This is a genomic window from Rhodococcus sp. Q1 (genome assembly GCF_004153645.1).
GTDB classification, from domain to species: domain Bacteria; phylum Actinomycetota; class Actinomycetes; order Mycobacteriales; family Mycobacteriaceae; genus Rhodococcus; species Rhodococcus gordoniae.
The window spans coordinates 401,018-458,688 of the sequence record NZ_SDMJ01000003.1 but is presented as its reverse complement, the minus strand read 5'-3'; the positions used below and the strand labels follow the sequence as shown (position 1 = coordinate 458,688).

The 57,671-nt window shown below is 68.9% G+C and carries 51 protein-coding genes (2 of these 51 running past the window's edge); 14 read left to right on the top strand and 37 right to left on the bottom strand.

The genetic code is table 11. The annotated features are described in order from the left end of the window. Together EQ874_RS10670 and EQ874_RS10665 are read left to right on the top strand one after the other, a co-directional pair. On the top strand, positions 1-101 hold the end of the coding sequence (locus EQ874_RS10670) for an ABC transporter permease (protein ID WP_064064897.1). It extends 697 nt beyond the left edge of the window; 101 of the gene's 798 nt are visible here — the last part of the coding sequence; its start codon lies beyond the left edge, outside the window; its stop codon occupies positions 99-101. Positions 102-169: 68 nt separating this feature from the next. Next, positions 170-1,135 (top strand): COX15/CtaA family protein, encoded by a 966-nt coding sequence (locus EQ874_RS10665; protein WP_129976720.1) that lies wholly within the window; start codon positions 170-172, stop codon positions 1,133-1,135. 71 nt (positions 1,136-1,206) lie between these two features. Here EQ874_RS10665 and EQ874_RS10660 read toward each other — a convergent pair whose 3' ends face one another. Then, positions 1,207-1,548, bottom strand: coding sequence for a hypothetical protein (locus tag EQ874_RS10660; protein ID WP_016934848.1), 342 nt, complete (start codon positions 1,546-1,548; stop codon positions 1,207-1,209). Between the two features lie 23 nt (positions 1,549-1,571). On the opposite strand from EQ874_RS10660, the gene EQ874_RS10655 reads away from it, so the two are divergent. Next, complete coding sequence (locus tag EQ874_RS10655; protein ID WP_129976719.1) at positions 1,572-2,537, top strand: quinone oxidoreductase; 966 nt, start codon at positions 1,572-1,574, stop codon at positions 2,535-2,537. 77 nt (positions 2,538-2,614) lie between these two features. Here EQ874_RS10655 and EQ874_RS10650 read toward each other — a convergent pair whose 3' ends face one another. Then, positions 2,615-3,592, bottom strand: coding sequence for a heme o synthase (locus tag EQ874_RS10650; RefSeq protein WP_064064899.1), 978 nt, complete (start codon positions 3,590-3,592; stop codon positions 2,615-2,617). A gap of 212 nt (positions 3,593-3,804) precedes the next feature. Between EQ874_RS10650 and tkt the strand changes: the two genes are divergently transcribed. The 5 genes from tkt to pgl are packed head-to-tail and all read left to right on the top strand — an operon-like array spanning position 3,805 to position 10,260. Further along, on the top strand, positions 3,805-5,907 hold the full coding sequence (gene tkt / locus EQ874_RS10645) for a transketolase (protein ID WP_129976718.1): 2,103 nt from the start codon (positions 3,805-3,807) through the stop codon (positions 5,905-5,907). A gap of 4 nt (positions 5,908-5,911) precedes the next feature. Then, complete coding sequence (gene tal, locus EQ874_RS10640) at positions 5,912-7,057, top strand: transaldolase (protein WP_129976717.1); 1,146 nt, start codon at positions 5,912-5,914, stop codon at positions 7,055-7,057. Positions 7,058-7,059: 2 nt separating this feature from the next. Further along, positions 7,060-8,601, top strand: coding sequence for a glucose-6-phosphate dehydrogenase (gene zwf / locus EQ874_RS10635; RefSeq protein ID WP_026003409.1), 1,542 nt, complete (start codon positions 7,060-7,062; stop codon positions 8,599-8,601). Next, entirely contained in the window at positions 8,598-9,506 is a 909-nt protein-coding gene (gene opcA, locus EQ874_RS10630; protein ID WP_347400870.1) for a glucose-6-phosphate dehydrogenase assembly protein OpcA, read from the top strand. Before zwf ends, opcA begins: the two co-directional genes overlap by 4 nt. Next, complete coding sequence (pgl, locus tag EQ874_RS10625; RefSeq protein ID WP_129976715.1) at positions 9,499-10,260, top strand: 6-phosphogluconolactonase; 762 nt, start codon at positions 9,499-9,501, stop codon at positions 10,258-10,260. The genes opcA and pgl overlap by 8 nt, the downstream gene beginning before the upstream one ends. Before the next feature lie 385 nt (positions 10,261-10,645). Here the strand turns inward: pgl and EQ874_RS10620 are convergent, their stop codons facing one another. Both EQ874_RS10620 and EQ874_RS10615 read right to left on the bottom strand, forming a co-directional pair. Next, positions 10,646-12,415 carry a GMC family oxidoreductase N-terminal domain-containing protein gene (locus tag EQ874_RS10620; RefSeq protein ID WP_064064902.1) on the bottom strand — a complete coding sequence of 590 codons (1,770 nt, stop codon included), beginning with the start codon at positions 12,413-12,415 and terminating at the stop codon, positions 10,646-10,648. Further along, complete coding sequence (locus EQ874_RS10615; RefSeq protein WP_129976714.1) at positions 12,412-13,095, bottom strand: hypothetical protein; 684 nt, start codon at positions 13,093-13,095, stop codon at positions 12,412-12,414. Before EQ874_RS10615 ends, EQ874_RS10620 begins: the two co-directional genes overlap by 4 nt. 195 nt (positions 13,096-13,290) lie before the next feature. Between EQ874_RS10615 and EQ874_RS10610 the strand changes: the two genes are divergently transcribed. The 5 genes from EQ874_RS10610 (at position 13,291) to EQ874_RS10590 (ending at position 19,327) form a co-directional block, all read left to right on the top strand. Next, entirely contained in the window at positions 13,291-14,898 is a 1,608-nt protein-coding gene (locus EQ874_RS10610; protein WP_129976713.1) for a hypothetical protein, read from the top strand. A gap of 203 nt (positions 14,899-15,101) precedes the next feature. After that, complete coding sequence (locus EQ874_RS10605) at positions 15,102-15,767, top strand: pentapeptide repeat-containing protein (protein ID WP_165369232.1); 666 nt, start codon at positions 15,102-15,104, stop codon at positions 15,765-15,767. A gap of 297 nt (positions 15,768-16,064) precedes the next feature. Further along, complete coding sequence (locus tag EQ874_RS10600) at positions 16,065-17,504, top strand: MFS transporter (protein WP_129976711.1); 1,440 nt, start codon at positions 16,065-16,067, stop codon at positions 17,502-17,504. 68 nt (positions 17,505-17,572) lie between these two features. Further along, positions 17,573-18,061 carry an SRPBCC domain-containing protein gene (locus EQ874_RS10595; RefSeq protein ID WP_064064905.1) on the top strand — a complete coding sequence of 163 codons (489 nt, stop codon included), beginning with the start codon at positions 17,573-17,575 and terminating at the stop codon, positions 18,059-18,061. Between the two features lie 135 nt (positions 18,062-18,196). After that, positions 18,197-19,327 (top strand): DUF2235 domain-containing protein, encoded by a 1,131-nt coding sequence (locus EQ874_RS10590; protein ID WP_064064906.1) that lies wholly within the window; start codon positions 18,197-18,199, stop codon positions 19,325-19,327. Between the two features lie 20 nt (positions 19,328-19,347). Here the strand turns inward: EQ874_RS10590 and EQ874_RS10585 are convergent, their stop codons facing one another. The 21 genes from EQ874_RS10585 to EQ874_RS10485 form a co-directional block, all read right to left on the bottom strand. Beyond that, positions 19,348-20,598 (bottom strand): RNA polymerase sigma factor, encoded by a 1,251-nt coding sequence (locus EQ874_RS10585; protein WP_129976709.1) that lies wholly within the window; start codon positions 20,596-20,598, stop codon positions 19,348-19,350. A gap of 3 nt (positions 20,599-20,601) precedes the next feature. Next, positions 20,602-20,940, bottom strand: a complete 339-nt coding sequence (locus EQ874_RS10580; RefSeq protein WP_129976708.1) for a YciI family protein — start codon at positions 20,938-20,940, stop codon at positions 20,602-20,604. Positions 20,941-21,028: 88 nt separating this feature from the next. Then, the gene (ppc, locus tag EQ874_RS10575; RefSeq protein WP_129976707.1) at positions 21,029-23,791 is read right to left on the bottom strand and encodes a phosphoenolpyruvate carboxylase; all 2,763 of its coding nucleotides are present in this window, start codon (positions 23,789-23,791) and stop codon (positions 21,029-21,031) included. Between the two features lie 64 nt (positions 23,792-23,855). Further along, a complete protein-coding gene (gene secG, locus EQ874_RS10570; RefSeq protein WP_026003669.1) occupies positions 23,856-24,089 on the bottom strand; it encodes a preprotein translocase subunit SecG in 234 nt (77 codons plus the stop codon). Positions 24,090-24,284: 195 nt separating this feature from the next. Next, positions 24,285-25,070, bottom strand: coding sequence for a triose-phosphate isomerase (gene tpiA / locus EQ874_RS10565; protein ID WP_129976706.1), 786 nt, complete (start codon positions 25,068-25,070; stop codon positions 24,285-24,287). Between the two features lie 5 nt (positions 25,071-25,075). Next, positions 25,076-26,287: a phosphoglycerate kinase gene (locus EQ874_RS10560; RefSeq protein ID WP_064064911.1), complete on the bottom strand. Its 1,212-nt coding sequence runs from the start codon at positions 26,285-26,287 to the stop codon at positions 25,076-25,078. 26 nt (positions 26,288-26,313) lie between these two features. Further along, positions 26,314-27,330 (bottom strand): type I glyceraldehyde-3-phosphate dehydrogenase, encoded by a 1,017-nt coding sequence (gap, locus tag EQ874_RS10555; protein ID WP_064064912.1) that lies wholly within the window; start codon positions 27,328-27,330, stop codon positions 26,314-26,316. A 123-nt stretch (positions 27,331-27,453) separates the two neighbouring features. Further along, positions 27,454-28,437 carry a DNA-binding protein WhiA gene (gene whiA, locus EQ874_RS10550; protein WP_129976705.1) on the bottom strand — a complete coding sequence of 328 codons (984 nt, stop codon included), beginning with the start codon at positions 28,435-28,437 and terminating at the stop codon, positions 27,454-27,456. Further along, on the bottom strand, positions 28,428-29,480 hold the full coding sequence (gene yvcK / locus EQ874_RS10545; protein WP_084421931.1) for a uridine diphosphate-N-acetylglucosamine-binding protein YvcK: 1,053 nt from the start codon (positions 29,478-29,480) through the stop codon (positions 28,428-28,430). Before yvcK ends, whiA begins: the two co-directional genes overlap by 10 nt. Continuing rightward, positions 29,477-30,400, bottom strand: coding sequence for an RNase adapter RapZ (rapZ, locus tag EQ874_RS10540; RefSeq protein ID WP_064064998.1), 924 nt, complete (start codon positions 30,398-30,400; stop codon positions 29,477-29,479). The genes yvcK and rapZ overlap by 4 nt, the downstream gene beginning before the upstream one ends. A gap of 14 nt (positions 30,401-30,414) precedes the next feature. Further along, a complete protein-coding gene (gene uvrC / locus EQ874_RS10535; RefSeq protein ID WP_129976704.1) occupies positions 30,415-32,583 on the bottom strand; it encodes an excinuclease ABC subunit UvrC in 2,169 nt (722 codons plus the stop codon). Positions 32,584-32,592: 9 nt separating this feature from the next. After that, positions 32,593-33,093 carry a PH domain-containing protein gene (locus tag EQ874_RS10530; protein WP_172506040.1) on the bottom strand — a complete coding sequence of 167 codons (501 nt, stop codon included), beginning with the start codon at positions 33,091-33,093 and terminating at the stop codon, positions 32,593-32,595. Next, positions 33,090-33,572 (bottom strand): 6,7-dimethyl-8-ribityllumazine synthase, encoded by a 483-nt coding sequence (gene ribH / locus EQ874_RS10525; protein WP_064064915.1) that lies wholly within the window; start codon positions 33,570-33,572, stop codon positions 33,090-33,092. The genes EQ874_RS10530 and ribH overlap by 4 nt, the downstream gene beginning before the upstream one ends. Beyond that, positions 33,572-34,822: a bifunctional 3,4-dihydroxy-2-butanone-4-phosphate synthase/GTP cyclohydrolase II gene (locus EQ874_RS10520; RefSeq protein ID WP_064064916.1), complete on the bottom strand. Its 1,251-nt coding sequence runs from the start codon at positions 34,820-34,822 to the stop codon at positions 33,572-33,574. Before EQ874_RS10520 ends, ribH begins: the two co-directional genes overlap by 1 nt. A gap of 74 nt (positions 34,823-34,896) precedes the next feature. Beyond that, positions 34,897-35,502 carry a riboflavin synthase gene (locus EQ874_RS10515; protein WP_016934885.1) on the bottom strand — a complete coding sequence of 202 codons (606 nt, stop codon included), beginning with the start codon at positions 35,500-35,502 and terminating at the stop codon, positions 34,897-34,899. Positions 35,503-35,541: 39 nt separating this feature from the next. Next, positions 35,542-36,561 carry a bifunctional diaminohydroxyphosphoribosylaminopyrimidine deaminase/5-amino-6-(5-phosphoribosylamino)uracil reductase RibD gene (gene ribD / locus EQ874_RS10510; RefSeq protein WP_129976703.1) on the bottom strand — a complete coding sequence of 340 codons (1,020 nt, stop codon included), beginning with the start codon at positions 36,559-36,561 and terminating at the stop codon, positions 35,542-35,544. Next, positions 36,558-37,241, bottom strand: a complete 684-nt coding sequence (gene rpe, locus EQ874_RS10505; RefSeq protein WP_129976702.1) for a ribulose-phosphate 3-epimerase — start codon at positions 37,239-37,241, stop codon at positions 36,558-36,560. The genes ribD and rpe overlap by 4 nt, the downstream gene beginning before the upstream one ends. 140 nt (positions 37,242-37,381) lie before the next feature. After that, entirely contained in the window at positions 37,382-38,311 is a 930-nt protein-coding gene (locus EQ874_RS10500) for a 1-phosphofructokinase family hexose kinase (RefSeq protein WP_129976701.1), read from the bottom strand. A gap of 77 nt (positions 38,312-38,388) precedes the next feature. Next, the gene (locus tag EQ874_RS10495; protein WP_129976700.1) at positions 38,389-39,870 is read right to left on the bottom strand and encodes a transcription antitermination factor NusB; all 1,482 of its coding nucleotides are present in this window, start codon (positions 39,868-39,870) and stop codon (positions 38,389-38,391) included. After that, on the bottom strand, positions 39,867-40,790 hold the full coding sequence (gene fmt / locus EQ874_RS10490; RefSeq protein ID WP_129976699.1) for a methionyl-tRNA formyltransferase: 924 nt from the start codon (positions 40,788-40,790) through the stop codon (positions 39,867-39,869). Before fmt ends, EQ874_RS10495 begins: the two co-directional genes overlap by 4 nt. A 159-nt stretch (positions 40,791-40,949) precedes the next feature. Further along, a complete protein-coding gene (locus EQ874_RS10485; protein ID WP_129976698.1) occupies positions 40,950-41,960 on the bottom strand; it encodes an alpha/beta fold hydrolase in 1,011 nt (336 codons plus the stop codon). Between the two features lie 287 nt (positions 41,961-42,247). Between EQ874_RS10485 and EQ874_RS10480 the strand changes: the two genes are divergently transcribed. Continuing rightward, complete coding sequence (locus tag EQ874_RS10480; protein ID WP_129976697.1) at positions 42,248-42,949, top strand: hemerythrin domain-containing protein; 702 nt, start codon at positions 42,248-42,250, stop codon at positions 42,947-42,949. Positions 42,950-42,990: 41 nt separating this feature from the next. On the opposite strand, the gene EQ874_RS10475 is transcribed toward EQ874_RS10480, so the two are convergent. The 12 genes from EQ874_RS10475 to EQ874_RS10420 form a co-directional block, all read right to left on the bottom strand. Then, positions 42,991-45,009, bottom strand: coding sequence for a primosomal protein N' (locus tag EQ874_RS10475; protein ID WP_129976696.1), 2,019 nt, complete (start codon positions 45,007-45,009; stop codon positions 42,991-42,993). A gap of 17 nt (positions 45,010-45,026) precedes the next feature. Further along, positions 45,027-46,241: a methionine adenosyltransferase gene (metK, locus tag EQ874_RS10470; protein ID WP_016934198.1), complete on the bottom strand. Its 1,215-nt coding sequence runs from the start codon at positions 46,239-46,241 to the stop codon at positions 45,027-45,029. A gap of 134 nt (positions 46,242-46,375) precedes the next feature. Continuing rightward, positions 46,376-47,659 (bottom strand): bifunctional phosphopantothenoylcysteine decarboxylase/phosphopantothenate--cysteine ligase CoaBC, encoded by a 1,284-nt coding sequence (gene coaBC, locus EQ874_RS10465; protein WP_064064925.1) that lies wholly within the window; start codon positions 47,657-47,659, stop codon positions 46,376-46,378. Next, positions 47,656-47,958, bottom strand: a complete 303-nt coding sequence (gene rpoZ, locus EQ874_RS10460) for a DNA-directed RNA polymerase subunit omega (RefSeq protein ID WP_016934196.1) — start codon at positions 47,956-47,958, stop codon at positions 47,656-47,658. The genes coaBC and rpoZ overlap by 4 nt, the downstream gene beginning before the upstream one ends. Positions 47,959-48,033: 75 nt before the next feature. Continuing rightward, positions 48,034-48,585 (bottom strand): guanylate kinase, encoded by a 552-nt coding sequence (gene gmk / locus EQ874_RS10455; RefSeq protein WP_016934195.1) that lies wholly within the window; start codon positions 48,583-48,585, stop codon positions 48,034-48,036. Positions 48,586-48,649: 64 nt separating this feature from the next. Then, entirely contained in the window at positions 48,650-48,970 is a 321-nt protein-coding gene (mihF, locus tag EQ874_RS10450) for an integration host factor, actinobacterial type (RefSeq protein WP_006551450.1), read from the bottom strand. A 430-nt stretch (positions 48,971-49,400) separates the two neighbouring features. Further along, a complete protein-coding gene (gene pyrF / locus EQ874_RS10445; protein ID WP_129976695.1) occupies positions 49,401-50,243 on the bottom strand; it encodes an orotidine-5'-phosphate decarboxylase in 843 nt (280 codons plus the stop codon). Further along, positions 50,240-53,584 carry a carbamoyl-phosphate synthase large subunit gene (carB, locus tag EQ874_RS10440; protein ID WP_129976694.1) on the bottom strand — a complete coding sequence of 1,115 codons (3,345 nt, stop codon included), beginning with the start codon at positions 53,582-53,584 and terminating at the stop codon, positions 50,240-50,242. Before carB ends, pyrF begins: the two co-directional genes overlap by 4 nt. Beyond that, the gene (gene carA, locus EQ874_RS10435; RefSeq protein WP_064064928.1) at positions 53,585-54,766 is read right to left on the bottom strand and encodes a glutamine-hydrolyzing carbamoyl-phosphate synthase small subunit; all 1,182 of its coding nucleotides are present in this window, start codon (positions 54,764-54,766) and stop codon (positions 53,585-53,587) included. It abuts the gene before it with no gap. A gap of 117 nt (positions 54,767-54,883) precedes the next feature. Next, positions 54,884-55,375, bottom strand: a complete 492-nt coding sequence (locus tag EQ874_RS10430) for a hypothetical protein (protein WP_016935410.1) — start codon at positions 55,373-55,375, stop codon at positions 54,884-54,886. An 8-nt stretch (positions 55,376-55,383) separates the two neighbouring features. Further along, entirely contained in the window at positions 55,384-56,697 is a 1,314-nt protein-coding gene (locus tag EQ874_RS10425; RefSeq protein ID WP_064064929.1) for a dihydroorotase, read from the bottom strand. Between the two features lie 44 nt (positions 56,698-56,741). Continuing rightward, positions 56,742-57,671, bottom strand: partial view of an aspartate carbamoyltransferase catalytic subunit gene (locus tag EQ874_RS10420; protein ID WP_016934774.1) — the 3' portion only. 12 nt of this gene lie beyond the right edge of the window; 930 of the gene's 942 nt are visible here — the last part of the coding sequence; its start codon lies off the right edge, out of view — the gene reads right to left on this strand; its stop codon occupies positions 56,742-56,744.

The window sequence follows — 57,671 nt, the reverse complement described above, 5'->3', positions numbered from 1 at the left end:
GCGCCACGACGGGTGTGTTCGACTGGCTGTCGATCGTCGCGCTCGTGGTGTGGACGGTGATCGGCGGCACCGCCGCGGCGAGATGCTTCCGGTTCACCTGAGCGCCGGGATACCCGATCCGGCGCAACCCAACTACAGCGTGTAGTGGTTCACGCCGTACCATCGAATCGTGTTGTATCGCGGCTACCTGAGCCTTGTCGACCGTCTTCCCCTGCCCTCGTTGCGGACGCAGAAGATCATCGCGTTCCTCACGATTCTCACCCAGGGTGGCATCGCCGTGACCGGCTCGGTCGTCCGCGTCACCGCCTCCGGACTGGGTTGCCCCACCTGGCCGCAGTGCTTCCCCGGCTCGTTGGTCCCGGTGGGTGTGTCGAGCGGGGTGAACACGCTTCACCAGATCGTCGAATTCGGCAACCGGCTGCTGACCTTCGTGGTCGTGGCCGTCGCCGCCGCGATCGTGCTGGCCGTCACCCGGGCCCGTCGCCGCAAGGAGGTCATCGCCTGGGCATGGGTGATGCCCGCGGGCACCGTGCTGCAGGCGATCATCGGCGGGATCACCGTGCTGGCCGGGCTCGCCTGGTGGACGGTCGCGATCCACCTGCTCGCGTCGATGCTCATGGTGTGGCTGGCAACGGTGCTCTACGCGAAGGTGAGCGAGCCGGACGACGGCACGGTGGTGCAGGTGCTGCCCCCGCCGCTGCGATGGCTCACCGCACTGTCGGGAGTCGCGCTCGGTGTGGTCCTCGTGCTCGGCACGATGGTCACCGGCGCCGGTCCGCACGCCGGCGACAAGAGCGTCGAGAATCCCGTCCCGCGCCTCGCGCTCGACATCACCAATCTCGTCCATCTGCACGCCGAGGCGCTCGTCGGCTATCTCGCGCTGCTGATCGGCCTGACCTTCGCCGTCTACGCGGTCCACGCCCCGCGAGCCGTCACGCTCCGTCTGAAGGTCGTGCTCGCCCTGGTGGTCGCGCAGGCCGGCATCGGCCTCGTGCAGTTCTGGACGGACGTGCCCGCCGTGCTGGTCGTCTGCCACGTCGCCGGGGCCGGACTGTGCACGGCGGCCACCGCCGCGGTCTGGGCCGCCGGACGGACACGCACGACGATCCCGGATCGCGAGCCCGTTCCGGTCTGACCGGCAGCCGGCGCGGCCCCCTTCCCGAATTCGGGAAGGGGGCCGCGATCGTCGTACGGGTGTCGGGTCCGTCAGCGCTCGTTGCGGGCCTTCGGGAACTTGGTCTGACGCGCCACCCAGCCGGCCATCCTCGCCCAGTGCCCCTTCTGCGGGTTCGCGATGCTGGTGACCTCACGGTCCCACTCCGAGACCGTGACGTCAGGGATTTCCTCGACGATGGCGCGCGCCGTCGGCAGATCCTTCGCGACACGGTCGCCGAGGGTGCCGTCGGCGGCGACCACGGTGATCCGGACGCCCGACAGACCGATGGGCTGCAGCACGGCCTTGCCGGAACCTCCGTGCGCCGCGACGAAGCTGCGGATGGACGAGACGATGTCGGCCGGTGCGGCCACGACCTGGGTTTCCACGCTCATGTCTGCAGAATACTGTGAGCCGCATGCATGCGATCGAAGTGGCACAGCACGGTGGTCCCGACGTCCTCGTCTCCGTCGAAAGACCCGACCCCGAGCCCGGCCTCGGAGAACTGCTCGTCCGCACCGACGCGATCGGCGTGAACTTCATCGACACCTACTTCCGCACGGGTCTCTATCCCACCGACCTGCCCTACATCCCCGGCTCGGAGGGCACCGGCACGGTCGTGGCGGTGGGCGAGGGCGTCCGCGACACGGCGGTGGGTGACCGCGTGTCGTGGTGCGCGGCGCCCGCTTCCTATGCCGAACTCGTCCGGGTCCCCGAGAACATCGCGGTCCCGGTCCCGGAGTCCGTACCGGCCGACCAGGCCGCCTCCGTCCTGCTCCAGGGCATGACAGCGCACTACCTCCTGAACTCCGTCTACGCGGCGCAGCCCGGCGAGACGGTGCTCGTCCACGCCGGTGCAGGCGGTGTGGGGCTGATCCTGACTCAGCTCGCCGTCGCGAAGGGTGTGCGGGTGATCACCACCGTGTCGTCCGACGAGAAGGAAGCCCTGTCACGGGAGGCCGGCGCCACGGAGGTACTGCACTACGGCGACGACCTCGCCGGGCACGTGCGCGACCTCACGGGCGGCGAGGGGGTGGCCGCGGCGTACGACGGTGTCGGTGCCGCGACCTTCGAGTCGTCGCTGGCGTCGGTCCGCGTGCGCGGCACGGTCGCCCTGTTCGGTGCTGCGAGCGGACCCGTCCCTCCCTTCGACCTGCAGCGCCTCAACCCGGCGGGATCACTGTTCGTCACCCGCCCGACCCTGGCGCACTACACCCGAGACCGCGACGAGCTGTTGTGGCGTGCGGGCGACGTCCTCGCGGCGCTCGCCGACGGGTCGCTGAAGCTCCGTGTCGGTGCGCGCTACCCCCTGGCGGAGGCCGCCCGTGCCCACATCGATCTCGAGGGACGCCGGACCACCGGCTCGATCGTCCTGATCCCGTGATCGACCGAGCCCACACGACGACGCCCCGGCCGTTCGGCCGGGGCGTCGTCGTGGAGCAGTCGTCGTGTGAGTGACGATCAGAAGTAGGAGCCGATCGTGGGCAGTGCGAGTACGGAATCGATCGCCAGACCGAGACATACCACCGCGAGGTAGTTGTTGGACTGCAGGAACAGTTTGAGCGGCTTGACCGACGCTCCGCCGCGCACGCTGTTGTACAGCTGGTGGGCGACGAGCAGGAACCAGGCGCCCGCGAGCAGCGCGACCGCCGCGTAGATCACCCCGGCGGCCGGGACGATCACCAGCGTCGCGATCACCGTCGCCCAGGTGTACATCAGAATCTGCTTGGTGACGTGCTGTTCGGTGGCGATCACCGGCAGCATCGGCACGCCCGCGGCCTTGTAGTCCTCCTTGTAGCGCATCGCGAGCGCCCAGGTGTGCGGCGGCGTCCAGAAGAAGATGACCAGGAACAGCACGACCGGTTCCCAGCTCAGCGAACCGGTCACGGCAGCCCAGCCGACCATCACGGGCATACACCCGGCCGCCCCGCCCCAGACCACGTTCTGCCAGGTCCGGCGCTTGAGCACCATCGTGTACACGAGCACGTAGAACGCGATGGTCGCCACGACCAGGACGCCGGCCAGCAGGTTGGCCCGCCACCACAACCACACGAACGACGCGACACCGAGCACCATGCCGAAGACGAAGGCGTTGCGCGTCGGCACCGTCTGCCGGGCCAGCGGACGCAACGCCGTGCGTTTCATCACCTTGTCGATGTCGGCGTCGACGACACAATTGAGCGAGTTGGCGCTCGCGGCGCCCATCCAGCCGCCGAACAATGTGCTCAGGATGAGCACGATGTCGACGTTCCCGCGATCGGCGAACAGCATCGCGGGAATGGTCGCGACCAGCAGAAGTTCGATCACGCGCGGCTTCGTCAACGCGATGTAGGCGAGGACGGTGCCGGAGATCCGGCCCCACGCGGTGTCGGAGCGCGGGGCGCTCGGCGCTTCGGGGGCGCCGAAGCCGTGTCCTCCCGGCCGTCGCCCTGCCCGCACACTGTCTCCTTGTCCCACGCGGATCCGCACCTTCGTTTCGCCCGTTCACGGTCGCCCGGTTCCGGACGCTCCTCTACTACGAACGATGGTAGACCGGACCGTTGCCCGGACCGAATCGACCCGTTCGGAGCAGCGCACTAGTCTGAAGTAGCGCGCGGGCCGACTTCCACCCGCCGGGACCCCGTACACCCATGTCAGGAGACTTCACGCTCGTGTCGATCACAGACGAGATCCGCACCCTCACCCAGCCTGCGCATCCTGCCGACTGGACCGACCTGGACACCAAGGCGGTCGACACCGCGCGCGTGCTCGCCGCCGACGCCGTGCAGAAGGTCGGAAACGGGCATCCCGGTACCGCGATGAGCCTCGCTCCTCTCGCGTACACCCTCTACCAGCGTGTGATGCGTCACGATCCGACCGACCACGAGTGGGTCGGCCGCGACCGCTTCGTACTCTCGTGCGGACATTCGAGCCTGACGCTGTACGTCCAGCTGTACCTGTCCGGCTACGGTCTCGAACTCGCCGACCTCGAGGCACTGCGCACGTGGGGTTCGCTCACCCCGGGCCACCCCGAGTACGGGCACACCGCCGGGGTCGAGATGACCACCGGCCCGCTCGGCCAGGGTCTCGCGTCCGCGGTCGGCATGGCGATGGCTGCCCGCCGCGAGCGCGGCCTGTTCGATCCCGAGGCGCCCGCAGGCAAGAGCCCGTTCGACCACTACGTCTACGTGATCGCCTCCGACGGCGACATCGAGGAGGGCGTGACCTCCGAGGCGTCGTCGCTCGCCGGTGTCCAGCAGCTCGGCAACCTGATCGTCTTCTACGACGACAACAAGATCTCCATCGAGCACGACACCGCGATCGCTCTCGGTGAGGACGTCGCCAAGCGCTACGAGGCGTACGGCTGGCACGTACAGACCGTCGAGGGCGGCGAGAACGTCACCGCACTGCTCGAGGCCGTCGAGGCCGCGAAGGCCGTCACCGACCGTCCGTCCTTCATCTCCGTCCGCACGATCATCGGCTACCCGGCCCCGACGAAGATGAACAGCGGCGACGCGCACGGTGCCGCGCTCGGCGCCGACGAGGTCGCCGAGATCAAGAAGATCCTCGGCTTCGACCCCGAGAAGAACTTCGACGTCGATCCGGCGGTGATCGAGCACACCCGGCAGGTCGTGACGCGTGGCGCCGAGGCGCGCGCGGCGTGGCAGGCCGACTTCGACGCGTGGGCCACCCGCGAGCCGCAACGCAAGGAGCTGTTCGACCGCCTGTACGCCGGTGAGTTCCCGGAGGGCTGGGTCGACGCCCTGCCGACCTACGAGCCCACCGAGAGCGGTCCCGCGACCCGCTCGGCGTCCGGCAAGGCCCTCGCCGCGCTCGGACCGGTGCTGCCCGAGCTGTGGGGCGGCTCCGCCGACCTCGCCGGCAGCAACAACACCACGATCCCCGGTTCCGACTCCTTCGGCCCCGAGGCGATCTCCACGAAGGACTGGAACGCGCAGCCCTACGGACGCACCCTGCACTTCGGTGTGCGCGAGCACGCCATGGGTTCGATCCTCAACGGCATCGCCCTGCACGGCCCGACCCGCCCCTACGGCGGCACCTTCCTCGTCTTCTCCGACTACATGCGACCTGCGGTGCGTCTCGCGGCCCTCATGCAGACCCCGTCGATCTACGTGTGGACGCACGATTCGATCGGTCTCGGTGAGGACGGCCCGACCCACCAGCCGATCGAGCACCTCGCGGCGCTGCGAGCGATCCCGAACCTCGCGGTGATCCGCCCGGCCGACGCCAACGAGACGTCGTTCGCGTGGAAGGCCGCGTTGGAGAACCGCACGGGCCCGACCGCGCTCGCGCTGACCCGCCAGAACGTCCCCGTGCTCGAGGGCACGCGGGAGAAGGCCGCCGAGGGTGTCGCCCGCGGCGCCTACGTCCTGGCCGAGGCGTCCTCGGGGACCCCGGAGGTCGTGATCCTCGCGACCGGATCCGAGGTCCAGCTCGCCGTCGCCGCCCGCGAGACCCTCGAGGCCGACGGTGTGGCCACCCGCGTCGTCTCCGTGCCGGTGCTCGACCGCTTCCTCGAGCAGGACCAGGCCTACCGCGACGAGGTCCTGCCCCCGTCGGTGCGCGCCCGCGTGTCCGTCGAGGCCGGGCTCGCCATGCCGTGGTACCGCCTGATCGGCGACGCCGGTGAGCCGGTCTCGCTCGAGCACTACGGCGCTTCCGCCGACTACAAGACCCTGTACCGCGAGTTCGGCATCACCGCCGAGGCCGTCGTCGACGCTGCGCGCCGCTCGCTGACCCGAGTGAAGGGATGATCCGATGACCCAGCAGACCTCCACGCAGAACGCTGCGCTGGCCGAACTGTCCGCCCAGGGTGTGTCGGTGTGGCTGGACGACCTGTCGCGCGACCTCATCGACTCCGGCAAGCTCGCCGAGCTCGTCGCCACCCGCAGCGTCGTCGGTGTGACGACCAATCCGTCGATCTTCCAGGCCGCCCTGTCGAAGGGCCACGCCTACGACGCGCAGATCCGCGACCTCGCCGGAGCCGGCGCCGACGCCACCGAGGCGATCCGCACGGTCACCACCGACGACGTCCGTTCGGCCTGCGACGTCCTCGCACCGGTGTTCGAGGCGACCGGCGGTCTCGACGGACGGGTGTCGATCGAGGTCGACCCGCGTCTGGCGCACAAGACGGACGACACCGTCCAGCAGGCCCTCGACCTGTGGCGCGTCGTCGACCGCCCGAACCTGTTCATCAAGATCCCCGCGACGGTGGCGGGCCTGCCGGCCATCGCCCGGGTGATCGGTGAGGGTGTCAGCGTCAACGTCACCCTGATCTTCTCGGTCGAGCGCTACGAGCGGGTCATCGAGGCCTACCTCGACGGTCTCACCGCGGCGAAGGCCGCCGGGCACGACCTGTCGGCGATCCGCTCGGTGGCGTCGTTCTTCGTCTCGCGTGTCGATACCGAGATCGACCCGCGCCTCGAGGAGATCGGCACCGATCAGGCGCTGGCTCTGCGCGGCAAGGCCGGCTTGGCCAACGCGCGACTCGCGTACGCCGCCTACCAGCGGGCGTTCGAAGGCGGAACGCGCTTCGAGCAGCTCGCCGAGGCCGGTGCCGTTCCCCAGCGTGCGCTGTGGGCGTCGACGGGTGTGAAGAACCCCGACTACCCCGACACGCTCTACGTCACCGAGCTGGTCGCGCCGAATACCGTCAACACGATGCCGGAGAAGACCCTCGAGGCCGTCGCCGACCACGGCGAGGTCACGGGCGACACCGTGACACGCAACGTCGCCGCTTCCCAGCAGGTGTTCGACGCGCTGACCTCGGTCGGCGTGGATCTTCCCGACGTCTTCCGCAAGCTCGAGGACGAGGGCGTGGAGAAGTTCGTCGTGTCCTGGAAGGACCTGCTCGCGGCAACGACGGAACAGCTCGCGGCTCACGCGCCGGGCGCGGAGGGCTGAACGTGCCCGAATCCGGTGCGGCGGAGTGGGTGAATCCGCTCCGGGACAACAGAGATCGCAGACTGCCCCGTATCGCCGGCCCGTGCGCGCTGGTGATCTTCGGTGTGACCGGCGATCTCGCCCGGCGCAAGTTGATGCCCGCCGTCTACGATCTCGCCAACCGCGGTCTCCTGCCGCCCGGATTCGCGCTCGTCGGTTTCGCCCGGAGGGATTGGGCCGACGAGGATTTCGGTCAGGTGGTCCACGACGCGGTGCGTGAACATTCGCGTACCCCCTTCCGCGAGGAGGTCTGGCAGCGCCTCGCGGAAGGGATCCGCTTCGTGCAGGGCACCTTCGACGACGACGCGGCATTCGCGGAACTCGCGACGACCCTCGAGAAGCTCGACCGCGAACGGGGTACGGGCGGCAACCACGCGTTCTACCTGTCGGTCCCGCCGGACGCCTTCCCCGTGGTGTGCGGGCAGCTGTCGCGTTCGGGTCTGGCCGCGCAACGCAACGGCTCGTGGAGCCGCGTCGTGATCGAGAAGCCCTTCGGGCACGACCTCGAGAGCGCACGCGAACTCAATTCGGTTGTCGGTGAGGTGTTCTCCGAGGAATCCGTCTTCCGCATCGATCACTATCTCGGCAAGGAGACGGTTCAGAACATCCTCGCGTTGCGTTTCGCGAACCAGATGTTCGAGCCGGTGTGGAACGCACACTACGTCGACCACGTGCAGATCACGATGGCCGAGGACATCGGCCTCGGTGGTCGCGCCGGCTACTACGACGGCATCGGAGCAGCCCGCGACGTCATCCAGAATCACCTGCTTCAGCTGCTCGCCTTCACCGCGATGGAGGAGCCGGTGAGCTTCGCGGCGTCGGAGCTGCACGCGGAGAAGATCAAGGTGCTGTCGGCGACCCGGCCGGCCGAGCCGTTCGAGGAGACCACCGCGCGCGGCCAGTACGCATCCGGGTGGCAGGGCGGCGAGAAGGTCGTCGGTCTGCTCGAGGAGAAGGGCTTCGCGGCGGATTCGACCACCGAGACGTACGCGGCCATCACCCTCGAGGTCGACACCCGCCGCTGGGCGGGTGTGCCCTTCTACTTGCGCACCGGCAAGCGCCTCGGCCGCCGCGTCACCGAGATCGCAGTGGTCTTCAAGCGGGCCCCGCACCTGCCGTTCGACAAGACCATGACCGAGGAGCTCGGTCAGAACGCGCTGGTGATCCGCGTACAACCCGACGAAGGCATCACGATGCGCTTCGGGTCGAAGGTGCCCGGCTCCGAGATGGAAGTCCGGGACGTGAACATGGACTTCAGCTACGGCCAGGCGTTCACGGTCTCCTCCCCCGAGGCCTACGAGCGACTGATCCTGGATGTGCTCCTCGGCGTCCCGTCGTTGTTCCCGGTGGACGAGGAAGTCGAATTGTCCTGGAAGATCCTCGATCCGGTGCTCGAGCACTGGGCGGCGAACGGACGACCGGAACCCTACGAGTCCGGTACGTGGGGTCCGCATTCGGCCGACGAGATGCTCCGTCGTACGGGCCGGGAATGGAGGCGTCCGTGAGGCTGCAGTTGCGTAACACCTCCGCCAACGCCATCAGCCGCAAGCTGGTGGAGTTGCGACGGTCGAGCGGAATGGTCACGCAGGGACGTGTTCTCACGTTCATCGTGTGCGCCGGCGACGCCCGTGGCCTCGACGCCGCGATCACCGCGGCCACCGAGGCGTCGAAGGAACATCCCTGCCGCGTCATCGTCGTCGGTCGTGGTCGCCAGGACGGCCCGTCGAGGCTCGACGCGGAGATCCGGGTCGCCGGTGAGGCGGGCGCGTCCGAGGCGTTGATCCTCGCCCTGCACGGCGAACTCGGTGAGCACCAGGAATCGGTTGTGGTGCCGTTCCTGCTGCCGGACACCCCCGTCGTCGCGTGGTGGCCCAACCAGGCCCCTGCGGTACCGGCCGAGGATCCGGTGGGACGTCTCGCCGTCCGCCGCATCACCGACGTGACCAACTCCGACGACCCGCAGGCCGATCTCGCCACCCGTTTGTCCGGTTATCGGCCGGGCGACACGGATCTGGCCTGGGCACGGATCACCTACTGGCGGGCACTGCTGGTCTCGGCGCTCGACCAGCCACCGCACGAGCCGGTGCTCTCGGCCCGTGTCTCGGGGCTGCGAACCGAGCCCGCCGTCGATCTGCTCGCAGGCTGGCTCGCGAGCCGTCTCGACTGTCCCGTCGAGCGAACGATCGGCGAACTGAGGGTGGAATTGCGCACGACCTCGCAGACGATCGCTCTGGAGCGACCGCAGGAAGGCCGCGTGGCAACCCTCGAACGTACCCACAAACCCGATTCGCTGATCAGCCTGGCGCGCCGGAACTCGGCCGAATGCCTCGCCGAGGAACTGCGCCGACTCGATCCCGACGAAGTCTACGAAGCCGCGTTGTCGGCCCTGCCGAAGGTGGAATATGTCTGACCTCGCCCGGAACCCGTCCGAGATCCTGCGTTTCGCCGATGCCGACGAGGTCGCGAGCGCGGCGGCGTCCGCCTTCGTCGACGCGGTCGTCGCCGCGCAGCGCGAGCGGGTGCAGGCCCATGTCGTGCTCACCGGCGGCGGCACCGGTATCGCGATGCTCGAGCATGTGCGCCGCGCCCAGGGCGGTATCGACTGGTCGGCAGTGAACGTCTACTTCGGCGACGAGCGTTTCCTCCCGCCCGGCGATCCGGATCGCAACGAGGTGCAGGCCCGGCACGCTCTGCTCGACCACGTGCCGATCGACCCGACCCGCATCCACGCCATGCCGGCGCTCGGCGAGGACGGGTGCAGCACGCCGCAGGACTCGGCGCAACGGTACTCCGAGCTCCTGGCCGCACACTCCCCCGACGGCACCGTGCCGGTGTTCGACGTGCACCTGCTCGGGATGGGCGGTGAGGGACACATCAATTCGCTGTTCCCCCATACCGATGCGGTGCGCGAGTCCGAGCGTTTCGTGGTGGGTGTCGACGATTCACCGAAGCCGCCGCCGGCACGGGTGACGTTGACGCTGCCCGCCGTACAACGGGCGCGCCAGGTGTGGCTGCTGGTCACCGGCTCCGCCAAGGCCGAGGCCGTCGCGGCGGCCGGGGCCGGTGCCGCACCGGAGGATTTCCCCTCGGCGGGCGCCCGTGGCACCGAACGCACCGTGTGGTTCCTCGATCCGGAGGCCGCCGCGCAACTTCCGGCCTCATGATCGAGCCGAGTACTGCCGAGATCGCTGCCTGCGTCGTGAGGCCGCGATCGGCGACTCGGCGCTCACGCGCCGGCACCATCGAAGTCGGGGTCGTCGGCCTCGTCCGTCTCCGTGCGACGATCCCCTGCGGAGTGGCCACCGCTGCGGTCGTCGAGACCGCTTCGCACACAACGCATCCGAATCGACGATCGCGGACCTGCCGTCGACCGTAGTGCTCGTAGTGGTGATCGGCCCGGGACACATCGCACCGTTCGTGGGTCCATGCCGGTGAACTCCTCCCGTCGTGGACCGTTGTCGTCACGGCCCTCTGTCTCGTTCGACGCGCCGGGACGCCCGACGGTTCCATTCGGAACGAAATCGACGGTTCCGATTCGGGAGCGAGCGGTCAGATACCCCGTTCGATCACCGCGGCGGTGACGCGGTCGTCGATCGACGACACGGGGTTCTCACGTGCCACCCAGGGATCGCCACCGAAGTACTTCGCGAAGATCTTCTCGGCTGTGCGGGTGGCGAGCGCCTGCGTCGTCAACGTCGGGTTCGGACCTCCCAGACTGTTGGCGAGCGCCGAATTGTCGGCGACGAACAGCCTTTTCACCCACCGCGCTTCGGCGTCGGCATCGAGCACCGAATCCCGGTCGCTCACCCCCATCCTCATGCTCGACTGCGAGTGCAGGATCAGCGGCGGCCAATCGCAGCGATGCACCCTCTTCGCACCCGCCGCCCTCATCAACTCGACGGCCTTGCGGGTCGCGTAGTCACGATTGCGGCGGGTACGAGCCGAGCGCCGACGATGCTGCACGGTCACCCGCGGCGCCGGACCTCCTTCGTCCGGATACAGGATCGGTGAGAGCGTCACGCGGTTGTCAGGTTCGACGTCGTCGTCCGAGATGACGAGCGCCGCGAGGACGCGGTCGGCGTCCGCCATCGTGTCGAGCAGGTCGCGTCCGACGAGCCGCCCCATACTGTCGGCCCCCGCGGAATCGACGACACCGCCGGCACGTCCGTACCCGTGGATGCCGGAGTCGCTGAAGTTCAGCGCATACGCGATCAACGCCGGGGGCAGACCGACCTGCTCGATCCCGCCGTAGCCGGGCAGATCGACGCGAGCGTTGGAACCCGGTCCGCGCGTCTGTCCGGTGTACTCGTCGAAGACGCCGAAGACCGCGTCCATGTGGTGGTCGGTGAGACCGCGGCCGACCCAACCGTTCGGATTCGGCAGCGTCGAGTTCAGCCACAATCGCGGGCTCTCGATGCACCCGGCCGCCAGCACCACCACCGGGGCGGTCGCCTCGTGCTCCTCCCCCGCTGTCGTGAACCGCACGCCGCGTGCCACGGTCTCCCCGTTCACCTCGTCGACGAGAATCTCGGAGACCACCGCATCGGCGATCAGAGTGACGGCACGCCCCGGGGATGACCACGCGTCTGCGGTGAGCATCATCGGGACGTACGAGTTGTCGGTGGACCGTTTGGCCTTGAGATTCCGCGGCGCCCCCAGCGGCAGGAAACAACCCTGATAACAGTGCCCGCACATCGTGCAACCCCGCGCTTCGGGATGGTGCAGACGCGCGCGGTCGCGGGTGCGGCCGGCGGTGCCACCGGGTTGGAGGATCGCGTTCTGCTGGGCGCGGTGGGCTGCCCCGGTGGTGTCGAGCGAGGTCTGGTGCGGCAGACCCATGGCGGCTGCGCCCCGCAGGAACAATTGCTCCTTGGCACCCATCGGTGCGGTCTGCACGGGCAACGTGGCCTCCACCCACTCGTAGTAGGGACGCAGATCGTCGTAGCCGAAGGGGAACAGGTGCGCCGTGTCGTACATGTCGCGGTCGGCGCCGTCGTATCCGGAGAACGCGCCGGGTGCCGCCCGCGGTGAGTTACCGAAGAAGTGGAGCGTGGTGCCCCCCACGCCGGACACCTGCCACACGAACGAGTTCTGAGGCAGATCACGCAGCCACGGCGTGCCCGAGCGGTCTCCCGGCCCGTGGCGGAACAGCCCGGTGATCGGATTGTTGATGTCGTCCTCGAAGTGGGTCCACTCGTTCTCCGGGTCGGCGAAGCGAGGTCCTGCCTCGAGAACGAGCACGTCGAGGCCGCGCGCTGCGAGCTCCTTGGCCACGACGGGTCCGCCGCCACCGGCCCCGATGACGATGACGTCGGTCATCTGTCCCCCACCTCGTCGATTCCGCCGTAGTAGCCCAGGAACTCGTCCCACCCGTCGCTCGGCCCGGCATAGCGGCTCAGCTCCCAGCCGACCGGGCGTCCCGTGATCTGCCGGCGCGCGCGGTCGTAAGCGGAGACCTCCGCGAAGGCCGCGAAGGCCGCCAGGGTGGGGATGGCATTGACCACGAACTTCAGCACCAGACCTTCGAAACGCGGGTCGGTGTCGAGCCATTCCAAGACCTGCGCTTTCGCGGCGTGACTCAGGTTCGCGAAGGGCGCCGCGAACGGCCCACTCACCGAACGCGGGTCGGCGGTGACACCGAAGGTGTTGAGCAGCACCGCGATCGCCGCGGCGCCGGGCAGGTTGCCCGCCTCGGGGCCGAGCAGCGGCATCGGCGACGCCTGGTCCAAAGTTCGCTCGAGGGATTCCGCCGTGCCGACGGTGACGCCACCGGGCCTGTCGGTCCACACGCCCTGCTGGTGCGAGTACAGGTCGTTGCCGGGTACGACGAACGCGAGCACTCCGTTGATCGTGTCGCGCACCGGAGGCGTCTCGCTCGGCGGACTCGCGGCCGACTCCCGCGCGAACACCCCTGCGGTGCCGACCAGGGCCGCCATGGTCGTGGCCATTCCGGCGAGAAAACGCCGCCTGTTCCAGTACCCCTGTTGCGCGTCGTCCACGTCGCCCCCTCGTCGCTTCCGGCGTGCAGCGTACGAGATGTCACGGAACGGGTGCGGTATTTCGCCCGAATCGCCCGTCGGTCGTACGGACCGGCGGAGCCATCAACGGAAATCGGGTAGCTCGCTACCCGTGTCGTCCGCGCCCGAAGCGCGGAGGATTCGAACACGGTCGATCGGTGCAACGGGGTGAGAATCATGTTGCAGAAGAGGGAAGACAGCCGGTTCGCGACGATCTGGAAGCGGCACCGCAGCCAGGGAGACAGCCCGGCCGCACCTCCCGAGTTCACGCTGCGCAATGCGACGCCTTCCCGGCTTCGCATCACCCGCGCGGACGGCCGAACACTCGTGTTCTCACCACTCGAACGCCGCGTGCTCACCGAAACCGAAGAACAGTGGCTTTGGCAAGGTCTGATACGTCGCGGACTCGTGTCCCCTGTTCGACCCTCGGTCGAGAAACGTCTCGACGGCGCCAAACCGCGTTCCCGCCGTCAACTGCACACGGTCACGCTGTGGTGCATGCTCGCGATCAGCGTGGCAGTGCCCGTCCTGGCGTTCCGGGCCGGGCTGGTGAGGATCACCGAGGCACCCATCGTCGCCGTCGTGTTCGTGGCAGTGGCAACCATGTTGCCGGGTCTGTTGTTCTTCCTGTTCGACCGTCAACGTTTGAGCACGCTGCGCGACCGCTTCGAATGGCAGATCTTCCGGCTGGACCCGAATGTCCGCACGCTGGCAGACGTGCAGTCGAAGTACGGCAGCCAGATGGACGAGGTCTTCTACGCTGCAGACGAACAGACCACGACGGTGAACGCCACTCAGCGACTGTGGCCCATCCTCGTCTCCACTGTCACCATCGCGTTGGGCTGGACCATGGCCCTGCATTCCCCCACCGCGCCCGACACAACCCTTTTCGCTGCGCTCGCCGACCCTCTTGCGTTCGCGTTCCTGGGCGCATACTTCTTCTCCCTGAACACCTGTCTGCGCCGCTATTCCCGGAACGACCTACGACCGAAGGCATACAGCGCGATCACCGTGCGAGTGATCACCGTCGCCATCCTGGCCTGCCTGCTACAGGCCGTCGTCGAATCACCGGAGTCATGGATCTACGACGCCACGGTGCTGCCGTTGGCGTTCCTGATCGGCGTGCTTCCTGAAACAGGGATGGTGCTGCTCCGCCAGACTCTGCGACACCGCCTTCTCCCCAAGGATCGCCGTGCCCTCGAAGAGCAACTACCACTGACCGACATCGAAGGACTCGACCTCTACGACCAGGCACGTTTGATCGACGAGGGCGTACCCAACATCGAGGCTCTCGCGCACCACGATCTCGTGGACCTGTTGCTCGAAACGCGAATCCCGGTCGGGCGTCTCGTCGACTGGGTAGACCAGGCGATCCTGCGCCTACACATCGTCGAGTCTCCGAAGACGGACGATCCCGGCGACCTCGAGGGCACGGAAGTGCTGTCCGATTTGCACGCGTTGGGAATCCGCAGCGCCACCGATCTCCTGGCGGCCAAACGGAGATGCGCCTACCGCAACGCTCTGGTCGACGCGATTGCCCGCCGTGGCGATTCCCCGGACACCGCCGAGTGCCGTCTGGAACTACTGACCGGCGCGTTGTGCGACGACGAGTGGATCAGCTACATACAAGCCTGGCGTGCTCGAACCTTGATGCCTGATCGGCACATCGAACTCGACGATCGAGGTGAGCCGGTATCGGATGAGACGACCGCTCCCCACCACGACCTCGATGCTTGCGAATGTGGCAGCCACCCCGCGGGCCGTGAATGCTCGAACCCGATGTAGGACGGGTCTGACCCGATACAGGAAGACGCATGGACCCCACGCGCACAACGCCACCTCGCCCTCCCGAACCGCGCCGCCGGAGACAGGCGGAGCGGTTGCGACCCACGACACGACATCCGTCACCTCTGTCGACACCACAGTCGTGGTGGGCGCGGATCAGCCTTCGCGGCGGTCGGATCTTCGGGTGGCACGGCTGGCCCAAGGTGGCGTCACTTGCCACCACGGTCGCTGCGGTCGGTGCGCTCTGGTTCTCCGGCCAGTCGTTACGCGCCAACGAGAACCAGTACCAACTCTCCGAACAGGGACTCCTCACCGAGCGTTTCAGCAGAGCCGTCGAGCAGCTGGGCTCGTCGGCGCTCGACGTCCGCTTGGGCGCGGTCTATTCCCTCGAACGCCTGTCCCGCGACTCCGTTCGCGATCATCCGACGATCTTCGAGGTCCTGGGTGCTTTCGTCCGAACCCATTCCCCCGTCACGCCAGGGTGCGCCGAATCGCCGGATCCCCTCGCCGAGCCTCGCCCCTCGGTCGATGTGCAAGCGGCTCTCACGGCCATCGGGCGACGGAATGCTGATCACGATGGACCCAACGCGATCGATCTGTCGGCATCCTGTCTTGCCGGCGCCTCTCTGACCGATGCAGATCTCTACGATGCCGATCTGGCCGAGACCGTGCTGGCCTACGCCGATCTCCGAGGAACCGACCTCACGGCTGCTCACCTGACCGACGTCGACCTCTACGGTGCCGACCTCACAGGCGCAACGTTGATCGGCACCGAGCTTCGCGAGGCCGACCTGACCGGCATCGTGTACGACGCCAGCACCACCTGGACCGACGGAACTGCACCGCCCCCGCCTGCTGTCCCCCGTTGAGTCGGGTACTACGCCTGTAGGTACTCGGTCCTATTCGGTCCGGAGGAGATCGAGTAACGCACTACTCGTGCTGATGCCTGCCGACGGCGCACACTGGGAATATCGATTCGGTGGACACGGAAGCGTCCACCCGTTCGAGGAGAAGTAATGCGAATGCAGAAGACGGAGCGACGAGTATCGCATCGGTGATCCCGCCTTCCGGCGGTCCGATCCCCGTGCGCCCTCACTTCGTGTCGCATTCGGTTCCGGCCCTGCCCTCGACTCCGTCGAACGCCGACTTCGTCCAAGGACCCCGTCATGTCCTCGCACCGAGCTGCGGTTCCGCAGCTCTCGTCACCGACATCCGTCGACCCACCACCCACCCATCACGACATCCTCGCGGTGCTGCTCCCCCTGCTCGCAGCGCTGTTCGCCGCATTGCTCTCGGGCACCGTCGCGATCCCCGCACTACCTGCCGTCACAGCAGAACTCGGTGGCGGCTCCGTCGGCCTGACCTGGATCATCACGGTCGCTCTCCTCGCCAACGCGACCACCACCCCGGTTTGGGGATCGATATCCGACCGCTACGACACGCGTCTTCTCGTCCAGGCGGCGCTGTTGACATTGACGGCGGGGTCGGTGATCTCGGCCTGCGCTCCGGCTCTGTCCGTTCTCCTCGCCGGTCGCGTGGTGCACGGGGTCGGTCTCGGCGGCGTCGTGGCCGTGACCGTGGCGGTGCTCGGCGCTCTCATCCCGCCGCGGGAACAGGGCCGTTATGCCGGGTACGGCGCCGTGGTCATGGCGGTGTCGATGGCGGGCGGTCCGCTCCTCGGCGGCGCACTCGTCGACACTCCTCTCGGTTGGCGGGCCTGTTTCCTCGTGCCCGCGGTACCGGCCGGCGTGGCGCTGGTCGCACTGCGACGCAGGCTGAAGTCGCGGCCGCGCAGCTCGTCGGATGCGCGGGTCGATTGGGCCGGCGCGGTACTGCTCACAGCCGGGGTGACGCTGGTGCTCGTGTGGGTCAGCTCCGGCGGCGGGAGCCGGTTGTCGTGGCCGCAGGTCGGATACTTCGTCGTCGGCGGTGTCCTGCTCGTCGCTGCGCTCGCCGTCGAACGCCGCACTCCCGTCCCTGTGGTGCCGGTGGATCTGCTCGGGCAGCGCACCGTCGCGTGCGCTCTGATCACGTCCGTGTCGTCCGGGTTCGCGTTCTACGCAACGCTGTCCTTCCTCAGCGAGTACTTTCAGGCGGTGCGCCACCACACGGCCACTGCCACAGGGATCCTGCTGACTCCCTTGGTGTTCGGACTCGCGTCCTCCTCCTACACCTCGGGTCGTCTCATCGCTCGCTCCGGCAGGTGGAAGGCACTGCTCGTGGCCGGGTCCGTGCTCCAGGTCGCCGGATGCGCGATGCTCGCGTGCGCCGACGGCAACACCGCTCCGTGGTGGATCGAGCTCGCAGTCCTGCTGCTCGGTCTGGGGATCGGGGTCCTGCTGCAGAACCTCGTGACGCTGGTCCAGAACGCCGTCGCCCCGGAGCGTTTCGGTGCGGCCGGTGCGGCGGTCTTCTTCTTCCGCCTCATCGGAGCGGCCGTGGGTCTGCCCCTCCTCGCCGCGACGGTCCCGCCCCACGGCGAGGGCACCGACCGGGTCTTCCTCCTGCTGTCGGTGCTGTCCGTCGTCGGACTCGTCGCGGTCGCCCTGCTGCCGAACCAACGGCTGCGCACCTCCTTGGCCACAGCGGAGGAACCATCGCGGTGAAACGGCTCGCGCCGACAGCCGGATACAGGACAATTTCGGTGAGGCGAGCGCCCATGAGAGGAGCCGTGATGAGCACGCCGAGGACGATCACAGGCGAAGTGAACCCGGAGCGTGATTGCCCGAGCGACTCGTCGCTGGTGCGGCTGAGCTACCACCGCAACTTCCCGCTCCCGATCGGCGAGGTCTGGGCGGCACTCACCGACTCCGAGAAGCTGGGTCGCTGGTACGGCACATACACCGGCGACCCGGCCACGGGCCGTGTGCGGTTGACGATGACCGACGACCACGACTCGGCCACCACATACGTGGACATCCTTCGGTGTTCTCCCCCGGACGGATTCGCCGTCGACGTGGACGGGTGGCAACTCGAGGTTGCGCTGCACCAGGTCGGAAAGGTCACCACCCTCGAGTTCACGCACCGTCACGTTCCGCGCTCGGAAGCCGGAGAGATCGGGCCGGGCTGGCAGTACTACCTCGACCGTCTCGACGCAGCACTGGCCGGCACCCGCCCACCGTCATGGGACGACTATCTCGACCTGGTCGACGAATACCGCTGACCGGCACGGACGCGTCCGATGCAGAAACGCCGTCCGACGCGTCGGACGGATTCGAGTAGTGCACTACCCGTGAGACGTCCTGTCAGGGCTCCTAGCGTCGGGTCTACCAGCCGGACGCATTCAGGGAGTCCTACTATGCCGCAGCCCGGAACAGACACACAGCAGACCGAAACAACGACGAAGAAAGGATCGAAGAACATCGTCCTGTGCTTCGACGGCACCGGGAACGAAATTCGCGCCACGGGGAACACCAACGTCGTCCGATTGTTCCGAGCACTCGAGAACACCACGGGCGAACAGATCGTCTACTACGACCCGGGGGTCGGCACATTCTCGTCGGCCGGCGCGTCGACACGCGTCGGGCAGAAGATCTCGCGCACGCTCGGGCTCGCATTCGGCGTCGGAATCAAGACGAATCTCGCGGAGGCCTACGCCTTCCTGATGAACCAGTGGGAGCCGGGAGATCGAATCTATCTCTTCGGGTTCAGCCGAGGTGCGTACACGGCCCGGGCGTTTGCGGGCATGTTGCACGTCATCGGCATTCCACGACCTGCGGCAGAAAACCTCGTCCAGTATGCGATCGCCAGGTATGCGCCCCGGGGCGAGTGGACAGAGGAGAACGAGAAAGCCGCCCAGGAATTCTCCGCCACCGTGTGCCGTGCGCCGAACGGCTCGTTCTCCGTTCCTGTGCACTACCTCGGCATCTGGGACACTGTCAGCGCCCCCGGCCTGTTCCGGCGAGACCTTCACTTCGTGAAGACCGAGGACCTCCCGAATGTGGAAGCAGGTCGGCATGCCGTCTCGATCGACGAATATCGCAGGCCGTACAAGGCGGACTTGGTGACGAACGCGGCAATCCAAGAAGCCTGGTTCACCGGCGTCCATTCCGACGTGGGTGGCGGATTCAAGGACGACAGACTCGCCAACATCTCGCTTCTGTGGGTGCTCGACGGGGCACGTGAGCACGGGGTACTGCTGCGTCGGAAAGCGGAGTTGCGTGGACTTCCCCAGCGGGACAAAGAGTACGCAAAGGCGAAGCCGAATCGTATGGGCCGGATCTGGATCCTTGCCGGTCGCACACGGCGCCCGATCCCACCCGACGCGAACTTCCACGCGAGCGTGCTGTTCCGGTGGGACGACTTCCGAGACGGCCCGGACGATCCGGCATGCATCGACGACGGCTGGTGCGACCCGGAACCTCCGGACGATCCCGTGCCGCTCGCTCTCTCGGAATCACGCGGCGACCCGGAGTTGCCCGAATCGTAAGCTCCAGCGCCCGCAATCCTCTACTCACCCGGTGGGTTCGCCGACCTCACGAGTCTCGATCGAAGGTGTCGCCGCTCGGGTTCGGTACCGGCGAGCTCGAGCGCGCGCCGATACGCCTCGGCCGCTTCACCTTTCCGACCGACCCGGCTCAGCAACTCGGCCCGCGCCACCGCGTACGGCCCGTAGTCGCGCAGACTCGGCTCCTCCGCGAGACCGTCGAGGAGTTCGAGTCCGGCCGCGGGCCCGTCGCGCATCGCAACCCCCACGGCGCGGTTCAGTGCGACGACCGGCGACGGGCTCAGTGCGGTCAGCACGTCGTAGAGCGCGACGATCTGCGGCCAGTCGGTGCTGTCGACGTCGTTCGCTTCGTCGTGCAGTGCGGCGATGGCGGCCTGCACTCCGTACGGGCCGGGTGGTCCCCCGGTGAGTGCGGCGACCACCAGCGAACTGCCCTCCTCGATCATCGAGCGGTCCCAGCGGGTGCGGTCCTGTACGTCGAGCAGCATCATCGCGCCCGACGGGTCGGTGCGTGCGTCCCGGCGTGCATGGACGAGCAGCATGAGCGCGAGCAGCCCGCTCACCTCCCGTTCCGTCGGCATCAGGCGGTGCAGGATGCGCGCGAGGCGGATCGCTTCCTCGGCGAGGTCGAGGCGTTGCAGATGTTCGCCGCTGCTCGCGACATAACCCTCGGTGAAGATCGAGTAGAGCGCCGCAAGCACCGCCGGTAGTCGCTCCGGCAGTTCGTCGGGGCCCGGCACCCGGAACAGAATGCGAGCACCGCGGATCTTCTTCTTGGCCCGCACGATCCGTTGCGCCATCGTCGGCGGCGGAAGGAGGAAGGCGCGGGCCACCTCGTTCGTCGTGAGTCCGCCGAGGCAGCGCAGGATCAGCGCGACGCGGTCGTCGGCGGCGAGGGCGGGGTGGGCGCAGGTGAAGAACAGTTCGAGGCGGTCGTCCGGCAGCTCACCGGTCTCGGGTGGTTCGTTCGACGTGCGACGTTCGGTGTCGATGGCGAGTTCGGCGAGGCGTGTCGCATACACGCGGTCGCGGCGTACCCGGTCCAGCGCTCGGCGCCTCGCCGTGGTGAGCAGCCAGGCACCCGGACGCTCGGGCACCCCGTCGGCCGGCCAGCGTACGAGCGCCGTTTCCAGCGCGTCCGATGCGACCTCCTCCGCGAGGTCGAGATCGCCGAACCGATGGACGAGCGCGGCGAGGAGCCGGCCGTGTTCCTCCCGGAACACCGCCTCGACGGTCGCGGCCGGTTCCTCCATCGCTCAGTCCCCGAAGTCCGCGATCGGCCGCACCACGACCGTGCCGCCGTCCCTCGAACCGGGGCAGCGGGCCGCCCAGTCGAGTGCCTCGTCCAGACTGCCGACGTCGATGACGTCGCATCCGCCGAGCACCTCGCGGCTCTCGCCGAACGGTCCGTCTGTCACCGTGCGTCGCCCGTTCGCGTCGACCTGCACGGACGTCGCGGTGACGAGATCCTGCAAAGCGTGCCCGGACACGAGGACTCCCGCGTCGCGCATCGCCTTCTCGTAGTTCTGCCAGTCCTCGACGGTGCAGGTGGGCTCGTCGGTCGTGGATGCGTAGATCAGCAGCATGTACTTCATGGCGGTCGCTCCCGTCTGTGTGGTGTTCGTCCTACACCATCACGACGAACGGGCACCTGCCGTATCGACAACCCGACGAGAAATTTTTCTAGCCGCTGTTGCGCAACGCCGTGGCGAGACCGTTCATCGTGATCTGGATGCCGCGCCGGACCCGGTCGGTGTCCTCGCCGGCGCGGAACCGGCGCAGCAACTCGACCTGCAGATGGTTGAGCGGTTCGAGGTACGGGAACCGGTTGTGCAGCGACCGCTCGAGGGCAGGATTGTCCGCGACGAGCGAGTCGTACCCCGTGATCTGCTCGTAGGCGACGACGGTGCGGGCGTGCTCGTCGACGATGCTGCCGAACACCCGCTCACGCAGTTCGGTGTCGTCGACGAGTTCGGAGTACCGGGCGGCCAGGCCGAGATCGGACTTGGCGAGCACCTGCGCCATGTTCGACAACACCGAACGGAAGAAGGGCCAGCGTCGGTAGAGATCCTGCAGAGTTGCCAATCGGTCCGGATCGCCGGATACCCAGTCGTGCACGGCCGTTCCGGTGCCGTACCAGCCGGGGAGCATCACACGGCTCTGCGTCCAGGAGAGCACCCACGGGATGGCCCGCAGGTCGCTGATCGCCTTCGTCTGCTTGCGGGAGGCAGGACGGCTGCCGATGTTGAGCGCCCCGATCTCCGAGACCGGTGTCGCCGTGGTGAAGTACTCGACGAAGCCCGGCGTCTCGTGGACCAGGCGGCTGTATGCGGCGCGGGCCAGGTCGGCGAGTTCGTCGAGGATCCGGTAGGCCTCCGGTGCGTCCTTTCCGAGGCCTTCGACGTCGAGCAGGCTCGATTCCAGTGTCGCCGAGACGAGCGCTTCGAGATTGCGGCGGGCGAGCACCGGTTCGCGGTACTTCGCGGCGATGACCTCACCCTGCTCGGTGAGGCGCAACGATCCCTGAACCGCTCCTGGCGGCTGGGCGAGGATGGCGTCGTAGCTCGGTCCGCCACCGCGGCCGACGGTACCGCCGCGACCGTGGAACAGACGCAGCCGGATCCCGGCGGTGCGAGCCGCGTCGACGAGGTCGAGTTCCGCGCGGTAGAGCGCCCAGTTGGCGGCGAGATAGCCGCCGTCCTTGTTGGAGTCGGAGTACCCGAGCATGATCTCCTGCAGGCCGTCGTGCCCGTCGACGAGGCTGCGGAACTCGGGCACGGCGAGGGCCGCGGTCAGCGTGGCAGCGCCGCCGCGCAGGTCGTCGATCGTCTCGAAGAGCGGGATGACCTGCACCGTGCTGCGCGGATAGCCGCGGTCGAGGTCGAGCAGGCCGACCTCCTTGAGCAGTACCTCGACCTCGAGCAGGTCGGACACCGAGGTGCACATGCTGATGATGTAGTGCTCGATGGCGGCCGGTCCGATGCGGCGGACCACTTCGGCGGCGGCACGCAGGATGCCGAGTTCTTTCGCGGTCTCGTCCGACAGGTGCGCATCGGCGGCGGTGAGCGGGCGGCGAATCCGCAGTTCCGCGGTGAGGAGCGCGACCTTCTGGTCTTCCGGCAGATCGCGATAGCGGTCGGTGACCCCCGCCCAGGAGAGCAGTTCGGCGACGACGTTCTCGTGTACCTCGGAGTTCTGCCGCAGGTCGAGCGGTGCGAGGTGGAACCCGAAGACCTCGACGGCGCTGCGCAGGTGGGCGAGCCGGTCGTCGGCGATCACCGCGGCACCACCCGCACGCAAGGATGCGTCGACGATGTTCAGGTCGGTGTGCAGGCGGGCCGGGTGAGGATACGGTTCGCACGGGATGCGCACCGTGTGGGGCAGGTCGACGCCGGGCAGCAACCGTTCCGCGGTCGCGGTGAGGCGAGCGCGGATGCCGTGCACGGCACGCCGGTAAGGCTCGTCACTGTGCGCGGGATCCTCGTCGCCCGAGTCGTCGGCGAGTTTCTTCAGGGCACCGCTGATGGTCGCGGTGCGTTCGGACATCGACAGTTCGCGTTCGAGCGCCGCGAGTTCGGTGAGGTGATGACGCAGCGCGGTCTCGCAGGCACGATTCGCGGCGGTGGTGACGACTTCCCCGTCGACGTTGGGGTTGCCGTCGCGGTCGCCACCGATCCAGGTGCCGGGCCGCACCAGCGGCTCGGTGAGCACCGCGGCGTCGGGCCAGCGTCGCCGGAGTTCGCGGCGCACTTCGGCGTTGAGAGCGGGCACGACGTCGAACAGCGCGAGGTCGTAATAGCGCAGACCGTTGTCGACCTCGTCGCTGATCCGCAGCCGCGCAAGCCTGATGAGCGCGGTGTCCCAGAGGGTGAGGATGTGCCGGTAGAGCGCACGGTCGATCTCCTCGAGCGCGGCGGGGTCGTCGGTCTTCTCCCGGCGCCGCATGAGGTCGGTGACGGCGGTCTGCACGTCGAAGACCGTGCGCCGCCGGGTCTCGGTGGGATGAGCGGTGATGACAGGAGCGACGAGGGCGGAGGACAGCGCGTCGGTCACGGTGCCGACGTCCAGGCTCGGGCCGGCCGCGTCGAGCTTGGCGTAGGTGGCGGCGAGACTGCTGTCCTGCGGCGGGTCGCCTGCCCGCACGTGCAGGGCGCGGCGTCGTTCGCGGTGCAGATCCTCGGCGAGATTGGCGAGCAGACCGAAATGACTGAACGCGCGGGCGACGGGAAGCAGGTCGTCGGTGGCGACGCCGGCGAAGCGGTCGGCGAGTGCGGTGCGGTCGATCTCGGAGCGCCGGATCCGGAAGCTCTCCACCCGGGCCGATTCGACCAGGTCGAAGGTGTCGGCTCCCGCCTGCTCGCGGATGACGTTGCCGAGGATGCCGCCGAGCAGGCGGATGTCCTCGCGGAGAGGTTCTGTCGCAGATGTAGGCACAGCGTCCGTCATACGGCCAGTATGTGTGCCTCGTGGCCGGTGCGCGACCGCGCACGCGGCCGTGCGCCCGGTCGGATCAGCTGAACTTGATCTGCAGTCCGATGCCGAGGATCGCGATCACCCAGATGATGCCGGTGAAGACGGTGAGACGGTCGAGGTTCTTCTCCGCCACCGTCGAGCCGGAGAGATTGGACTGGACTCCGCCACCGAACAGGCTGGACAGACCACCGCCCTTACCGCGGTGCAGCAGCACCAGCAGGATGAGCAGCAGGCTCGTGACGATCAGGAGGATGTCCAGGAACAGTTCCATGTCGGTGTTCGATGTCCTTCGGATGGTGGGCGACGTCGGCGTCAGCTTACCCGCTCGTCGTGGGACGACGGCGTGGGTGTGCCGGTGAGGGTCGCTGCGAGCACGATGCCGGGCGGGAAATCTGCGTACAGAGGCGAAAAGCGGTGGAGTGCAGGATCTCGACGAGATCGTGCACTCCACCGCGATGTTCGTCGCTCAGAGCAGCGGACCGCCTGCGGCGATCGCCGACAGCTGAGCGAACTCGTCGGCCTTGAGGGAAGCGCCTCCCACGAGACCACCGTCGACATCGGACTGAGCGATGAGCTCGCCGACGTTCTTGGCGTTGACCGACCCGCCGTACAGGACGCGGACCGACGCCGCGACCTCGGACGAGGCCAGCTCGGCAAGGGTGGTGCGCACCGCGGCGCACACCTCCTGGGCGTCGGCCGCCGAGGCGACCTTGCCCGTGCCGATGGCCCAGACCGGCTCGTACGCGACGACGATCTTCGCGATCTCGTCGGCGGACAGACCGGCGAGCGAGTTCTTCAACTGCTCGACGTTGTATTCGACGTGGTTGCCCGCTTCGCGGACGTCGAGACCTTCGCCGATGCAGACGATCGGCGTGAGGCCGTGCCGAAGCGCGGCCTTGGCCTTGTCGCGGACGATCTCGTCGGTCTCACCGTGCAGGGTGCGACGCTCCGAGTGCCCGACCACCACGTAGGTGCAGCCGAGCTTGGCGAGCATCGCGCCGGAGATCTCTCCGGTGTAGGCGCCGGAGTCGTGGACCGACAGATCCTGCGCCCCGTAGGTGATGCCGAGCTTGTCGCCCTCGACGAGCGTCTGCACCGAGCGGATGTCGGTGAACGGCGGGATGACCGTCACGTCGACCTTCTCGAGGTACTTCTCGGGAAGGGTGAACGCGATCTTCTGCACCAGAGCGATGGCCTCGAGGTGGTTGAGGTTCATCTTCCAGTTGCCCGCGATGAGCGGTGTCCGTGCCATTCCCGTCAGCCCTCCAGAACCGAGATGCCGGGCAGTTCCTTGCCCTCGAGGTATTCGAGGGAGGCGCCGCCACCGGTGGAGATGTGCGAGAAACGGTCCTCACCGAGTCCGAGCGACCGCACGGCCGCAGCGGAGTCGCCGCCGCCGACGACGCTGAACGCGCCCTTTCCGGTGGCTTCGATGATCGCCTCCGCGACACCCTTCGTGCCTGCCGCGAAGTTCTCGAACTCGAACACGCCCATCGGGCCGTTCCAGAACACCGTCTTCGCGGAGCCGAGGAGCGAGGCGAAGCGCTGCACGGATTCCGGTCCGATGTCGAGGCCCATCCATCCGTCCGGGATGGAGTCGGCCGCGACGGTCTGCGACTGTGCGTCGGCCGCGAACTTGTCGGCCACCACAACGTCCTGCGGGATGTGGATGACGTCGCCGAACCGCTCGAGCAGCTGCTTGCAGGTGTCGATCATCGACTCCTCGAGCAGCGACGTGCCGACCGGACAACCCTGCGCGGCAAGGAAGGTGAAGCACATGCCGCCACCGATGACGAGCGTGTCGACCTTGGGCGCAAGTGCCTCGATGACCCCGAGCTTGTCGGAGACCTTCGAGCCGCCGAGCACCACGGCATAGGGCCGCTCGGTGTCGGTGGTGAGCTTGGCGAGCACCTCGACCTCGGCCGCGACGAGACCGCCCGCGTAATGCGGAAGCAGCGTCGCGACGTCGTAGACCGACGCCTGCTTGCGGTGCACGACACCGAAGCCGTCGGAGACGAACGCGCCGTCGTCGCCGACGAGCTCGACGAGTTCGCGGGCGAAGGCGAGCCGCTCGGCGTCGTCCTTGCTGGTCTCGCGAGCGTCGAACCGGACGTTCTCGAGGAGGAGGATGTCGCCGTCGGTCAGGCCTTCGGAGCGTGCGAGCGCGTCCTGCCCGACGACGTCGCCGGCGAGCTGGACATTGCGCCCGAGAACCTCACCGAGCTTCGCCGCGACGGGAGCGAGTGAGTACTTCGGATCCGGCTCGCCCTCGGGGCGACCGAGGTGCGCGGTCACGACGACCTTGGCCCCGGCCTCCGCCAGCGTGCGGATGGTGGGTGCGGACGCGAGGATGCGGCCGGCGTCGGTGATCGTCTCGCCGTCGAGCGGGACGTTGAGGTCGGAGCGCACGAGCACGCCACGGCCCTCGACACCGGCGTCGAGCAGATCCTTCAGGGTCTGAACTGCCACTGTTCGGATGTCCTGTTCTGCGAGTGTCAGAGGGACTTGCCGACGAGACCGATGAGGTCTGCCAGACGGTTCGAGTAGCCCCACTCGTTGTCGTACCAGGAGACCACCTTGACCTGCTCGTCGATGACCTTGGTCAGCGGCGCGTCGAAGATCGACGAGTGCGGGTCGGTGACGATGTCCGAGGACACGATCGGGTCGGTGTTGTACTTCAGGATGCCCTTCAGCGGGCCCTCGGCAGCGGCCTTCAGCGCGGCATTGACCTCGTCGGCGGTGGCCTTCTTGGTGAGGGTCGCGGTGAGGTCGGTGACCGAGCCGGTCGGGACCGGGACGCGCAGCGCGTAGCCGTCGAGCTTGCCGAGCAGTTCGGGGAGCACCAGGCCGATGGCCTTGGCGGCGCCGGTGCCCGTGGGCACGATGTTCAGGGCGGCGGCGCGGGCGCGACGCAGATCCTTGTGCGGTGCGTCCTGGAGGTTCTGATCCTGGGTGTACGCGTGGATCGTGGTCATCAGACCCTTCTCGATGCCGAACTCGTCGTTCAGCACCTTGGCGAGGGGGCCGAGGCAGTTCGTGGTGCACGAGGCGTTCGAGATGATGTTCTGCGTGCCGTCGTACTTGTCGTGGTTGACGCCCATGACGATGGTGATGTCCTCGTCGGTGGCGGGCGCCGAGATGATGACCTTCTTGGCACCGGCGTCGAGGTGACCCTTCGCCTTGGCAGCGTTGGTGAAGATGCCGGTGGATTCGACGACCACATCGACACCCAGGTCGCCCCAGGGCAGCGCGGAGGGGCCTTCCTTGATCTCGAGAGCCTTGATCTTCTGCTCGCCGACGATGATGTAGTCGCCCTCGACACGCACGTCCTTGTCGAGGCGACCCAGGATCGAGTCGTACTTCAGGAGCGTCGCGAGAGTGTCGTTGTCGGTGAGATCGTTGACGGCGACGATCTCGATGTCGGTGGTGCCGAGCGCCTTCTGCGCCTCGACCGCACGGAAGAAGTTACGCCCGATGCGTCCGAATCCGTTCACGCCTACGCGGACAGTCACAGTGAAGCTCCTTTGCCCTGAAATTTCGATGATTGTGCTGGTGTGACCCCTACCCTAGTGGGCTGTGGTCGTGCGGTGGGAGCCGCCCTGTCGTGGCGCGAACTCCGTTCCCAGCGTGCCCCGCTACGCCTCGTCCAGCAACTCAGCGGTGACGGCCGACTCCGTGTCGGGGATACCGAGTTCCTTCGCCCGTCGATCCGCCATAGACAGCAGGCGGCGGATCCTCCCTGCCACGGCGTCCTTGGTCATCGGCGGGTCCGCGAGCTGTCCGAGTTCCTCGAGGGACGCCTGGCGGTGCTGCACGCGCAGCGATCCGGCGGCGGCGAGGTGGTCGGGCACGTCCTCTCCCAGGATCGCCAACGCCCGTTCGACCCGCGCCGCGGCTGCCACTGCGGCGCGTGCGGACCGGCGCAGATTGGCGTCGTCGAAATTGGCGAGGCGGTTCGCGGTCGCGCGCACTTCCCGGCGCATGCGGCGTTCCTCCCAGACCAGGCGGGTGTCCTGGGCGCCCATGTGGGTGAGCAGCGCGCCGATGGCCTCGCCGTCTCGGATCACGACGCGGTCGGCGCCGCGCACCTCGCGCGCCTTGGCGGTGACGCCGAGCCTGCGGGCCGCACCGACGAGCGCGAGGGCGGCCTCCGGGCCGGGACAGCTGACCTCGAGGGCCGAGGACCTGCCCGGTTCGGTGAGCGAGCCGTGCGCGAGGAACGCCCCCCGCCAGGCCGCGGCGGAGTCGGCGACGCTGCCGCCGACCACCTGCGCCGGCAGGCCGCGTACGGGTCGTCCCCGGCCGTCGAGCAGACCGGTGCGGCGGGCCAGCGCCTCACCGTCCTTGGCGACCCGGACGACGTACCGGGAGCTCTTGCGCAGTCCGCCCGCGCCGAGCACCTGGATCTCGGCGGGATAGCTGTAGAGCTCGAAGATCTCGCGGCGGAGACGGCGGGCGATCGAACCGAGGTCCACTTCGGCCTCGACGACCACCCGTCCGGCGACGATGTGCAATCCCCCGGCGAAGCGCAGGAGGGCGGACACCTCGGCCTTGCGGTTGCTGATCCTGGTGACCGACAACCTGCTCAGCTCGTCCTTGACCTCCGCTGTCATTGCCACGAGACGCTCTCCCTCCCGTCCCCGCGTGCGGCACGGTTTCCACGGCGCGAGGACAGACATGTTTCCAGTGCCCCTGCCAACTTGGCGGGGTCGTGTCGATGCGTACCGGTCTCCGCGACGTCGACGAACGAGACGTCCGCGCCGAATCGGGCCGCGGACCGGCTCAGGTGCTCGCGCTCGCGTCCTTCCGGTACCGAGGCAGCATCCACGACGACGTGGTCGACACGGAAATCGGGTGCGTGCTGGGCGAGAACGTGCAGGTGACGCTCGGCGGAGAATCCGGCGGTCTCCCCCGGCTCCGCCGCGAGGTTGAGCACGAGTACCTTGAGCGCCTTCGTGTGGACCAGCGCCTCGTGCAGGTCCGGGACGAGCACGTGCGGGATGACGCTCGAGAACCACGATCCGGGGCCGAGCACCACGAGGTCGGCCTCGCAGACCGCGTCGAGCGCGGACGGGCAGGCCGGCGGATCGGCGGGGATCAGGCGGACCCTGCGCACCTTGCCGGGGGTGGTCGCCACCGCGACCTGCCCACGGATGCACCGGCTCACCCGCGGGTCGGATTCGAGTCCCGACACGTCGGCCTCGATGTCGAGCGGGATCGGCGACATGGGCAGGACACGGCCGCGCACGTCGAGGACGCGGGCGAGCATGTCGAGCGCGGTGACGGTGTCGCCGGCCACCTCGGCGAGCCCGGCGAGGATCAGGTTGCCGACGGAATGCCCGGCGAGCGCACCCGTCCCCCCGAAACGGTGCTGCACGGTCTCGGTCCACACCCGGACCTCGTCGTCCGGACCGGCGAGCGCGGCGAGGGCCATGCGCAGATCACCGGGTGGGACGACGCCGAGTTCGGCGCGCAACCGCCCGGAGGATCCGCCGTCGTCGGCGACGGTCACCACGGCGGTGACCCGCTCGGTGAGACGCCGTACGGCGCTGAGGGTCGCGTACAGGCCGTGTCCGCCACCGAGAGCCGTGATCGCAGGTCCGGATATCGCCTCGTCGGAGTTCGAAACCGCGTCGGGGTTCGGAGCCTCGTCGGAGTTCACTCGCGCCCCAGATCCCGGTGCACCACGTTCACCGTGAGATCCGGTGCCTGCTCGAGGCGTGCGGCGAGGGCCTCTGCCATCGCCACGCTCCGGTGTTTCCCTCCCGTGCAGCCCACTGCGATCGTCATGTAGCGCTTCCCCTCCCGGCGGTAACCGGCCGTCGTCAGATCGAGCAGCCGGTGATAGGTGGCGAGATAGTCCTCGGCACCGTCGCGGGACAGTACATAGTCGCGCACCGCGGGCTCCTGCCCGGTATGCGGTCGCAGTTCGGCGATCCAGTGGGGGTTCGGCAGGAACCGCACGTCGCACACGACGTCGGAGTCCATGGGCAGGCCGTACTTGAAGCCGAACGACTCCACGGTCACCCGGATGGTGTCGGACGCGGCGTCGCCGAAGGCCGCTTCGATCTTGCGGCGCAGATCGGGCCCCGACAGGGCGGACGTGTCGATCACGAGGTCGGCGGCGGCCTTGACGGGAGCGAGTTGCTCGCGTTCGACGGCGATACCGTCGGTGAGCGTGCGGTCGGCCGTGTCGGATTGCAGCGGATGACTGCGGCGCACCTGTTCGAACCGCCGGACGAGCACCGAGTCGGCTGCTTCGAGGAACAGCACACGGGTGTTGACCGGACGGGCCGCGAGGTCGGTGACGACACGTTCGAGGTCGCCGGTGAACAGCCGGCTGCGCACATCCATCACCACGGCGAGACGTTGCAGAGGAGGCTCGGCCTGCACCGCGAGATCGATCATGGACAGCATCAGCTGGGGCGGAAGGTTCTCCGCCACGTACCACCCGAGGTCCTCGAGTGCGGTCGCCGCGGTACTCAGCCCTGCCCCGGACAGGCCGGTGACGACGATGACCTCGGCCTGTGCCGGCCTCTCACCGTCGACTCCCGACTCCGAACCGTCCGCCGTTCCCGGGATCCGACCCACTTCGGTCACTGTTCCGACTCCGCTCGTACACCCGACACGCCGACGGAGCCATCATCGCCTACCGGCGTGTCGCCCGCATCCGCGACCGCCGGCGCGTCGGTACCGTCCTGCCGTGGTGCGGCCGGTGGCGACGTGTCGTCCCGCAGCGCTTCGAGCACGGCACGCGCGGTGGCCTGTCCGATGCCGGGTACCGCGGTGATCTCCTCGACGCTCGCCTCCCGCAACCGTGCAACGGACCCGAAATGGGTGACCAGGGCCTTGCGCCGGGTGTCGCCGAGGCCACGAACCCCGTCGAGGGCGGATGCCGTCATCCGCTTGGACCGCTTGCTCCGGTGGTAGCCGATGGCGAAACGGTGCGCTTCGTCGCGGATGCGCTGCAGCAGGAACAGCGACTCGCTGGTGCGCGGAAGGATCACCGGATCCTCCTCTCCCGGCACCCACACCTCTTCGAGACGCTTCGCGAGTCCGACGACGGCGACATCGGTGATGCCGAGTTCGTCGAGGACCTCCGCCGCGGCCGCGACCTGCGGTGCACCACCGTCGACGACGAACAGGTTCGGCGGATAGGCGAACCGCCGGGGGCGGCCCGTCGCCGGGTCCAGTGCTGCCTCGGGCGCGAGATCCCCGCCGTTGCCGTCGTCGGACGCAGGTTCGGCCGCATCCGTCTGTCGCGCCACGTCGCGGTTGTGACGGAGGAAGCGTCGACGCGTCACCTCCGCGATCGAGGCGACGTCGTCGCTGCGCCCGTCTCCGGCCGCCTCCTTGATCGCGTAGTGCCGGTAGTCGGACTTGCGCGGCAACCCGTCCTCGAACACCACCAGTGAGGCGACGACATCGGTGCCTTGCACGTGGCTGATGTCGACACATTCGATGCGCAGCGGCGCCGAGTCGAGGTCGAGGGCGTCCTGGATGCCCTGCAAGGCCGCCGAGCGAGCATTGAAGTCGCCGGCGCGCCGCAGCTTGTGCTGGGCGAGGGCTTCCTTGGCGTTGCGCTCGACCGTGTCGGCCAGGGCCTTCTTGTCGCCGCGCTGCGGGATGCGCAGACGCACGGGACCACCCCGCAGGCGCCCGAGCCAGCGGCTCATCTCGTCCGGATCCGGCGGCAGAGCGGGGACGAGCACCTCGCGCGGCACGGCACTGGTCGCGTCGGTGTCGCCGCTGTCGAGCGCGGCCTCCTCACCGTAGAACTGGGTGAGGAACTGCTCGACGAGCAGGGAGAGCTCTTCGGCGTCGTCCGTTCCCTCGACAGCCTCGACGCCCTCGACGTCGCGGTCCTCGGGACGATCGAGCACGTCACCGGACTTCTCGACGACCCAGCCACGCTGACCGCGCACGCGCCCGCCACGCACGTGAAAGACCTGCACGGCCACCTCGAGGTCGTCGCCTGCGAAGGCCACGAGGTCGGCGTCGGTGCCGTCGCCGAGCACGACCGCCTGCTTCTCGAGGGCCTTGCGCAGCGCACCGAGGTCGTCGCGCAGGCGGGCGGCGGTCTCGAAGTCGAGTTCCTCCGCCGCGGCCTGCATCCGCTTCTCGACGTCGCGTACCAGTTTGTCGGTGCGTCCGGCGAGGAAGTCGCAGAAGTCCTCGACGATGCGACGGTGCTCCTCGGCGGACACGCGCCCGACGCAGGGCGCGGAGCACTTGTCGATGTAGCCGAGCAGGCACGGACGGCCGATCTGCGCGTGCCGCTTGAAGACCCCGGCCGAGCACGTGCGCGACGGGAACACCCGCAACAGCAGATCGAGGGTCTCGCGGATCGCCCAGGCGTGCGAGTAGGGGCCGAAATAGCGCACGCCCTTACGGCGCGGCCCGCGGTAGACGAACAGCCGGGGATATTCCTCGTTCAACGTGACCGCGAGCATCGGATAGGTCTTGTCGTCGCGGTAGCGGACGTTGAAGCGCGGGTCGAACTCCTTGATCCAGTTGTACTCGAGCTGGAGTGCCTCCACCTCGGTGCGCACCACCGTCCACTCGACCCGGCCCGCGGTGGTCACCATCTGACGGGTGCGCGGATGCAACGAGGCGATGTCGGCGAAGTACGAGTTCAGACGGGAGCGAAGGTTCTTCGCCTTGCCGACGTAGACGACCCGGCCGTGCGGATCGCGGAACTTGTAGACCCCCGGCTCCGTGGGAACGGAGCCGGGGGCGGGGCGATATGTCGAGGGGTCGGGCACAGGTCCAGGCTAGTCGTCGCCCCTGACGGCTCCCCCGTCGTCGTCGCGCCTGACGGCTCCGCCGGTGTAATAGGACTCGAGTTCGCGGAAACGCTCGAGTGCGTTCACGGCGAGTTCCCCGTCGCGCGCCTGGATGGCGACGACGGGCACGTACTCGTCGAACGGCAGTTCGAGGCGCGCCCAGGGCGCCCCGTGGTCGAAGAACAACCCACGCACGTCGGTCCACGGGATGTGTCGTTCGGCCACGACGTTGCGGACGGATACTCCCTCCGCCCCGGCACGCAACCGCGGCCGGGTGAACAAGAGGACGCCCCCGGTGAGCATGATGCCGATGGCGAGGATCGCGATCTGGTCGACGAACCGCAGGTTCACCCCGGTGTCGCCGCCCCCGCGGAGTACCAGCGCCGCGAAGATGTGCGCGGCAAGGACGACGACGGCCGCCACGACGACCCAGCGCCGCATCTTCTGCGGGCGTACTTCCAGATCCCGGCCGGTCTCTTCGCGGGTCAACGCGCCACCTTCCGCAGCCGCTGCAGCGTCACGGCGGTGTCGAGCGCGGCCGCACAGGCCTGTCCGCCCTTGTCCTCCGCGGAGCCGGGCAGACCGGCGCGGTCGCGGGCCTGCTGTTCGGTGTCGGTGGTGAGAACACCGTTGCCCACGGGGGTGCCCTCGTCGAGCGCGATCCGGGTCAGGCCGTAGGTCACGGCGTCGCACACGTACTCGAAGTGCGGTGTGCCGCCGCGGATCACCACGCCGAGCGCGACGACCGCGTCGTGGGTGCGCGCCAACTGCTGCGCGACGACGGGGAGCTCGATGGCTCCCGCAACGCGCTCGAGCGTGACGTCGGTGACGCCTGCCTGCTCGGCGACCCGTTGGGCGCCGGCGATGAGCGCGTCGGAGATCTCGGTGTGCCAGCGACCGGCGACGATCGCGAGGCTCAGGCCCGCGGCGTCGGCGAGCTGCAGGTCGGGCAGGCCCTCGCCGCTCATCAGGCGTCTCCCTCGTCGAACTCGTCGAGACCGATCAGGTCGTGGCCCATGCGATCGCGCTTGGTGCGCAGGTACGAGATGTTCTCGCGGTTCGCGCGCAGCGGCATCGGGACACGTTCGGTGATCTGCAGGCCGTAGCCGTCGAGACCGACACGCTTGGCCGGGTTGTTGGTCAGCAACCGCATCGACGAGATGCCGAGATCGACGAGGATCTGCGCACCGATGCCGTAATCGCGAGCGTCGGCGGGCAGGCCGAGCTGGAGGTTGGCGTCGACGGTGTCGGAGCCGGAGTCCTGCAGCTGGTAGGCCTGCAGCTTGTGCATCAGGCCGATGCCGCGCCCCTCGTGGCCGCGCATGTAGAGGACGACGCCACGGCCTTCCTCGGCGACCATCTCGAGGGCGGCGTCGAGCTGCGGACCGCAGTCGCAGCGCAGCGACCCGAAGACGTCGCCGGTGAGGCATTCGGAGTGCACGCGTACGAGCACGTCGGAGCCGTCGCCGTCCGGACCGGCGATGTCGCCGCGGACGAGCGCGACGTGTTCGACCTCGTCGTAGATGCTCTGGTAGCCGACGGCCGTGAAATCGCCGTACCGGGTGGGGATGCGGGCCTCCGCGACACGCACGACGTGCTTCTCGTGCTTACGGCGCCACGCGATGAGATCGGCGATCGAGATCAGGGCGAGCTCATGTTCGTCGGCGAAGACCCGCAGCTCGGCGGTGCGGGCCATCTCGCCTTCGTCCTTCTGCGAGACGATCTCGCAGATGACGCCGGCCGGTCGCAGGTCGGCCATGCGGGCGAGGTCGACGGCCGCCTCGGTGTGGCCGGGCCGGCGCAGGACGCCGCCCTCCTTGGCCCGCAGCGGCACCACGTGGCCGGGACGTGTGAAGTCCTGGGCGGTGGTGTTCGGGTCGGCGAGCAGTCGCATGGTGGCGGCGCGGTCGGACGCGGAGATGCCCGTGCCGATGCCTTCCTTCGCGTCGACGGTGACCGTGTAGGCGGTGCCGTGCTTGTCCTGGTTGACGCTGTACATGGGAGGAAGCCCGAGACGGTCGCAGTCCTCCCCGTCCAGGGGCACGCACAGGTACCCGGACGTGTAGCGGACCATGAACGCCACGAGTTCGGGCGTCGCCTTCTCTGCGGCGAAGATGAGGTCGCCCTCGTTTTCACGGTCCTCGTCGTCGACCACGACGACCGCCTTACCGGCGGCGATATCGGCGACCGCGCGCTCGATGGTGTCGAACCTCGTCACTTCCCTGGACTCCAACTCTCGTATCCGGACGACTCGTGCTCCGCGTCCATTGTCGATCTCCACACTACGACGCCTCAACGCGCGTTCTGCAGGCGCTCCACGTACTTGGCGATCACGTCGACCTCGAGGTTGACCAGGGTGCCCGGTTCGGCGGTGCCGAGGGTGGTCAGCGACAGGGTGGTGGGGATGAGCGAGATCTCGAACCACTCGCCACCCGGTTCCCCACCGAGATCCGAGACCGTCAGCGAGACACCGTCGACGGTGATCGAGCCCTTTTCGACGACGTAGCGGGAGATCTCGGCCGGGAGGGAGATGCGCACGACCGTCCAGTTCTCCGAGGGCGTGCGGGAGACGACGGCGCCCGTGGCGTCGACGTGGCCCTGCACCAGGTGACCGCCGAGCCGGCTGTTCAGAGCTGCGGCACGTTCGAGGTTGACGGAGCTGCCGAGCGTGAGCTGCCCGAGCGACGAACGGTCGAGCGTCTCCTGCATCACATCGGCGGTGAAGGAGTCTCCGTCGAGGACGTCGACGACCGTCAGGCACACCCCGTTGACCGCGATCGAATCGCCGTGCTTGGCGTCGGAGGTGACCAACGGTCCGCGCACGGTGAAGCGTGCCGCGTCGGCGAGGCTCTCCTTCGCCACGATCTCACCGAGTTCCTCGACGATGCCCGTGAACATGTTCCGCTCCTTAGCTCCCGATCCGTGACCGGGTCCGATTCAGTTGTCCCGGTCCGGGACGAGGGTCAACAGAATGTCCGAGCCGACCGTCTCGACGCGTTCCCGGCGGAACCGTAGCGCGTCCGCGATCGTGCCCACGCCTGCGTCCTCGACGGCGGCCTCGCCGGCTCCGAGCACGACGGGCGCCAGGTACGCCTGGACGCGGTCGACGCACCCCGCCGCGAGGAACGCACCTGCGAGTCGGGGTCCGCCCTCGACCAGCACGTCGGGCCGGTCGTCGAGCGCGGCGAGTACCGCACCGAGGTCATGGGTGCGTAGCACCAGCGTCGGTGCAGAGTCGTCGAGAACCCGTGCGGAGGTTGGGATCTCACGCATACCGACGACCACCCGCAGGGGCTGGTGGGGTGCGAGTTCCCCGTCGGGCAGGCGGGCGGTGAGCCAGGGATCGTCGGCGAGCACGGTGCCGGTGCCGACGATGATGGCGTCGAGCCGACTGCGCTGGTCGTGCACTCGTGCCCGCGATTCGGGGCCGGAGATCCACTTGCTCGTGCCATCGGCGGCCGCGCTGCGGCCGTCCATCGACGCGGCGTACTTCCACGTCACGTGCGGCCGGCCGGTACGTTGCCGATGCAGCCATGCCCGCAGCGGTCCGCGGGTGACGGCTTCGGCACCGAGACCGGGATGCACGGTGACGCCCGCGGCGCGGAGGGTGTCGGCTCCCCCGCCGGCGACGGGATTCGGGTCGGCGACCGAGTAGTAGACCGTGGCGATCCCCGCATCGACGAGAGCCTGCGCGCACGGTCCGGTGCGGCCGGTGTGATTGCACGGCTCGAGAGTGACCACCGCGGTACCGCCCCGGGCACGCTCCCCCGCTGTCACGAGTGCTCGCACCTCGGCGTGCGGGCCGCCGGGCGGTGCGGTGGCACCGATACCCGCCACCGCGCCGTCCGCGTCGAGGATCACCGCACCGACCGGCGGGTTGGGGCTGGTCGTGCCCCGCACGGCCTCGGAGGCGTCGAGCGCGAACTGGAGGGCTTCGGCGATCTCGGGCGCGGTCACGGCGCGAGCGTCAGGTGCGGGGACGAAGCCCCGGCCTGCGCCCGCAACTTGCGGACCGCCTCGCCGGGATCGGCGGCACCGTAGACCGCAGACCCGGCGACGAAGCAGTCCACACCCGCTTCGGCGGCGGCTTCGATGGTGTCGGCGTTGATGCCTCCGTCGATCTCCACGAGCAGGCGGAGCTCGCCCGAATCGACGAGACGACGGACCTGACGGGCCTTGTCGAGGACGTCTGGAATGAAGGATTGACCACCGAAGCCCGGTTCGACGCTCATCACGAGCAGCGTGTCGAATTCCTTCAGGATCTCGAGATAGGGCTCGATGGGGGTACCGGGCTTGACCGACAACCCGGCCTTGCCGCCGGCTGCGCGGATGTCGCGGGCCACTGCGACCGGATCGTCGGTGGCCTCGGCGTGGAAGGTGACGTTGTGCGCACCCGCTTCGGCGTAGGGCGGCGCCCACCGGCCGGGATTCTCGATCATCAGGTGGCAGTCGAGCGGGATGTCGGTCGCCTTCAGCAGCGACTCGACGACCGGGAGACCGAGCGTGAGGTTCGGAACGAAATGAGCGTCCATGACGTCGACGTGGAGCCAGTCGGCACCGGCGACGGCCTGCGCCTCGTCGGCGAGACGAGCGAAATCCGCGGACAGGATGGACGGAGCGATCATCGGGTGGGCCACAACCGACGAGTCTAGTCGGCGCTCTCCACCGGGTCGGACCTGCATCGGACCACACAGCCCGTAGCCGCACACCCCGGGAATGCCCGCACCCGGGATCCGCGCGCGTCCACCGTGAACGGCGGTGCTCGGACCGCGCGAGGTCAGACCGCGCGAGCGAGGGCGTCGAAGCGGTCGATGTCCTCGCGGCGGCAGACCTGACTACCCGCGGTGAGGAGAGCGGCCGTACCGCAGGCGATCCCGAGTGCCAGTGCGTCGCGCAGCGACCGTTCCTGCAGCAGCCCCACGACGAGACCTGCGACCATGCTGTCACCGGCTCCGACGGCACTGCGCACTTTGGCCGCCAGAGCCGGTACCCGCACGGCCTCGTCGGCGGTCACCATGATCGCGCCGTCCGCGCCGAGCGAGACGACGACGATCTCCGTGACACCGGCGGTGACGAGCGCCCGTGCGGCCGCGATCTGCTCGTCGCCGGTGTCCAGCTCCCGCCCGGTCCACTCGCACAGCTCGTCCAGGCTCGGTTTGACGAGGAAGACCCCCGAATCGATGCTGGTCAGCGCATCACCCGACGAGTCGAGGACGAAGCGGGCGCCGGCTTCCCGGGCAGCCGCGGCGATGCGGCGCACGAAGGTTCCGGGGACTCCGGGCGGGAAGCTGCCACTCGCCACCACGTACTTCGCACCTTCGGCGACCTTCTCGAGCGTCGCCAGACAACGCTCCTGCTCCTCACTCGTCAGCTCGGGGCCGGGCGTGACGAAGCGATATTCCTGACCGCTCCTGCGGTCGATCGCCGTGAAGCACTCGCGGGTGGACCCCGCGATGGGGACGATGTGCTCCTCGACGCCGTCGTCGTCGAGCAGACCGCTCATCTGCTCGCCCCGCGCACCGCCGGCCGGATAGACGGCGGCGGCCGAGGCACCGAGCACGCGCGCGACCTTCGCGACGTTCACTCCGCCTCCACCGGCGTCGTAGAACGGCTCGTCACAGCGGAGCTTGCGGGTGGGCACCACCGCGTCCGTGAAGGTCGTGACGTCGAGCGCCGGGTTCATGGTCAAGGTGACGATCTCGGGCATGACCGAACCCTATTCGGACCGGCGGGCCGGCGCGCGGGGCTTCCGCCCGACCGGTCCGGGAGCGCGACTCCCCTCGGTCAGTGCTCGGGTCTACGCAGCGCCGCCATGAACATGGCGTCGGTGCCGTGCCGGTGCGGCCACAGCTGGACTCCCGGCCCCTCCCCGATCCCCGGCACGCCGGGGACGAGTTCGCGTGTGTCGAGTTGCTCGACGCCGTGGCGGCGCACCGCGTCGGACACGACGGCGACCGTCTCGGACACGTGCGGTGAGCACGTGGAGTAGAGCACCACGCCGCCGGGACGCAACAGCCCGATCGCCGACGCGAGCAGTTCCTTCTGCAGCCGCACGAGTTCGGCGACGTCGCCCGGTTGCCTCCGCCATCGCGCCTCGGGACGCCGCCGCAGAGCACCGAGACCCGTGCAGGGAGCGTCGACGAGGATGCGGTCGTATCCCGGTTCGAGGCCCGGGTCGCGGCCGTCGGCGACATGCACGGTTACCGGCAGGTCGCGGGCGGTCTTGCGGACCAGTTCGGCACGGTGCTCGACCGGTTCGACGGCGTCGACGGCGAATCCGTCGATCGCCGCGATGGCGCCGAGCAGCGCCGCTTTTCCGCCCGGTCCCGCGCACAGGTCGAGCCAGCGGCCCCGATCCTCTCCCTCGAGAGGCGCGAGGGTGAGGGCGCGGGCGACGAGCTGGCTTCCCTCGTCCTGGACGGCGGCCATTCCTTCCCTGACCGGTTCGAGTCGGCCGGGATCGCCGTGGTCGAGATGCACCGCGTACGGCGACCACGGACCGATCTCACCGCCGGTGACGAGTGCGAGTTCTTCGGCGGTGATGACACCGGGCCGGGCGACCAGATGGACGATCGGGCGCGCGTCGTCGGCGGCGAGGACGTCGGCGAGCTCGGAGGCGTCCGCGCCGAGCGCGTGGGCGAACGCCTGCGCGATCCACAGGGGGTGGGCGTACCGGAACGCCAAGTGCCCCACCGGGTCCCGTTCCCGGTCGGGGGCGAGCAGTGCGACCCACTCGTCCTCGGACCGCTCCCCCACACGACGCAACACGGCGTTGACGAATCCGGCTCGGCCGGAACCGAATTCCGCTCGCACCAGGTCGACGCTCGTGGCGACGGCGGCATGCGGCGCGACGCGTGTGCGCAGCAGCTGGTAGGCGCCCAGCCGCAACACGTCGAGCAGCGCGCCGTCGATCTCGTCGACGGGACGGTTGGCAGCGTCGGCGATCACCGCGTCCAGCAGACCCCGTGCGCGGGCCGCGCCGTAGGTGAGTTCGGTGGCCAGGGCGGCGTCGCGCGCATCGAGGTGCCGCTCGCGCAGCAACGACGGCAGAACGAGATTCGCGTACGCGTCGCGTTCGCGCACCGCGCGCAGCACGTCCCGCGCGGCGACGCGGGCGGGGTCGGAGTGCGGCTTCGGCGGGCGGCGGGTGCGCTCGGACGCCGGGGTGCGACCCGGCTTCCCTCCGCTGTTGCGACCACCGCGCCCGGCGGGCGTGCGTCCCCCCGGATCGCGCTTGCCCCGCGGGGGCCTACCGGACTCGCTCATCGCGCACGCACCTTCGGGTCGAGACGGGCGCCGCGCGCCCAGTCCGTGGCTGCCATCGCCTTCTTTCCGGGCGGCTGTACCGTCCCGAGTCGCACCGCCGCGGTAGCGGTACCGACGAGCACACCGTCCTTGCGGATCTCGAGCTCACCGGGTTCGAGGGACTCGTCGGTCACCGTCACAGGTCCGATCTTCACTCGCAGGTCGCCGATCATCGTCCACGCGCCCGGAGCCGGGGTGACCGCGCGGATCCCACGGTCGACGACGTGCGCGGGCAGGGTCCACTGCACCTGGGCCGCCTCGACGGTGACCTTCGGAGCGTGGGAGATACCGTCGGCCGGCTGGGGAGCGGGCGTGAGGATGCCGTCCTCGAGTCCGTCGAGGGTGGACTCGAGCAGCGTGGCTCCCGCTTCGGCGAGTCGGCCGAGCAGGTCTCCGGCGGTGTCGGTGGGACGGACCGTCTCCGTGACGACGCCGTAGACCGGCCCGGTGTCGAGTCCGGCTTCGAGGCGGAAGGTGCTTGCACCGGTGATCTCGTCGCCGGCGGCGATCGCCGCCTGCACCGGTGCTGCGCCACGCCAGGCGGGCAGCAACGAGAAGTGCAGGTTCACCCATCCGTGAGCAGGGATGTCCAGGACCTGCTGCGGGATCAGGGCGCCGTAGGCGACCACGGGGCAGCAGTCGGGTGCGAGCTCGGTCAGCCGAGCGACGAACTCGGGGTCGTGCGGCGTGCGCGGAGTGAGCACCTCGATGCCGTGCTCGTCGGCGAGCTGCCCCACGGCCGATCGCACGACCTTCCGGCCGCGACCGGCGGTCGTGTCGGGGCGGGTGACCACCGCGACGACCTCGTGGCGCGACGACTCGATGAGGCGGAGCAACGACGGGACGGCGGGTTCCGGTGTTCCCGCGAAGACCACGCGCATGTCAGAGCACCACCGGGGAGGACGTGGGGTGCGCTGCGTGTGGACTGTGCGGGGATGTCACGGATGCTGCTCCAGTTCTCGACGGCGATGACCTCCCACAGTCTAGGGAGTCGGTGCCGTGCGACCCGCATCACCGCGCCGTGCGGGCTCTCGTCACGGTCAGGTGTTGGACTGGAGGATCAGTTCGGGGATGCCGGTACCGAGCGCGACGGGGTCGCATTCACCGAGCGCGTACCGATCGGGATCGAGCACGTGCCGGGCGAGCTGCAGCGAGAACGAGTCGTAGACCATGTTGAAGTGACCGGTCAGATCCTGCGGGCACAGCTCCTGGATGACGTAGTTGGTCGCGCCTCCCCCGCGCAGTGCGACGTTGCCGGCCGGCTGGATGACCTCGTCGACCTCGGTGCCGATGGTCGTGTACCGCACGCCGGCAACGGTGTCGGTGGGCGTGTTGAGTTCGGCGAGCAGTTCCGATCCCTCGAGTTGCTGCACGAGCGCGACGGAGAATTCGCCCTCGACGATGTCTGTCGCTCCGGGCAGCGTGGCGACGGCCGCACCGATTCCGTAGAAGGTGCCCCCGTAGGTGGGTGACGCCATTCCGACCCACCGGTCGACGACCTCGGCGCCACCGAGTTCGTTGATGTAGTACCGGGCGACGGTGGCTCCCTGCGAATAGCCGACGACGTCCACCTCCTCCGCACCGGTGGCGTCCTGTACCTCGGTGACGAAGTCGCCGAACTGTGCTGCGGAGACCCGGATGTCACCCGTGCCGTAGTCGTCGGCGCCGTCGGCGAGACCGTAGTTCAGTGCAAACACACACCAGCCCGATGCGGCAAGCAGCGGTGAGAGCGCGGCGAAGTCGGAGTACGCGTCGGAATCGGTGCCGTGCGCGAGCACCACCGGGCGGGGGTGCTCCTCGGACGGCACACACGAGAAGTCGTTACTGCCCGCCGGCGCGGTGTCAGGATTGTTCTCGGCATACTCGGCTGCTTCGGCGTGGCCGGTGGCCACCGGTCCCGCCGGGACCGGCACGCTGCTGACGGAACCCTCACCGAGACCGAGGATCGGCCCGTCACCGGGCGAGATCGGCTGCGCCGCCGCTGTACCGGCAGTGAGCATCGCGGCGACGCACAGGCCGACGACACCGCCGACATTCCGCCCGGCTCTCATTCGTCCGTCCTCTCCTTCTGCACGCCTTCCCGGCACCTACGAAAGAGATCGGTCACAATCACCAGCTTCGCTACTGTGACGAATGGTATCTCCCGCACGGTGTGTCGCTGTCGTTTCTGCGTACGACAGGAGCCTGATGGACCTTGCGCTCGATCCACGGCGGTTCCACACTGAGAACAGCCTCCGCCGACGGAACTGTACGGTGCGAACACGGTGTCCTCACCGTCCTCGCACATCTCGACCTGCACTTCGCATGTGCCGTTGCTCACCGATCCACCGGAGACGTCATGATCACCGATCCCGACGGACCCGCCGATACCCGAATCATGGGAATCGTGCACTCGGCCCTGCGCCGCGACCTCCTTCGTATCGAGGTGGCCACCGCCACGAAGACCTGGCAGGAGACCCATCGCATGGCTCTCGCCGACCACGTGCTGTGGATGATGGACTTCCTGCACCACCACCACGAGTCCGAGGACAAGGGGCTCTATCCGCTCGTGCTGCGATGCAACTCCGAAGCCGGCCCACTCGTGGACAGGATGAACACCGACCACCGCACGATCGAACCGGCGATCTCGGCCGTCGAGGCCGCCGCCCTCGACCTCCGCTCCGACCGTCCGGGTTCCGGAGAGGCGCTCGGGGCCGCTCTGTCCCGGCTGTCCGAGGTTCTGCTCCCCCACCTCGAACTCGAGGAACGGGAGATGATGCCGCTGGTCTCGAAGAGCATCACCGATGCGCAGTGGCGGGCGTGGGACGACGAATTCAACATCGGGCCGAAGGGAATGCAGCAACTCGGCAAGGAGGGGAACTGGCTCATCGACGGCCTCGACGCGTCGTCGCGAGATCACGTCGTGCATCTCGTGCCGCCGGTGCCGCGCTTCATCCTGCTGCACATCCTCGGCATACGACACCGCCACGAGTTCGCAGCGCTGTGGAAGGGTTCCGAAGCCGCATCCATTCCTTCGCAACCGATTCCGAAAGCGGCGTAAGGCGCGAGGCGAGGATCCGGAGAGATCCTCCCGTGGCCGGATCAACCGATACGCGGCGGATCCACCTGGACCCGCAGTGGCCCGTCCGCGCGACGTGCCGTGCGGGTGGCCTGCGCGTCGCGCAGGGACCGACCGAGTGCGCGACCGCGCTCCCGTGCGACCCGCACGATCATCCGGTGCACGTCCTCCGGTTCGGGCCCGTCGGATCCGAACGGCAGTCGCTGTCCCGGCGGTAGCGGTACGGGTCCGAGTACTTCGGCTCCCTCGGGCAGGTGTGTGGCCCCGAGCAGTTCGGCGACCGCCGCCGACGACCCGTCGATCGCGGCCATGTGGACCGCGGGAGGGAATCCGACCTCGGCTCGTTCGGAGACCTCGGATCGGGCATGTCCCACTGGATCCCAGCGCACGAGTGCCTGCACGGTGGGGATCCCGGAATCCGCGACGACCACGACCTGTCCCCCCTCGGCGAACGAGCGCACGAGGGCCGACGCCGTGAGCCAGCGCCGCAGCGTCTCCTCGGCGGCACGCAGATCGGCTCTACCGAGCAACGCCCACCCGTCGAGGAGCAGCGCCGCCCCGTAACCGCCCTCGGCGACCGGTTCGGCTCCCACGGTCGCGACGACGAGCGCCGCCGAACCGGGCACCGCGTGTTTGACCTCGTTTCCGCCGGAGGTCACGACGGGCACACCGGGAAAGGCGCGTCCCAGTTCCTCTGCGGTGCGAGCCGCCCCGACGACCACAGCCCGCAACGAACGTGCACCGCACGCGTGGCACCGGTGCCGCGCGTCGGCGACACCGCACCACCGGCACGCCGGGATCGCGGCTCCGTCGGGCCCGGCCGCGGTGGGCAGCGCGAGCGGACCGTTGCAGTGCCGGCACCGAGCGGGTGCCCGGCACTTGCCGCACGCCAACGCGGGCACGTAACCGCGCCGTGGTACCTGCACGAGGACCGGGCGCTCCGACGCGAGAGCGGACCGCGCGGCGGCGAACGCGATGGCCGGCAGTCTTGCGGCACGCGCGGCCGGGTCCCGCGCGAGTGCCTGGTCGCTGTCGGCGAGGGCTGTGACCTTGGGAGCGCACGCCCTCACGACGTCACGGGGCGCCACGAGGTCGTGCGCCCATCCGGCGTCGACGAGTGCCTGGGTCTCCGCGGTGCGCGCGTGCCCGGCGATCACGATCGCGGCACCGACCGCGTGGGCGCGCAGGGCGGCCACTTCGCGGGCGTGCGGATACGGCGACCGCGGCTCACAGTGCAGGTCGTCGCCGTCGTCCCACACCACGAGAAGCCCGAGATCGGGTGTCGGCGCGAACACCGCGGCACGGGTCCCGACGACGATCCGCGCGGAGCCTCTCAATGCCGCGAGCCAACGCCGATAGCGTTCGGCCGGCCCAAGACCGGCGGCGAGGCCGACGACGTGATCGGCCCCGGCGACATCGGCGCACGCCGACACGAGGCGGTCGAGGTCGCGCTGGTCGGGGACGACGAGCACGGCCGCCTTTCCCGAGGCCAGGGTCAGCGCGGCGAGTTCGGCGAGCCGACGGGGCCAGTCCTCACCGGGCAGCGCCTGCCACGCCGCGCGCGGGGCACGGCCGCCACCGAGCGCTTCGAGGAAGTTCTCGCCGTGCCGGTACCGGCCCCATGCCCCGTGATCGATCTCCGGGGCAGGCGGAATTTCCGGTGTGCGCGGCGCCTCGGCCTCGACGCGTGCGTGTCGCGGAGGTACCGCCAGACGCAGCACGTCGGCCCGGGTCCCGGCGTAACGGGTCGCGACTTCCTCCGCCAGAGCGGCGATCTCGGGTGTGAGGACCTGCTCGGACGAGACCACCCGGTCGAGGCGGCCCAGCTTGCCGGTGTGATCGCTCGACGCGGCGCGCGCGAGCAGGAAACCGTCGACGAGGCGTCCGGCGAAGCGGACGCGGACGCGGACGCCCGGACGGGCGTCCGCGTCCAGCTCGCACGGGATCAGGTAGTCGAACTCCCGGTCGAGGTGCGGAACCGGCAGCAGCGGGAGAACCCGCGCGACCGGATCGACCTCGGCGGCGTCGAAATCGGCAGCCACCCGGGCCCGATCGGAATCTACAGACCGGCGGCCGCGCGCAGCTTGTCGGCGCGGTCGGTGTTCTCCCACGGCAGGTCGATGTCGGTACGGCCGAAGTGACCGTACGCAGCGGTCTGCGCGTAGATCGGGCGCAGCAGGTCGAGGTCGCGAATGATCGCGCCCGGACGCAGGTCGAAGACCTCGCCGATCGCCTGCTGGATGCGGGCCGGGTCGGTCTTCTCGGTGCCGAAGGTCTCGACGAACAGACCGACCGGAGCGGCCTTGCCGATCGCATAGGCGACCTGCACCTCGATGCGCTCGGCGAGGCCGGCGGCGACGGCGGTCTTGGCGACCCAGCGCATCGCGTAGGCGGCCGAACGGTCGACCTTCGACGGATCCTTGCCGGAGAACGCGCCACCACCGTGACGGGCCATACCGCCGTAGGTGTCGACGATGATCTTGCGGCCGGTCAGGCCGGCATCACCCATGGGGCCACCGAGGACGAACGATCCGGACGGGTTGACCAGCAGACGCACGTCGGCGGTGTCGAGATCGGCCAGATTCGGGTCGGCGAGCACCGCGTCCACGACGTGGGTGCGCAGATCCGGCGTGAGCAGGTTGTTCAGGTCGATGTCGGCGGCGTGCTGCGTCGAGATGACGATCGTGTCGAGGCGGACGGGCTTGTCGCCGTCGTACTCGATGGTGACCTGGGTCTTGCCGTCGGGGCGCAGGTACGGCAGGACCGCGGACTTACGGACCTCCGTGAGGCGCCGGGACAGGCGGTGGGCGAGGGAGATCGGCAGCGGCATCAGCTCGGGCGTATCGGAGCACGCGTATCCGAACATCAGTCCCTGGTCGCCGGCGCCCTGCAGCGCGACCTCGTCGTCGGTGAGCACACCGCTGCGCGCTTCGAGGGCGACGTCGACGCCACCGGCGATCTCCGGGGACTGGGCGCCGATGGCGATGTTGACGCCGCAGGAGTTGCCGTCGAAGCCCTTCGACGACGAGTCGTAGCCGATCTCGAGCACGCAATCGCGCACGATCTTGGGGATGTCGGCGTATGCGGAGGTGGTGACCTCACCCACCACGTGCACCTGCCCCGTGGTCACGAGAGTTTCCACCGCTACCCGGGCACGAGGATCCTCGGTGAGGAGCGCGTCGAGAACCGAGTCGCTGATCGCGTCACAGATCTTGTCCGGATGTCCTTCCGTCACGGACTCACTGGTGAAAAGACGACCGCCGGTCTTGGCCACGAAACTCCCTCTCGACTATGCGCCAGGCGCTGGACGGACAAACCGTGTGGAGCGTGCGCTCCTCGAACGGGCCGCAACGACCCGATCGCAGTGCCGACGCTACTGCTCCGCAGGCGTCGACGCGAGTATTGAAATCACCCGATTCTGCTGCGTTCCGCCAGCAGAGGTCCGAGCGCGTCGAGTACGCGGCTGGCCATGAGGGCCTTCGATCCGTGAGCGAGGGCGGTTTCCGAACCGTCCGCGGACAGCAACCAGCCGTTGTTGTCGTCGACCTCGAACGCCTTGCCTTCTCCGACGGCGTTGACGACGAGAAGATCGCATCCCTTGCGGGCGAGCTTCTCCCGGGCGTAGGTGAGCACGTCACCGTGCTCGTCGCCGGTCTCCGCCGCGAACCCGACGATGACCGTCTCCGCGGAGAGGCCCCCTTCGGTGCGTGCCCGGACGAGCCCGGCGAGGATGTCGTCGTTCTTCGTCAGCGCGATGGAGTCGGGTTCGCCCTTCCCCTTCTTGATCTTGCTGATCGCGAAGGTGGACGGCCGGAAATCGGCCACGGCCGCGGACATGATCACAGCGTCGGCGCCGGAGGCGTGCTTGGCGACGGCGTCCTGCATCTGCGCGGCCGTCTGCACCCGGACGACGTCGACCGCGGCCGGGTCGTCGAGACCTGCGACACTGCCGGCGACGAGGGTCACGTCGGCGCCGCGTTGCGCGGCGAGACGTGCGAGTGCGTAGCCCTGCTTGCCGGACGACCGGTTGCCGAGGAAGCGCACCGGATCGAGGGGCTCGCGGGTGCCACCGGCGGACACGACGACGCGGCGTCCGGCCAGGTCGCGAGGCAGCGCGTCGGCGCGTTCGAGCAGCAACGCGGCCAGAGTGAAGATCTCGTCGGGTTCGGGCATCCGCCCGGCTCCGGTGTCCTTGCCGGTGAGCCGGCCGGACGCGGGTTCCACGACCACCGCCCCGCGGCGGCGCAGGGTCGCGACGTTGTCGACGGTGGCGGGATGCTCCCACATCTCGGTGTGCATCGCGGGCACGAACATCACCGGGCACCGCGCGGTGAGCAAGGTCGCCGTGAGCAGGTCGTCGGCGCGACCTGCGACCGCCCGGGCCATCAGGTCGGCGGTCGCCGGAGCGATGACGACGAGGTCGGCCTCCTGACCGAGCCGCACGTGCGGAACCTGCGGCACGTCGGCGAATACACCGGTCTCGACGGGGTTGCCGGACAACGCCTCGAAGGTGGCGCGGCCGACGAATTCGAGGGCGGACTCCGTCGGGACGACCCGCACGTGGTGGCCGCTCTCGGTGAACGCGCGGATCAGTGCGCAGGACTTGTAGGCGGCGATGCCGCCGGCGACACCGACGACGATGCGGCGGCGCTGCACGGATCCGGCCTCGCCGCTCGAAGCGGGGTTGTTCACTCGCCTTCGGTGTGCTCGAGCAGATCCGAGTGGATCTCGCGCATGGCGATCGACAGCGGCTTCTCCTGCAGGCCCGGCTCCACGAGGGGGCCGACGTACTCGAGGATGCCGTCGCCGAGCTGGTTGTAGTAATCGTTGATCTGGCGTGCCCGCTTGGCGGCGTAGATCACCAGCGCGTACTTCGAGGAGGCGCGCTCGAGCAGCTCGTCGATAGGCGGGTTGGTGATACCCGAGGGGGTGTCGTAGACCGGGAGGGCGTTGCCCTCGAGGTCGGTCGCGGCTGCCTGGATGCTGCTCACTCGGTGTTCTCCTGAGATGTCGCTGAATAAGGGGGCACCGAAACCGGCGGCCGGACGCGCACGAGGCGCGGACGGTCAGTCGGCTCCGGGTCCGACCAACAAGGATACCAATTCATCGCAGGCCCGGTCGACGTCGTCGTTGACGATCACGACATCGAACTCGTCCTGCGCGGCCAGTTCGCTGCGGGCGGTATCGAGCCTGCGAGCGACGACCTCGTCGGTTTCGGTGCCTCGGCCGGTGAGGCGCTCGACGAGCACCTCCCAACTGGGCGGGGCGAGAAAGGCCAGTACTGCGTCCGGCATCGCGGCGCGGACGGCCCGTGCTCCCGCGAGGTCGACCTCCACGAGCACCGGATGTCCCTCGGCGAGTGCGTCGCGCACCGGCTCGGCCGGCGTGCCCGAACGCTGCAGACCGCCGTGGATGTCGGCCCATTCGAGCAGTTCACCGGCGTCGATCATCCGGTCGAACTCGGCGCGGCCGACGAAGTGGTAATCCACCCCGTCCACCTCGCCCGGTCGCGGGTCCCGGGTGGTGGCCGAGACACTGAAGTGCAGATCCGGGATCCGGCTCCGCAGCAGGCGTACGACGGTCGACTTACCCACCGCGGAGGGCCCGGCCAGTACCACCAGCCGGCCCCTCCGCGTTGCGGGCACGCTGTCCGTCACGGTTCGTGCGTCAGCTACCACGTGCTCAGGCGTCGAAATCGAACCTGGCGAGCAGGGCTTTGCGCTGACGGTCGCCGAGGCCGCGCAGACGGCGGGTCGGGGCGATCTCCAGCTCGGTCATGATCTCCTGCGCCTTGACCTTGCCGACCTTCGGCAGGGCCTCGAGCAGAGCCGACACCTTCATCTTGCCGAGGATCTCGTCGTTCTCGGCGTCCTTGAGCACCTGCTTGAGGTCGGTGCCGCCGCGCTTGAGGCGCTCCTTGAGCTCAGCCCGGGCACGACGGGCAGCAGCCGCCTTCTCCAGAGCAGCGGCGCGCTGCTCATCGGTCAGCTGGGGAAGGGCCACGGTTCCTCCGTCTCATCGTTGGCTTTCGAGTCTTCACCGCTGCAACCAGCGGCGATAGCGACCGTACTCACGACCACCGACGAATGCGAACCCACCCCCCGGCGTTCCGCTCGAAAATCCGTGCGGTAGTGCACGCCGATTCCGCAGCGGATTCCGCGCCCTCCGGTGCGCGTCCGCGCATCGCCGCGACCTGCCCAAATGGGGGAAAACTGCAGGTGAGTGGGTATCCGGGGCGCCGGAGAGGTCCGCAGCGCGCCGAGCGGCTCACGGGATCGGCGACCGGACGTTCGGGCACTTCGGCGGCCCGAGAAATTTTTCTTCCCATTCCGCGTGTCGCGCCGCTCCGAGCGCAGGTCAGAGTGCATACCAGCGGTATGTACGACTCGCGCCCGGACCGCGCGTGGCGATCCGGGCACGAGAGTCGAACGTCTCAGTCCGTCAGGAAGGCGAAGCCGTCCAACGTGCGGGCGACGGCGGCCCGCAGCCCCGCGACGGACGGACCTGCCCGCAGCACGTCCCGTGAGACGTTGGGCACGACGGCCCGCAGGTGGTCGCCCACGAGTCGGCGCACGTCGTCGGCGGTGCCGCCCTGGGCGCCCACTCCGGGCATCAGGATGGGCCCGTGGAGGGCGGACAGGTCGGGCGCCTCGGTGAGGGTCGCTCCGACCACCACACCCACGGATCCGAGCTCTGCCGCTCCGCCGCTCGCGTCGGCGCAGTTGCGGGCGGCGCACTCGTCCACCACGACCTGCGCCACGGTGCGCCCGTCGGCGACCCGGGCCCGCTGGACCTGCGCACCTTCGGGATTGGAGGTGGCCGCGAGCACGAATACCCCGCGGCCCGTCCCGGCCGCCAGATCCAGCGCAGGGGCGAGCGAACCGAAGCCCAGATACGGGGAGACGGTCACGGCGTCCGAACGCAGCGGCGAGCCGTCCGACAGCCAGGTCCGGGCGTAGGCGTCCATCGTGGAACCGATGTCGCCGCGCTTTGCATCGGCGAGCACGAGCACGCCCGTCTCCCCCAGCCCGGCGATGGTGCGTTCGAGCACCGCGAGGCCGGCGGAGCCGTATGCCTCGAAGAACGCCACCTGGGGCTTGACGACCGCGACGGTATCGTCGAACGCCTCGACGCACAGTTCGCTGAACCGGGCCAGACCGTCCACGTCGTCGCCGAGACCCCATGCGGCGAGGAGCCCCGGGTGCGGATCGATGCCCACACACAGCGGCCCGCGGCGCCCGAGGGCGTCCGCGAGTCGCTGCCCGAAGGGCGTCACGCCCGTTCGGCGGGTGCGCCGCGCAGTCGCGCGTGCATCCGCTGGATCGAGCTGACGCCGATCTCACCGCGCAGTGCCGCCTCGATGCCCTGCACCGCGGCGGAGGCACCCTGCACCGTGGTGACGCACGGGATGTTCGCGGCGACCGCCGCGCTGCGGATCTCGTAGCCGTCCACGCGCGGACCGGCATTGCCCCAGGGGGTGTTGATGACCATGTCGACGTCGCCGGCGCGGATGCGATCGACGATGTCGAGCGCGCCCTCGGGCTTGTCCTCGCCCGAGACCTTGTAGACCTGCTCGCAGGGAACACCGTTGCGGCGCAGCACTTCTGCCGTGCCGACGGTGGCCATGATGTGGAAGCCCAGATCGGCGAGGTGCTTGACCGGGAAGATCATCGACCGCTTGTCCTTGTTCGCGAGCGAGACGAAGACCGTGCCCGAGGTGGGCAGGGAGCCGTAGGCCGCGGTCTGGCTCTTCGCGAACGCGGTACCGAAGTCGTCGTCGAGGCCCATGACCTCACCGGTGGACTTCATCTCCGGGCTGAGCAGGGTGTCGATGCCCGTGCCGTCGGCACGCCGGAACCGGTTGAACGGCAGCACCGCTTCCTTCACCGCGACCGGCGCGTCGAGCGGGACGTCGCTGCCGTCGCCCTCCGCCGGGAGGATGCCCGCGGCGCGCAGATCCGCGATGGACTCGCCGAGCATCACCCGAGCACAGGCCTTGGCGAGCTGCACCGCCGTGGCCTTGGAGACGAACGGCACCGTGCGCGAGGCGCGAGGGTTCGCCTCGAGGACGTACAGGATGTCGTCCTTGAGCGCGTACTGGACGTTGAGCAGGCCCTTGACGCCGATGCCCTTCGCGAGCGCCGCCGTCGAACGGCGCACGTTCTCGATGTCGGCACGGCCGAGCGTGATCGGCGGCAGCGCGCAGGCCGAGTCACCGGAGTGGATCCCGGCCTCCTCGATGTGCTCCATGATCCCGCCGATGTACACGTCGGTGCCGTCGCACAACGCGTCGACGTCGATCTCGACCGCATCGTCGAGGAAACGGTCGACGAGCACCGGGCGGTCGTCGGAGATCTCGGTCGCATTGGAGATGTACGTCTCGAGTGCCTTCTCGTCGTACACGATCTCCATACCGCGACCGCCGAGGACGTAGGACGGGCGCACCAGCACCGGGTAGCCGATGCCCGCGGCGATCTCGCGCGCACCCTCGAAGGTGGTGGCGGTGCCGTACTTCGCGGCCGGCAGCTCGGCCTCGTCGAGCACGCGACCGAACTCGCCGCGATCCTCCGCGAGGTCGATCGCCTCGGGCGAGGTACCGACGATCGGCACGCCTGCGGCCTTCAGGCGGCGCGCCAGGCCGAGCGGGGTCTGACCGCCGAGCTGGACGATGACGCCGGCGACCGTGCCGGACTCGCACTCGGCGCGGTAGACCTCGAGGACGTCCTCGAAGGTCAGCGGCTCGAAGTACAGGCGATCGGCGGTGTCGTAGTCGGTCGAGACCGTCTCGGGGTTGCAGTTGACCATCACGGTCTCGTAACCGGCCTCCGACAGCGTCAGCGCGGCGTGGACGCACGAGTAGTCGAACTCGATGCCCTGTCCGATGCGGTTCGGGCCGGAACCGAGGATGAGCACCTTGGGCTTGTCGCGCTGCTCGACGACCTCGGTCTCGGCCGCGGGGTCGAGCTCGTAGGTCGAGTAGTGGTACGGCGTCTTCGCCTCGAACTCGGCCGCGCAGGTGTCCACGGTCTTGTAGACCGGGTGGACGCCCAGCTCCTGACGGAGGGCACGGACATCGTCCTCGGAGGCGAACTGCGCCGGGCGCAGCGCCGCGATCTGCCGGTCGGAGAAACCGTGGTGCTTCGCGTAGCGCAGCTCGGTGGCACCGAACTGCTCGGCCGTGCGGACGTCCTCGCCCAGCTCGACGATGTACGCGAACTGCTCGAGGAACCACGGGTCGATCTTCGTGGCGTCGAAGAGCTGCTCGACGGTCGCGCCGAGCTCGAGCGCCCGGGCGATCCGGTAGAACCGGCCGTCCGTGGGAGTGCGGATCTCTTCGAGGATCTCCTCGAGCGTGCCCTCGACCTCGGGGCCGGTCCAGAAACCGGCGGACTTGGTCTCGAGCGAGCGCAGCACCTTGCCGAAGGCCTCGGTGAAGTTGCGGCCGATCGACATGGCCTCACCGACCGACTTCATGGTGGTGGTGAGAGTGCCGTCGGCACCGGGGAACTTCTCGAACGCGAACCGCGGGGCCTTGACCACGACGTAGTCGAGGCTCGGTTCGAAGCAGGCCGGCGTTTCCTTGGTGATGTCGTTGACGATCTCGTCGAGGGTGTAGCCGATGGCGAGCTTGGCGGCCATCTTCGCGATCGGGTAGCCGGTGGCCTTCGACGCGAGCGCCGACGACCGCGACACGCGCGGGTTCATCTCGATGACGACGAGCCGGCCGTCGCGCGGATCCATCGCGAACTGGATGTTGCAGCCGCCGGTGTCGACACCGACCTCGCGCAGGATGGCGATCGAGAGGTCGCGCATCTGCTGGTACTCGCGGTCGGTGAGCGTCATCGCGGGGGCGACGGTCACCGAGTCGCCGGTGTGCACACCGACCGGGTCGACGTTCTCGATCGAGCAGACGATGACGACGTTGTCGGCACCGTCGCGCATGAGTTCGAGCTCGTATTCCTTCCAGCCGAGGATGGATTCCTCGATGAGCACGTTCGCGGTGGGCGAGGCCGCGAGGCCACCGCCGGCGATGCGCTCGAGGTCGGCGTCGTCGTAGGCCATGCCGGAGCCGAGGCCGCCCATGGTGAAGGACGGCCGCACCACGACGGGGAAGCCGAGTTCGGCGACGGTCGCACGGACCTCGTCCATCGTGTAGCAGACGGCCGAGCGAGCGGATTCGCCGCCGCACTTGGTGACGATGTCCTTGAACTTCTGCCGGTCCTCGCCGCGCTGGATGGCGTCGAAGTCGGCGCCGATGAGTTCGACGCCGTACTTGTCGAGGATGCCGCGCTCGGACAGCGCGACGGCGGTGTTGAGTGCGGTCTGGCCGCCGAGGGTCGCGAGCACCGCGTCGATGGGCGTGCCGTTGGCCTGTTCGGTCGCGATGACCTTCTCGACGTAGTCGGCGGTGATCGGCTCGATGTAGGTCGCATCGGCGAACTCGGGGTCGGTCATGATCGTGGCCGGGTTCGAGTTCACGAGGGAGACCCGAAGGCCCTCCTCGCGGAGCACCCGGCACGCCTGGGTGCCCGAGTAGTCGAACTCGCAAGCCTGCCCGATGACGATCGGGCCGGACCCGATGACCAGGACGTGGGAGAGATCGGTACGGCGTGGCATTTAGTTCTTCTCTCCCTCGAGCAGGCGGGTGAAACGATCGAACAGGTCGACGGCGTCGTGGGGACCGGCCGCCGCCTCGGGGTGGTACTGCACGGAGAACGCCGAACCGTCGAGCAGTCGGACGCCCTCGACGACACCGTCGTTGGCGCAGGTGTGGGTGACCTTCGCGCGCCCGAACGGGGTGTCGAACTCCTGGCCGGCCTCACCTTCGAGCGCGAAGCCGTGGTTCTGGGAGGTGATCGCGATCTGCCCGGTCTCGTGGTCGATGACCGGGATGTTCAGGCCGCGGTGGCCGAACTTCATCTTGTAGGTGTTCAGGCCGAGCGCGCGACCGAGGATCTGGTTGCCGAAGCAGATACCGAACAACGGCAGCCCCTGGCCGAGGATCTCCTTCGTCAGGTGCACCACGTCGCCGACCGCCGCGGGATCACCGGGACCGTTGGACAGGAACACGCCGTCGGCCTTCAGGTCGAGGATGTCGTGCAGGGTCGTGGTGGCGGGGAGCACGTGCACGCGGATCCCGCGCGCAGCCAGCAGTCGCGGGGTGTTGCTCTTGATCCCCAGGTCGAGGGCCGCGACGTCGAAGCGCGCCTCACCCTCGGGTTCGACGACGTAGCCGCTGGTGGTCGTGACCTCACGTGCGAGATTCGCGCCGAGCATCGGAGGCTGCGCCTTGACGCGGTCGAGGAGGGCGTCGATGTCGAGGTCGTCGCCGTTCCAGGCGAGTGCGTCGCCCGAGAAGATTCCCGCGCGCATCGAGCCGAGGGTGCGCAGGTGCCGTACCAGCGCGCGGGTGTCGATGCCCGCGATCCCGACGACCTTCTGCCGTTCGAGTTCGTCCTGCAGGGAACCGGTGGCGCGCCAGCTCGAGGTGGTGCGCGACGGGTCGCGCACCACGTAGCCGGCCACCCAGATCTTCGAGTCGGCCGCGTTGCCGTCGGGGCCGACCGATTCGTTGTCCTCGTCGTTCCAGCCGGTGTTGCCGATCTGCGGTGCGGTGGCAACCACGATCTGGCGGTGGTAGCTCGGATCGGTGAGGGTTTCCTGGTAGCCGGTCATTGCCGTGGTGAACACGGCCTCGCCGAGCGTCTGGCCGACCGCGCCGAAAGTGGTGCCGCGGAAGGCACGTCCGTCCTCGAGGACCAGCACCGCGGTGCCGCCGCCGAATGTTCTGCCGCTCATGCGTTGTCTCCGTTCTTATCGACCGCACCAGAGCCGGCCGCGCGGGCTGAGATCTCGCGTGTCGTGATCGTCGTGTTGTTCGTCGTGATCGTCATCGTCGTTGTGATCGTCACCGTCTCAAGATCTTTCGTCGTTCCCGTTCGTCCAGAGCGGGTAGATCGACTTGTCGTCGCCGCGGAAGCCCGTGTCGATCTCGGTCCCCGAGGGCAGCTCCCAGCGGATGACCAGCACCCCGTCCTTGGACATGACCTTGCCTGCCAGCCCGCGCTCGGTGCGGATCGCGCGGATCGAATCCTGCGGGATCCAGATCGGGGATGCACCGTCGCGTTCGAGCAGGACACCGGATCGGTAGCGCGACAGTTCCGCGTTCGCGCGGTGTCCGAGGTCGCCGACCGCGACGCGGTCCTGCCAGCTCGGCGCGAGGGTGCTGCCGACGTACAGGCCCGTGCTCGGCTCGACGAGCCGCTCCCCCAGCTCCGCGGGCACGGTCGGCAATTCGCCGACGGCGTCCTGCTGCCGGCGGGCGCGTCCCTTCCAGCCCTTCCACATCAGCAGGACGAGCACGACCCACAGCGCGAGGAAACCGACGGTGAGAAAAAGGCGATCCATGCCGGTTCCTACCTTTCGCCCGTGCGTGGGAACACCTCACCGTCGCGGGCGGTGATCCGCCCGCGCAACACGGTGGTGGTGACCCGGCCCGGCAGGGTCATGTCTTCGTACGGCGTGTTGTGGGAGATGCTCGCGAGGTCGGGGCCGTGCACCGTCCACTCGGTGTCCGGGTCGACGAGCACGACGTTCGCGGGCTCGCCCACGTCGAGCGGCCGGCCCTGGTCGTCGAGGCCCACGATCTGCGCGGGACGCTCGCTCATCACCTTCGCGACGCCGCGCCAGTCCAGCAGCCCGGGCCGGACCATCGTCTCGATCACGACGGACAACGCCGTCTCCAGTCCGAGCATTCCCGGACGTGCCTGCGAGAACTCGCAGCACTTGTCCTGTTCGGCGTGCGGGGCGTGGTCGGTGGCCACACAGTCGATGGTCCCGTCGGCCAGTCCGCGTCGCAGTGCCTCGACGTCGCTCCGCTCCCGCAGGGGCGGGTTGACCCGGTTGATGCCGTCGTAGCTCTCGAGACGCGAGTCGTCGAGGAGCAGGTGGTGCGGCGTGACCTCGGCGCTGATCGCGATGCCCTGCGAGCGTGCCCAGCGGACGAGCTCGACCGTCCCGGCCGTGGAAGCGTGGCAGATGTGCACGCGCGCCCCGGCGTCGCGGGCGAGCAGCGCGTCGCGGGCGACGATGGACTCCTCGGCGGCGCGCGGCCAGCCGGCCAGGCCGAGCCGCGCCGCGGTCGGTCCCTCGTGGGCGACGGCACCGACGGTCAGACGCGGTTCCTCGGCGTGCTGGGCGATGAGCACCCCGAGCGAGGCGGAGTATTCGAGCGCGCGACGCATGAGCAGCGGATCGTAGACGCACTTGCCGTCGTCGGAGAACATCCGCACTCCGCCGACACCGGCGGCCATCGTGCCCATCTCGGCGAGCTGCTTGCCCTCGAGCCCGACGGTGACGGCACCGACGGGGTGGACGTCGACGAGCCCGACCTCGCGGCCGCGGCGCCACACGTGATCGGTGACGACCACCGAGTCGGCGACCGGATCGGTATTGGCCATGGCGAAGACCGCGGTGTACCCGCCGCGCGCCGCGGCGGCCGAGCCGGAGTCGACGGTCTCGGTGTCCTCCCGGCCGGGCTCGCGCAGATGCGTATGCAGGTCGACGAAGCCCGGGAGCATGATCTGCCCCGTGCCGTCGACGATCTCCGCGTCGTCGCCGACCTCGAGGTCGGTTCCGACGGCGAGGATCTGCTCGTCGCCGAGCAGCACGTCGACCGGATCGCCCTCGCCGTAGAGGCGGACGTTGCGGATGAGCACCTGCGGCGTCACCTGTGTGTCTCCTGTTCCTGTATCTCCCGGGCGGGAAGTGTGGGTCACGACAGGTTCCCTTCCGTCCCCACGAGCAGGCGGAAGAGCACCGCCATCCGCACGTGGACACCGTTGCTCACCTGTTGCAGCACCGCGCTCTGCGGGGCGTCTGCGACCGGGAAACCGATCTCCATGCCCCGGAGCATCGGGCCCGGATGCAGGATCACGGCATGGTCCGGCAGCAGCGCCGCGCGCGTGGCGTTGAGCCCGTACCGGATCGAGTACTCGCGCGCGGACGGGAAGAACCCGCCGTTCATCCGCTCGGCCTGCACCCGCAGCATCATCACCGCGTCGAGGGTGGGGAGTTCCGCCTCGAGCGAATCGGCGACCGTCACCGGCCAGGTCTCCACGCCCACCGGAAGCAGGGTGCGGGGCGCGACGAGAACGACCTCGGCGCCGAGCATGCTCAGCAGCAGCGCATTCGACCGGGCCACCCGGCTGTGCAGTACGTCGCCGACGATGCCGATGCGGCGGCCTTCGATCGATCCGAGGCGCTGACGCAGGGTGAGCGCATCGAGCAGCGCCTGTGTGGGATGTTCGTGGGTGCCGTCGCCGGCGTTGACCACGGCCGGACCGGACCCGGATTCGTCGGTCCACTGCGCGATCCGGTGTGCGGCACCGGAAGCGGAGTGGCGGACCACGAGGGCGTCGGCGCCGGCGGCGTGCAGGGTCAGCGCGGTGTCGCGCAGCGATTCGCCCTTCTTCACCGACGAACTCGACGCCGAGACGTTGATGACGTCGGCACTCATCCACTTGCCGGCGACCTCGAAGGACACACGGGTGCGGGTGGAGTTCTCGTAGAAGACGGTCATGATGGTGCGGCCGCGCAGCGTGGGAAGCTTACGCACCTCACGCCCGAGCAGTGCCTGCTCGAACCGCTCGGCTTCGTCGAGAAGCCCCGTCGCGGAGTCCTTCGTCAGATCCGCGATGGTGAG

What these genes read in the sequence shown, in the direction of transcription:
- carA (WP_064064928.1), bottom strand. Translation starts at nt 54,766, where the DNA reads ATGAGCGGCAGAACATTCGGCGGCGGCACCGCGGTGCTGGTCCTCGAG.
- EQ874_RS10610 (WP_129976713.1), top strand. Translation starts at nt 13,291, where the DNA reads ATGTTGCAGAAGAGGGAAGACAGCCGGTTCGCGACGATCTGGAAGCGG.
- tpiA (WP_129976706.1), bottom strand. Translation starts at nt 25,070, where the DNA reads ATGGCACGGACACCGCTCATCGCGGGCAACTGGAAGATGAACCTCAAC.
- EQ874_RS10600 (WP_129976711.1), top strand. Translation starts at nt 16,065, where the DNA reads ATGTCCTCGCACCGAGCTGCGGTTCCGCAGCTCTCGTCACCGACATCC.
- fmt (WP_129976699.1), bottom strand. Translation starts at nt 40,790, where the DNA reads ATGCGCGTGGTCTTCGCGGGAACACCGGAACCCGCCGTCCCGTCGTTG.
- EQ874_RS10655 (WP_129976719.1), top strand. Translation starts at nt 1,572, where the DNA reads ATGCATGCGATCGAAGTGGCACAGCACGGTGGTCCCGACGTCCTCGTC.
- EQ874_RS10580 (WP_129976708.1), bottom strand. Translation starts at nt 20,940, where the DNA reads ATGAAGTACATGCTGCTGATCTACGCATCCACGACCGACGAGCCCACC.
- EQ874_RS10595 (WP_064064905.1), top strand. Translation starts at nt 17,573, where the DNA reads ATGAGCACGCCGAGGACGATCACAGGCGAAGTGAACCCGGAGCGTGAT.
- ribH (WP_064064915.1), bottom strand. Translation starts at nt 33,572, where the DNA reads ATGAGCGGCGAGGGCCTGCCCGACCTGCAGCTCGCCGACGCCGCGGGC.
- tal (WP_129976717.1), top strand. Translation starts at nt 5,912, where the DNA reads ATGACCCAGCAGACCTCCACGCAGAACGCTGCGCTGGCCGAACTGTCC.
- EQ874_RS10515 (WP_016934885.1), bottom strand. Translation starts at nt 35,502, where the DNA reads ATGTTCACGGGCATCGTCGAGGAACTCGGTGAGATCGTGGCGAAGGAG.
- EQ874_RS10660 (WP_016934848.1), bottom strand. Translation starts at nt 1,548, where the DNA reads ATGAGCGTGGAAACCCAGGTCGTGGCCGCACCGGCCGACATCGTCTCG.
- pgl (WP_129976715.1), top strand. Translation starts at nt 9,499, where the DNA reads ATGTCTGACCTCGCCCGGAACCCGTCCGAGATCCTGCGTTTCGCCGAT.
- EQ874_RS10485 (WP_129976698.1), bottom strand. Translation starts at nt 41,960, where the DNA reads ATGAGAGCCGGGCGGAATGTCGGCGGTGTCGTCGGCCTGTGCGTCGCC.
- EQ874_RS10500 (WP_129976701.1), bottom strand. Translation starts at nt 38,311, where the DNA reads ATGCCCGAGATCGTCACCTTGACCATGAACCCGGCGCTCGACGTCACG.
- EQ874_RS10590 (WP_064064906.1), top strand. Translation starts at nt 18,197, where the DNA reads ATGCCGCAGCCCGGAACAGACACACAGCAGACCGAAACAACGACGAAG.
- EQ874_RS10585 (WP_129976709.1), bottom strand. Translation starts at nt 20,598, where the DNA reads ATGGAGGAACCGGCCGCGACCGTCGAGGCGGTGTTCCGGGAGGAACAC.
- EQ874_RS10480 (WP_129976697.1), top strand. Translation starts at nt 42,248, where the DNA reads ATGATCACCGATCCCGACGGACCCGCCGATACCCGAATCATGGGAATC.
- EQ874_RS10620 (WP_064064902.1), bottom strand. Translation starts at nt 12,415, where the DNA reads ATGACCGACGTCATCGTCATCGGGGCCGGTGGCGGCGGACCCGTCGTG.
- carB (WP_129976694.1), bottom strand. Translation starts at nt 53,584, where the DNA reads ATGCCACGCCGTACCGATCTCTCCCACGTCCTGGTCATCGGGTCCGGC.
- ppc (WP_129976707.1), bottom strand. Translation starts at nt 23,791, where the DNA reads ATGACGGACGCTGTGCCTACATCTGCGACAGAACCTCTCCGCGAGGAC.
- EQ874_RS10495 (WP_129976700.1), bottom strand. Translation starts at nt 39,870, where the DNA reads ATGAGCGAGTCCGGTAGGCCCCCGCGGGGCAAGCGCGATCCGGGGGGA.
- secG (WP_026003669.1), bottom strand. Translation starts at nt 24,089, where the DNA reads ATGGAACTGTTCCTGGACATCCTCCTGATCGTCACGAGCCTGCTGCTC.
- EQ874_RS10430 (WP_016935410.1), bottom strand. Translation starts at nt 55,375, where the DNA reads ATGGATCGCCTTTTTCTCACCGTCGGTTTCCTCGCGCTGTGGGTCGTG.